Annotated in this window: 51 protein-coding genes (1 of these 51 running past the window's edge); 23 read left to right on the plus strand and 28 right to left on the minus strand. The window is 68.4% G+C overall.

Going from position 1 to position 57671, the window contains the following annotated elements:
- The first annotated feature begins 227 nt into the window (after positions 1-227).
- The 12 genes from FA743_RS13060 to uxuA all read left to right on the plus strand — a co-directional run bounded on the left by FA743_RS13060 (position 228) and on the right by uxuA (position 14170).
- The gene (locus FA743_RS13060) at positions 228-1697 is read left to right on the plus strand and encodes a phospholipase D-like domain-containing protein (RefSeq protein ID WP_136886547.1); all 1470 of its coding nucleotides are present in this window, start codon (positions 228-230) and stop codon (positions 1695-1697) included.
- 187 nt (positions 1698-1884) lie between these two features.
- The gene (locus tag FA743_RS13065) at positions 1885-3555 is read left to right on the plus strand and encodes a hypothetical protein (protein WP_136886548.1); all 1671 of its coding nucleotides are present in this window, start codon (positions 1885-1887) and stop codon (positions 3553-3555) included.
- A 147-nt stretch (positions 3556-3702) separates the two neighbouring features.
- Positions 3703-4917, plus strand: a complete 1215-nt coding sequence (locus FA743_RS13070; RefSeq protein ID WP_136886549.1) for a GAF domain-containing sensor histidine kinase — start codon at positions 3703-3705, stop codon at positions 4915-4917.
- 124 nt (positions 4918-5041) lie between these two features.
- Positions 5042-5500 (plus strand): (2Fe-2S)-binding protein, encoded by a 459-nt coding sequence (locus tag FA743_RS13075; RefSeq protein WP_136886550.1) that lies wholly within the window; start codon positions 5042-5044, stop codon positions 5498-5500.
- A complete protein-coding gene (locus FA743_RS13080; RefSeq protein WP_136886551.1) occupies positions 5500-7785 on the plus strand; it encodes a xanthine dehydrogenase family protein molybdopterin-binding subunit in 2286 nt (761 codons plus the stop codon). Before FA743_RS13075 ends, FA743_RS13080 begins: the two co-directional genes overlap by 1 nt.
- Positions 7786-7794: 9 nt before the next feature.
- Complete coding sequence (locus FA743_RS13085) at positions 7795-8187, plus strand: hypothetical protein (RefSeq protein WP_136886552.1); 393 nt, start codon at positions 7795-7797, stop codon at positions 8185-8187.
- A 138-nt stretch (positions 8188-8325) separates the two neighbouring features.
- Positions 8326-9006, plus strand: coding sequence for a GntR family transcriptional regulator (locus tag FA743_RS13090; protein WP_136886553.1), 681 nt, complete (start codon positions 8326-8328; stop codon positions 9004-9006).
- 39 nt (positions 9007-9045) lie between these two features.
- Positions 9046-10011 (plus strand): TRAP transporter substrate-binding protein, encoded by a 966-nt coding sequence (locus FA743_RS13095; RefSeq protein WP_136886554.1) that lies wholly within the window; start codon positions 9046-9048, stop codon positions 10009-10011.
- Positions 10012-10063: 52 nt separating this feature from the next.
- Positions 10064-10564 carry a TRAP transporter small permease gene (locus FA743_RS13100; protein WP_136886555.1) on the plus strand — a complete coding sequence of 167 codons (501 nt, stop codon included), beginning with the start codon at positions 10064-10066 and terminating at the stop codon, positions 10562-10564.
- Positions 10564-11841, plus strand: a complete 1278-nt coding sequence (locus tag FA743_RS13105) for a TRAP transporter large permease (protein ID WP_136886556.1) — start codon at positions 10564-10566, stop codon at positions 11839-11841. Before FA743_RS13100 ends, FA743_RS13105 begins: the two co-directional genes overlap by 1 nt.
- Before the next feature lie 8 nt (positions 11842-11849).
- Entirely contained in the window at positions 11850-12926 is a 1077-nt protein-coding gene (locus FA743_RS13110; protein ID WP_136886557.1) for an L-idonate 5-dehydrogenase, read from the plus strand.
- A gap of 29 nt (positions 12927-12955) precedes the next feature.
- Entirely contained in the window at positions 12956-14170 is a 1215-nt protein-coding gene (gene uxuA / locus FA743_RS13115) for a mannonate dehydratase (protein WP_136886558.1), read from the plus strand.
- A gap of 10 nt (positions 14171-14180) precedes the next feature.
- Here uxuA and FA743_RS13120 read toward each other — a convergent pair whose 3' ends face one another.
- From FA743_RS13120 to FA743_RS13135, 4 genes are read right to left on the minus strand one after another with little or no spacing between them, the layout of a single operon-like run.
- Positions 14181-14990, minus strand: a complete 810-nt coding sequence (locus FA743_RS13120) for a PPC domain-containing DNA-binding protein (protein ID WP_136886559.1) — start codon at positions 14988-14990, stop codon at positions 14181-14183.
- Positions 14991-14996: 6 nt separating this feature from the next.
- Positions 14997-16580: an acyl-CoA synthetase gene (locus FA743_RS13125; protein ID WP_136886659.1), complete on the minus strand. Its 1584-nt coding sequence runs from the start codon at positions 16578-16580 to the stop codon at positions 14997-14999.
- 20 nt (positions 16581-16600) lie between these two features.
- A complete protein-coding gene (locus FA743_RS13130) occupies positions 16601-17770 on the minus strand; it encodes an acetyl-CoA acetyltransferase (RefSeq protein WP_136886560.1) in 1170 nt (389 codons plus the stop codon).
- On the minus strand, positions 17767-18588 hold the full coding sequence (locus tag FA743_RS13135; protein ID WP_246054956.1) for an IclR family transcriptional regulator: 822 nt from the start codon (positions 18586-18588) through the stop codon (positions 17767-17769). The genes FA743_RS13130 and FA743_RS13135 overlap by 4 nt, the downstream gene beginning before the upstream one ends.
- 141 nt (positions 18589-18729) lie before the next feature.
- Here FA743_RS13135 and FA743_RS13140 point away from each other — a divergent pair, with 141 nt between their 5' ends.
- From FA743_RS13140 to FA743_RS13155, 4 genes are read left to right on the plus strand one after another with little or no spacing between them, the layout of a single operon-like run.
- The gene (locus tag FA743_RS13140; RefSeq protein WP_136886561.1) at positions 18730-19737 is read left to right on the plus strand and encodes a DctP family TRAP transporter solute-binding subunit; all 1008 of its coding nucleotides are present in this window, start codon (positions 18730-18732) and stop codon (positions 19735-19737) included.
- A gap of 48 nt (positions 19738-19785) precedes the next feature.
- Positions 19786-20265, plus strand: a complete 480-nt coding sequence (locus tag FA743_RS13145) for a TRAP transporter small permease (protein WP_136886562.1) — start codon at positions 19786-19788, stop codon at positions 20263-20265.
- 7 nt (positions 20266-20272) lie between these two features.
- On the plus strand, positions 20273-21592 hold the full coding sequence (locus FA743_RS13150) for a TRAP transporter large permease (RefSeq protein ID WP_136886563.1): 1320 nt from the start codon (positions 20273-20275) through the stop codon (positions 21590-21592).
- Between the two features lie 26 nt (positions 21593-21618).
- Positions 21619-22377 carry an SDR family NAD(P)-dependent oxidoreductase gene (locus tag FA743_RS13155; RefSeq protein WP_136886564.1) on the plus strand — a complete coding sequence of 253 codons (759 nt, stop codon included), beginning with the start codon at positions 21619-21621 and terminating at the stop codon, positions 22375-22377.
- 68 nt (positions 22378-22445) lie between these two features.
- On the opposite strand, the gene FA743_RS13160 is transcribed toward FA743_RS13155, so the two are convergent.
- The 10 genes from FA743_RS13160 to FA743_RS13205 form a co-directional block, all read right to left on the minus strand.
- Positions 22446-23450 carry an SDR family oxidoreductase gene (locus tag FA743_RS13160; protein ID WP_136886565.1) on the minus strand — a complete coding sequence of 335 codons (1005 nt, stop codon included), beginning with the start codon at positions 23448-23450 and terminating at the stop codon, positions 22446-22448.
- A 150-nt stretch (positions 23451-23600) separates the two neighbouring features.
- Positions 23601-24119, minus strand: a complete 519-nt coding sequence (locus FA743_RS13165) for an isoprenylcysteine carboxyl methyltransferase family protein (protein ID WP_136886566.1) — start codon at positions 24117-24119, stop codon at positions 23601-23603.
- Between the two features lies 1 nt (position 24120).
- On the minus strand, positions 24121-25179 hold the full coding sequence (locus FA743_RS13170) for a type III polyketide synthase (RefSeq protein ID WP_136886567.1): 1059 nt from the start codon (positions 25177-25179) through the stop codon (positions 24121-24123).
- Positions 25180-25801: 622 nt separating this feature from the next.
- Positions 25802-27262: a methyl-accepting chemotaxis protein gene (locus FA743_RS13175; RefSeq protein ID WP_246054957.1), complete on the minus strand. Its 1461-nt coding sequence runs from the start codon at positions 27260-27262 to the stop codon at positions 25802-25804.
- Between the two features lie 167 nt (positions 27263-27429).
- A complete protein-coding gene (phoB, locus tag FA743_RS13180; RefSeq protein ID WP_136886569.1) occupies positions 27430-28119 on the minus strand; it encodes a phosphate regulon transcriptional regulator PhoB in 690 nt (229 codons plus the stop codon).
- A 3-nt stretch (positions 28120-28122) separates the two neighbouring features.
- On the minus strand, positions 28123-28842 hold the full coding sequence (gene phoU / locus FA743_RS13185) for a phosphate signaling complex protein PhoU (RefSeq protein WP_136886570.1): 720 nt from the start codon (positions 28840-28842) through the stop codon (positions 28123-28125).
- Positions 28843-28877: 35 nt separating this feature from the next.
- The gene (gene pstB, locus FA743_RS13190; RefSeq protein WP_136886571.1) at positions 28878-29675 is read right to left on the minus strand and encodes a phosphate ABC transporter ATP-binding protein PstB; all 798 of its coding nucleotides are present in this window, start codon (positions 29673-29675) and stop codon (positions 28878-28880) included.
- Positions 29676-29699: 24 nt separating this feature from the next.
- Complete coding sequence (pstA, locus tag FA743_RS13195) at positions 29700-30995, minus strand: phosphate ABC transporter permease PstA (RefSeq protein ID WP_136886572.1); 1296 nt, start codon at positions 30993-30995, stop codon at positions 29700-29702.
- An 8-nt stretch (positions 30996-31003) separates the two neighbouring features.
- Positions 31004-32374 carry a phosphate ABC transporter permease subunit PstC gene (gene pstC, locus FA743_RS13200; RefSeq protein ID WP_136886573.1) on the minus strand — a complete coding sequence of 457 codons (1371 nt, stop codon included), beginning with the start codon at positions 32372-32374 and terminating at the stop codon, positions 31004-31006.
- Positions 32375-32436: 62 nt separating this feature from the next.
- On the minus strand, positions 32437-33492 hold the full coding sequence (locus FA743_RS13205; RefSeq protein ID WP_136886574.1) for a substrate-binding domain-containing protein: 1056 nt from the start codon (positions 33490-33492) through the stop codon (positions 32437-32439).
- A 208-nt stretch (positions 33493-33700) separates the two neighbouring features.
- Here FA743_RS13205 and FA743_RS13210 point away from each other — a divergent pair, with 208 nt between their 5' ends.
- Positions 33701-35563, plus strand: coding sequence for a DNA/RNA non-specific endonuclease (locus FA743_RS13210; RefSeq protein ID WP_136886575.1), 1863 nt, complete (start codon positions 33701-33703; stop codon positions 35561-35563).
- Positions 35564-35591: 28 nt separating this feature from the next.
- Here the strand turns inward: FA743_RS13210 and FA743_RS13215 are convergent, their stop codons facing one another.
- From FA743_RS13215 to denD, 3 genes are read right to left on the minus strand one after another with little or no spacing between them, the layout of a single operon-like run.
- On the minus strand, positions 35592-37367 hold the full coding sequence (locus tag FA743_RS13215) for an IlvD/Edd family dehydratase (RefSeq protein WP_136886576.1): 1776 nt from the start codon (positions 37365-37367) through the stop codon (positions 35592-35594).
- Positions 37364-38254 carry an NAD(P)-dependent oxidoreductase gene (locus FA743_RS13220; RefSeq protein ID WP_136886577.1) on the minus strand — a complete coding sequence of 297 codons (891 nt, stop codon included), beginning with the start codon at positions 38252-38254 and terminating at the stop codon, positions 37364-37366. Before FA743_RS13220 ends, FA743_RS13215 begins: the two co-directional genes overlap by 4 nt.
- The gene (gene denD, locus FA743_RS13225; RefSeq protein ID WP_136886578.1) at positions 38251-39231 is read right to left on the minus strand and encodes a D-erythronate dehydrogenase; all 981 of its coding nucleotides are present in this window, start codon (positions 39229-39231) and stop codon (positions 38251-38253) included. Before denD ends, FA743_RS13220 begins: the two co-directional genes overlap by 4 nt.
- Before the next feature lie 165 nt (positions 39232-39396).
- Here denD and FA743_RS13230 point away from each other — a divergent pair, with 165 nt between their 5' ends.
- From FA743_RS13230 to FA743_RS13255, 6 genes are all read left to right on the plus strand, one after another.
- Complete coding sequence (locus tag FA743_RS13230) at positions 39397-40113, plus strand: FadR/GntR family transcriptional regulator (protein WP_136886579.1); 717 nt, start codon at positions 39397-39399, stop codon at positions 40111-40113.
- Positions 40114-40253: 140 nt separating this feature from the next.
- Positions 40254-41411: a fumarylacetoacetate hydrolase family protein gene (locus FA743_RS13235; RefSeq protein WP_246054958.1), complete on the plus strand. Its 1158-nt coding sequence runs from the start codon at positions 40254-40256 to the stop codon at positions 41409-41411.
- A 1-nt stretch (position 41412) separates the two neighbouring features.
- Positions 41413-41982 carry a TRAP transporter small permease gene (locus FA743_RS13240; RefSeq protein WP_136886581.1) on the plus strand — a complete coding sequence of 190 codons (570 nt, stop codon included), beginning with the start codon at positions 41413-41415 and terminating at the stop codon, positions 41980-41982.
- Positions 41979-43256, plus strand: coding sequence for a TRAP transporter large permease (locus FA743_RS13245; RefSeq protein ID WP_136886582.1), 1278 nt, complete (start codon positions 41979-41981; stop codon positions 43254-43256). Before FA743_RS13240 ends, FA743_RS13245 begins: the two co-directional genes overlap by 4 nt.
- A gap of 23 nt (positions 43257-43279) precedes the next feature.
- On the plus strand, positions 43280-44293 hold the full coding sequence (locus FA743_RS13250) for a DctP family TRAP transporter solute-binding subunit (RefSeq protein ID WP_136886583.1): 1014 nt from the start codon (positions 43280-43282) through the stop codon (positions 44291-44293).
- Between the two features lie 92 nt (positions 44294-44385).
- Positions 44386-45261: a DMT family transporter gene (locus FA743_RS13255; RefSeq protein WP_211242274.1), complete on the plus strand. Its 876-nt coding sequence runs from the start codon at positions 44386-44388 to the stop codon at positions 45259-45261.
- 4 nt (positions 45262-45265) lie between these two features.
- Here FA743_RS13255 and xylA read toward each other — a convergent pair whose 3' ends face one another.
- The 11 genes from xylA to pglA all read right to left on the minus strand — a co-directional run.
- Positions 45266-46567 carry a xylose isomerase gene (gene xylA, locus FA743_RS13260; RefSeq protein ID WP_136886584.1) on the minus strand — a complete coding sequence of 434 codons (1302 nt, stop codon included), beginning with the start codon at positions 46565-46567 and terminating at the stop codon, positions 45266-45268.
- 36 nt (positions 46568-46603) lie between these two features.
- On the minus strand, positions 46604-47251 hold the full coding sequence (locus FA743_RS13265) for a ThuA domain-containing protein (RefSeq protein WP_136886585.1): 648 nt from the start codon (positions 47249-47251) through the stop codon (positions 46604-46606).
- Positions 47248-48351, minus strand: a complete 1104-nt coding sequence (locus FA743_RS13270) for a Gfo/Idh/MocA family protein (protein WP_136886586.1) — start codon at positions 48349-48351, stop codon at positions 47248-47250. Before FA743_RS13270 ends, FA743_RS13265 begins: the two co-directional genes overlap by 4 nt.
- The gene (locus FA743_RS13275; protein ID WP_136886587.1) at positions 48348-49358 is read right to left on the minus strand and encodes an ABC transporter ATP-binding protein; all 1011 of its coding nucleotides are present in this window, start codon (positions 49356-49358) and stop codon (positions 48348-48350) included. The genes FA743_RS13270 and FA743_RS13275 overlap by 4 nt, the downstream gene beginning before the upstream one ends.
- Positions 49351-50994: a glycoside hydrolase family 43 protein gene (locus FA743_RS13280; RefSeq protein ID WP_136886588.1), complete on the minus strand. Its 1644-nt coding sequence runs from the start codon at positions 50992-50994 to the stop codon at positions 49351-49353. Before FA743_RS13280 ends, FA743_RS13275 begins: the two co-directional genes overlap by 8 nt.
- Before the next feature lie 4 nt (positions 50995-50998).
- The gene (locus FA743_RS13285) at positions 50999-51829 is read right to left on the minus strand and encodes a carbohydrate ABC transporter permease (RefSeq protein ID WP_136886589.1); all 831 of its coding nucleotides are present in this window, start codon (positions 51827-51829) and stop codon (positions 50999-51001) included.
- Positions 51826-52749, minus strand: a complete 924-nt coding sequence (locus FA743_RS13290; protein ID WP_136886590.1) for a carbohydrate ABC transporter permease — start codon at positions 52747-52749, stop codon at positions 51826-51828. The genes FA743_RS13285 and FA743_RS13290 overlap by 4 nt, the downstream gene beginning before the upstream one ends.
- Before the next feature lie 81 nt (positions 52750-52830).
- Positions 52831-54093 (minus strand): ABC transporter substrate-binding protein, encoded by a 1263-nt coding sequence (locus FA743_RS13295; protein WP_136886591.1) that lies wholly within the window; start codon positions 54091-54093, stop codon positions 52831-52833.
- 124 nt (positions 54094-54217) lie between these two features.
- A complete protein-coding gene (locus tag FA743_RS13300) occupies positions 54218-55240 on the minus strand; it encodes a LacI family DNA-binding transcriptional regulator (protein ID WP_136886592.1) in 1023 nt (340 codons plus the stop codon).
- A gap of 100 nt (positions 55241-55340) precedes the next feature.
- A complete protein-coding gene (locus FA743_RS13305; RefSeq protein WP_136886593.1) occupies positions 55341-56441 on the minus strand; it encodes a glycoside hydrolase family 88 protein in 1101 nt (366 codons plus the stop codon).
- On the minus strand, positions 56435-57671 hold the 3' portion of the coding sequence (gene pglA, locus FA743_RS13310; protein WP_136886594.1) for a polygalacturonase PglA. It continues 233 nt past the right edge of the window; 1237 of the gene's 1470 nt are visible here — the last part of the coding sequence; the start codon falls outside the window, past its right edge; it ends in the stop codon at positions 56435-56437. The genes FA743_RS13305 and pglA overlap by 7 nt, the downstream gene beginning before the upstream one ends.

Genomic DNA, 57671 nt, shown 5'->3' on the forward strand with positions numbered 1-57671 from the left:
ATGGTCCTCGGACCGATGGCGGACCATGGCTGGCCCTCACGCCTTCCGAATACATCTGCAGGATCTGGACATCCGAGCCAGACAGATTCATCCTGAACCCGATCCACCAGATGCCGGGACTGAACAGCTAGGGGCGCGGCGCTTTCGGGCACATGGTCCGTGCGTGAACATGGCCGTTCACGTCGGACTGTGCTAGACCTGCGGATTGACGAATACAGGAGCCGGGAATGACCGACGTGACAGGACCGTCCGTCCTTCGAGAGGGCGACACATGCTGGAAGGTGGCGCGGGCGGATCGGCTGGCGGTCATCATCGATGCCGAGGACTATTTCGCGGTCATACGCGCCGCCATTCAGACGGCCCGCCACAGTATCCTGCTGATCGGGTGGGATTTCGACACGCGCATCGTTTTGGATCGCCCCTCGGACGATGCCGACGTGCCCAACAAGCTGGGCAAGCTGCTGACCTGGGCGGTCGATCAGAACCCCGACCTGCAGGTTCATGTCCTGCGCTGGAACCTGGGGGCGATGAACGCGCTCGGGCGGGGCACCACGCCCTTGGTGATCCTGAACTGGATGACGGACAAGCGGATCCATTTCCGCTTGGACAGCGCCCATCCGGTCGGATCGGCCCATCACCAGAAGATCGTCGTGATCGACGACGCGCTGGCCTTCTGCGGCGGCATCGACATGACCGGGGACCGGTGGGACACGCGCGCGCATCTGGACGACGAGCCGGGGCGGGTGCGTCCCTCGACCAAGCGCAGCTACGGGCCGTGGCACGATGTCTCGACTGCCGTCGAGGGCGAGGCGGCGCGAGTGCTGGGCGATCTGGCGCGCGACCGCTGGCGCCGCGCGACGGGCGAGGTGCTGGACCCGCCGCCGCCCACCGACAGCAGCTGGCCCGACCGGCTGGAGCCTCTGCTCTGCGATATCGACGTGGCCCTGTCACGGACCGCGCCCGAACATGACGGCCGCGCGCCGATCCACGAGATCGAGGCCCTGTATCTGGCCGCCATCGCTGCCGCCCGCCACACGATCTATATCGAAAGCCAGTATTTCGCCTCGCGCAAGATCGCCGAGGCGATGGCCATACGCCTGCGCGAGCCCGATGGCCCCGAGATCGTCGTGGTCAATCCCGACGAGGCCGATGGCTGGCTGGAGGAAGAGGTCATGGGCTCGACCCGGGCGCTTCTGATGGAGATGCTGAAGACCGCCGACCGGCATGGCCGCTTTCGCCTGTACACGCCGGTCACGCAGCAGCGCAATCCGATCTACGTCCATGCCAAGGTCATGGTCGTCGACGACCGTTTCCTGAAGGTCGGCTCGTCGAATCTGAACAACCGCTCGCTTGGGTTCGACACCGAATGCGATCTCAGCGTCGATGCCGCGATGGGCAGCGAGATCCGGGACGAGACCCGCCGGTCCATCCTGCGGCTGCGCCACGACCTGCTGGCCGAGCATCTGGGCGTCTCGATCCCGGAGGTGGAGGACGCCATCGACCGCGCGGACGGCTCGCTGATCGGCGCCATCGAGGCGCTGCGGTCCGAGGGCCGGTCGCTGGTCCTGTTCGAGGTGCCCGAGGTGAACGGCATCGAGGAGGCCCTGTTCGAGGAAAGCCGTCTGCTGGACCCCGAGCGTCCCTCCAGCCGCTGGCGGGCGCTGCGCCGCCTGAAGCGGATGATCCCGGGACTGTAGGGGTGCGGGCGCTGAGTTGGTCATAAGCCGAATTATGTCAAATGTGGTGCAGACCGCCGGTTCTGCTGATGACGTGACCACATCGCAAAGACGTGGGTGACCCTGGGCTCAGATTGCGTCGGGGCGCGATTGCTGCGATAACTGGACCCGTTGGTTCGTTGTCACCATTTCCCTGTAAGGCGCCCCCATGAACAGACGCTCCGTCCTTCTGCTGACCCTGGCCAGCTATCTTCAGAGCTCGGTGGCCTTTGCGCGAACCTCGGGCACGGCCCTGCAGGGCGGCGCGGATCCGGTGCGCAGGCCCTTCGTCGCGGCAGGCCTGTCGGGGATCGCGGATTGGCAGGCCGCGCAGCCCTTCATCGACGTCATGCGGCAGAGCCGCGAATGGATGGCCCGGTCGCCCTCTGAATTCGTGTCCCACACGAACCAGCAGTTGCGCGAGGCCGGGCATCTGGACGCGGATGGCTGGCCCGTCTCGATCCCCGAGGGCGCGACTTCGGTCGGCACGATCATCCTGTGCGACCTGTCGGCGGACGACACCAGCCTGAACGGTCATTACCGGATGACCTGGCAGGGCACCGGGACCGTGGTCCTGAACGGCACCGCCACCAATATCCGCCAGGGCGAGAACTCGGCCGAATTCGACTATGTCACCTCGGACACCGGCATCGTCTCGATCGACATCACCCAGCAGGATGCCGCCGATCCGGTCCGCAACTTCGTCTGCGTCCACGAGGACCTGCAGGCCGCCCATGATGCCGGAGAGGTGTTCCGGCCCGTCTGGATGGAGCTGCTGCAGGACTTCCGCCTGATCCGCTTCATGGACTGGATGGGCACAAACAACAGCACCCTGTCGGACTGGGAGGATCGCCCCAAGCCGTCCTCGGCCACTTGGACCTTGGGCGCCCCGGTCGAGGTCATGGTGATGCTGGCCAACAGGCTGGGCATCGATCCGTGGTTCTGCATGCCCCATCTGGCCACCCCGGATTACATCACCCGCTTCGCCACCTATGTGCATGACAATCTGGACCCGTCCCTGACCGCGCATTACGAATATTCCAACGAGGTCTGGAACTTCCAGTTCGAGCAGACGCAATGGGCGCTGCAGCAGGCCGAGGCGCTATGGCCCGGACAGGGCGATGGCTGGATGCAGTTCTATGGCGGCAAGTCGGTCGAGATGGCGCTGCTGCTGGACGCCGTCTATGCCGATGCGCCCGAGCGCTATCGCAAGGTCATCACCGCGCATACGGCCTGGATCGACCTGAACCATGCGGCGCTGGACGCGCCGAACTGGGTGGAGGGCGGGCAGGACCGCCGGCCGCCGAAAGAGCATTTCGATGCCTATGCGGTGACGGGCTATTTCGACGGCGGGCTGGGGCGCGCGGCCAATGTCGAGCTGGTCCAGTCCTGGCGCGACCAGGGCGACGAGGCGGCCTTCGCGCTGATGTCCGAGCAGATGATGGAGGGCCGCCACGTGCAGGGCGACGAGGCCGGCACCACGATGGTCGCGCTGCGGGACATGTGGGACGCGCAGAAGAAGATCGCCGACGAGTCCGGTCTGGCGCTGGTCATGTACGAGGGCGGCAGCCATATCGTCCCCGATCACGCGGCGCTCGAGGCCGATCCCACCCTGCTGGATTTCTTCGCCCGCTTCCACTATTCGCCCGAGATGGGCCGGATCTATACCCATGCGCTGGACAGCTTTGCCGAGGCCGGCGGAGAGTTCTTCAACATCTTCGTCGCGGTTTCGGGCCCGGGCCGGTGGGGCTTCTGGGGCGCGCGGCGCCATGTGCTGGATGACAATCCGCGCTGGCGGGCCATTGTCGATCACGACTTGCAGGCCTCGGCCCGGCAGTGACCCCTGTTTCAGGATCGATGTCTGAGCAGCGGCCAGGCATCCTGACGCGCGGATCGTTGGTGGACAAAATATTAACGCGATGGATTGTTGCGCGATCGGCGCTCCCTTATTAAGTTTATGACGACGCCAACAATCCGGACAGACCCGATGCCGACATCCGACGCGACCCCGGCTCAGGATCCGTTTCTTGCCGACGATCTGGCGATCATCCGGGACAATCCCGCCGTGCCGACGATGCTGGAAACGGTGTGTCTGGCGGCCGGTGTGCGCTTTGCCGCGATCGCACGGGTGACGGACAAGAACTGGACGATGTGCTCGGTCAGGGACCAGCTGGAGTTCGGATTGGCCCCGGGCGACGAGCTGGATGTGGGCTCGACCCTGTGCCATGTGGTGCGCACCTGCGCGGCCGAGATCGTCATCAACGATGTCGAACAGCACGAGACCTATCGTGACCATCCCACGCCCCGCCAATACGGATTCCGAAGCTATCTGTCGATCCCGATCCGGCGGCCTGACGGGTCGTTCTTCGGCACGCTCTGCGCTTTCGATCCCGAACCGCGCAACCTGGACGACCAGTCGATCCTGCAGATGGTCCGCCTGTTCGCCAAGCTGATCGGCGACACGCTGCACAGCGAGGATCAGATGCGGCAGATGCGCATCGAACTGGATCAGGAACGCCATATCGCGCAGGTTCAGGAAGAGTTCATGGCCATCCTGGCCCATGACCTGCGCAATCCGGCCAATGCGATCCGGTCGGGCCTGCGTGTGCTGGGCCGCCGGACCGGCGACCCCGAGACGGCCTCGCTGATCTCGCTGATCGACGCGGCGGCGCAGCGCATGACCGACCTGATCACCAACCTTCTGGATCATGCCCGCAACCGCTTGGGCGACGGCATCGTGCTGAACCGCAGCCTCGAGGGATCGCTGGCCGAGGCGCTGCAGCAGGTGGTCGGGGAATTCCGCACCATCTCCTGGGGGCAGGAGATCCGGGCCGACATCGACCTGCCCGGCCCGATCCATTGCGACCGGGCACGGCTGGCGCAGCTGCTGTCGAACCTGATCGGCAACGCCATCACCCATGGCGCCCAAGGCCGGCCCATCGACGTCTCGGCCTGCGTCACCGACGGCCGGCTGGTCATGGCGGTCGGGAACGAGGGGGTGCCCATTCCGCCCGACCGGATCCCCGGCCTGTTCAAGCCCTTCAAGACGACCACCGACCGCCTCGGCCAGCAGGGCCTGGGGCTGGGTCTGGGCCTTTATATCGCCTCGGAAATCGCCACGGCGCATGGCGGCCGGATGCAGGTCGCCTCGGACGAGGCGCGCACGGTCTTCACCTTCACCATGCCGCTGACCCCCGCCTGAGGGACTGTCGCGCAGGTCACCCCGACCCTTCACCGGGAACCGCACCGCCCGCCTGGCGTTGGCGATCACGTCACGGTGTGCTCACCGCCGTGATGGACCCCGATCTGAAAGCGAGGAAGCCATCATGATCACCCTCACCGTGAACGGAACCGAACGCAGTTTCGATGGCGACCCCGAGATGCCGCTGCTGTGGTATCTGCGCGACGAGCTGGGCCTGACCGGCACCAAATTTGGATGCGGCATCGCCCAATGCGGCGCCTGCACGATCCATCTGGACGGCTATCCGACCTTCGCCTGCATCACACCCATCTCGATCGCCGAAGGCTCGGACGTGCGCACCATCGAGGGTCTGGCCGAGAATGGCGACCATCCGGTGCAGGTCGCGTGGCGCGATCTGAACGTGTCGCAATGCGGCTACTGCCAGGCGGGCCAGATCATGCAGGCGGCGGCGCTGGTCGACAGCACCCCCGACCTGACCGACGAGGATATCGACGTGGTGATGAGCGCGAACCTCTGCCGCTGCGGGACCTATCCGCGCATCCGGGCCGCGATCAAGCAGGCCGCACAGGCGGGGACGGAATGATGGCCGGCAGCATGATCGCGAATGTCAGCCGCCGCTCCCTATTGCTGGGCCTGGGTGCCGGCAGCCTGGTTCTGGCCGTGGGCCTGCCCGCCCGGGGCCGCGCGCAGGACGCGCCGGTCGAGTTCGGCGCCGATGCCATGCCCAACGGCTGGCGCGACGACCCCAACGTCTTCGTCTCGATTGCCGAGGATGGCATCGTCACCGTGACCGTCCACCGCGCCGAGATGGGACAGGGCGTGCGCACCTCGATCGCCATGGTCGTGGCGGATGAGCTGGAGGCGGACTGGGACATGGTCCGCGTGACCCAGGCTCCCGGCGACGAGCCACGCTATGGCAACCAGGACACCGACGGTTCGCGCAGCCTGCGCCATTTCTTCAATCCAATGCGCCGCGCCGGGGCCTCGGCCCGCGCGATGCTGGAACAGGCGGCCGCCGAGGCCTGGGACGTGCCCGTGGCCGAGGTGCGCGCCGAGGGCCATGCCGTGCGCCACGAGGGCTCGGACCGCAGCATGGGCTTTGGCGAGTTGGCCACCGCCGCCGCCGCCCTGCCGGTCCCGGACCGCGAGGGGCTGCGCCTCAAGGATCCCGCCACCTTCCGCTATGTCGGCAAGAGCGATATCGGGCTGGTCGACAATGACGACATCACGCGCGGCACCACGACCTATGGGATCGACGTGCGCCGCGAGGGGATGCTCTATGCCGTCATCGCCCGCCCGCCGGTCTTCGGGGGCCGCGTCGCCAGCTTGGACGACAGCGCCGCCCTGCAGGTCGCCGGGGTCGAGCGGATCGTGCGTCTGGACCCGCCCGCCATTCCAGCCGAGTTCCAGCCGCTTGGCGGCGTCGCCGTCATCGCCCGCAACACCTGGGCCGCGATCAAGGGCCGCGAGGCGCTGGTCATCGAATGGGAGGACGGCCCCCACGGCGCCTATTCCTCCGAGGACTACAAGGCCGAGCTGGAGGCCGCAGTGCAGACCGGCGACGGCAAGCTGATCCTGAACCGAGGCGATGTCGAGGCCGCGCTGGCCGAGGCGCCGACCCGCGTGGTCGCGGAATACTACATCCCCCATCTGGCGCAGGCGCCGATGGAGCCGCCCGCCGCCGTGGCCGATGTGCGCGACGGATCCTGCGAGGTCTGGGCCTGCGTGCAGGCGCCCCAGGTCACCCGCCTGCGCCTGGCGCAGCGCATGGAGCTGCCCGAGGAGGACGTGACCGTCAATGTCACGCTTCTGGGCGGCGGCTTCGGGCGCAAGTCCAAGCCCGATTTCGTGCTGGAGGCCGCGATCCTCAGCCGCGAGGCGGGCGCCCCGGTCAAGCTGACCTGGACGCGCGAGGACGACCTGCATCACAGCTATTACCACACCGTCTCGGTCGAGCGGATGGAGGCGGGACTTGACGCGGACGGCAAGGCAGTCGCCTGGCTGCACCGCACCGCCGCCCCGACGATCGGGTCGATCTTCGCCCCCGATCCCAAGGAGAAGCTGCCCTTCGAGCTGGGCATGGGCCTGACCAACATGCCCCTCGATATTCCCAACGTGCGGGCCGAGAACCCGCAGGCCCCCGCGCATGTGCGGATCGGCTGGTACCGGTCGGTCTCCAACATCCCGCATGCCTTCGCCATCCAGTCCTTCATCGCGGAACTGGCCGAGGCGGCGGGCCGCGATCCGCGCGACTACCTGCTGGAGGTGATCGGCCCGGCCCGGCTGATCGACCCGAGCGAGATCGGCGATGTCTGGAACTATGGCGAGAACCCCGACCGCTATCCCATCGACACCGGGCGCCTGCGCAAGGTGACCGAGACGGTGGCCGAGGCGATCGGATGGGGCCGCGAGATGCCCTCGGGCCGGGGTCTGGGACTGGCGGCGCATTACAGCTTCGTGAGCCATGTCGCGGTGGCGGTCGAGGTCGAGGTGATCGACGGCGAGGTCCGCATCCCCCGGGTCGAGATCGCCATCGATTGCGGCGCCCATGTCAACCCGGACCGCATCCGGTCCCAGATGGAGGGCGCGGTCATCATGGGCGCGGGCCAGGCGCTGACGACCGAGATCACCTTCCAGGACGGGCGCGCGCAGCAGGGCAATTTCGACAGCTATCTGATCCCGCGCATGGAAACCGCCCCGCGCGAGATCAACGTGCATCTGGTGTCCTCGGGCGGCTACGACCAGCCCTTGGGCGGGGTGGGCGAGCCGGGCCTGCCGCCGGTGGCCCCGGCCATCGCCAACGCGATCTTTGCCGCGACCGGGCGGCGCATCCGCCGCCTGCCGGTCGCCGATCAACTCCGCAGCTGAGGACATGCCATGACCCTGAAACAGATCCTTCTGGCAGCGGGCCTTGCGCTGGTCGCCGGACCCGCCGCCGCCGATTGCGCCGACCGCATCACTTTCCTGGAAGAGGTGCTGGACGACGCGGCTCGGCTGGCCATGTCGGCCTCGTCCGGCGGTCAGGGGGTCGCGGGCGCCCGCGTGTCCGTGGCCATGACCGAGGAGGGGACCGAGGAGCCGGTGCCTTATCAGGACGAGGCGGATGCCGAGGAGGCCGTCGAGGACACCGAAGAGGCCGGTGACGGCGGCGACGCCCTGATCGAAGCCCGGGCGCAGCTGGGCGAGGCCCGCAACTTGGCAGAGGATGGTGATGAGGAGGCCTGCACCACCCAGGTCCGCGAGATCTTGGTCGGGCTGATCCAGGACTGATCCGCGCCCCTCACCCCTGACATGACCCGCAGCCACCCCCGGCTGCGGGTTTTTTGCTGCCTTCTCGCAAGGCAGCGTGAAAACCGCTTTTGTGGAATGGTAGTATAGTGTAAAGGTGATCCTAGGGGAGGATCGCCGATGATCGCAGCTACGCTATTGGAGCCAAGGACGCGCGTCAGCACCGCCGCGCAGGTCTGCGAGATCCTGCGCGAGGCCATCATCACCCACGCCCTGCCCCCCGAGACCCGCCTGTCCGAGATCGAGACCGCGCAGCGCTTCGGCGTCAGCCGCCAGCCCGTCCGCGAGGCGTTCATCGCGCTGGCCGCCCAAGGGCTGGTCGACGTGCGCGCGCAGCGTGGCACCTTCGTGACCCGCATCTCGCTGGACGCGGTGATGGATGCCCGCTTCGTGCGCGAGGCGGTCGAGGCCGATATCGTCAAGCTGCTGGCCGCCGATCCCGATCCCGCCCTGATCGCCGATCTGCAGGACCAGCTGACCCGACAGGCGCAATTGACCGGCAGCGCCGCCCCCAAGTTCATCCAGGCCGACGAGACCTTCCACCGCACCTTGGCCGAAGGCGCGGGCAAGGCCAGCGCCTGGCGCGTGGTGGTGGCGATGAAGGCGCAGATGGACCGCGTGCGCGTGCTCTCCAGCCAGCATTTCCCGATCGACCGGCTGATCGACCAGCACCGCGCGCTGGTCGCGGCCATCGCCGCGGGCGACGTGGCCGGCGCCGAGGCGGCGATCCGCACGCATCTGCAGGGCATTCTGGCCGATCTGCCGATCATCCGGCAGGACCGCCCCGATTACTTCACCTGACCCCGGCACAGCCGGCACCGATCCTTGGAGGAGGACCCCATGACCCTGACCCGCATCTTCGCCACCGGCCTGGCCGCATCCCTGATGGCCACCACCGCGATGGCCGCCGACGTGACCCTGAAGCTGGGCCACCTGGCCAACGAGGAGAACATCTGGCATCTGGCCGCCCTGCATTTCGCCGAAGAGGTCGCGACTGGCACCGAGGGCCGCGTTGAGGTCCAGGTCTTCCCCAATGAGTCGCTCGGGAAGGAGATCGACGTCATCAACGGCATGCAGCTGGGCACCGCCGACATGACCATCACCGGCGAGAGCCTGCAGAACTGGGCGCCGATGGCCGCGTTGCTGGCGCTGCCCTATGCCTATCGCTCGCTCGAGCATATGGACGAGGTCGCCTCGGGCGAGATCGGCGAGCAGATCGAGGCCCAGATCATCGAGATGGCCGACATCCGCCCGCTGACCTATTTCGCCCGCGGCCCGCGCAACCTCTCCGCGGGGCGCGAGATCACCACGCCCGCCGATCTGGACGGCTTCAAGCTGCGGGTGCCGAACGTGCCGCTGTTCGTGTCCGCCTGGCAGGCGCTTGGCGCCAATCCGACGCCGATGGCCTTCTCCGAGGTCTTCACCTCGCTGCAGAACGGCACCATCGAGGGGCAGGAGAACCCGCTGGCCCTGTTCCAGTCGGGCGGCTTCTACGAGGTGCAGAAGACCGTGAACCTGACCGAGCATGTCCGGTCCTGGATCTATCTGACCATCTCGGAAAACGCCTGGAACAAGCTGTCCGAGGCCGATCAGGCCGTCGTGCAGGCCGCCGCCGACAGCACCCAGGCCTTCGAGCGCGAGATGTTCATGGAGAACGAGCAGGAGCTGGTCGCCCAGCTGGAGGCCGAGGGCGTGACCTTCGTCGAGGTCGATCAGGAGGCCTTTGCCGAGGCGGCCCGCGACGCGGTGATCGCCGGCGTGGCCGAGGACATCCGTCCCACGGTCGAGGACATCTTCAACAACTGACACCGCAGGCGGCGGGGCGCCCGGCGCCCTGCCCCGTTACCGGAGTGATCGCATGACACAGGCCTTCAAGGCGCTGGAGGGGCTGTGCCGCCTTCTGATCCTGGCCGCCTTCCTGCTGCTGTCGGCATCCGTGCTGCTGCAGGTCTTCGCGCGCACCTTCCTGCCCACCGCCCCGGTCTGGACCGAGGAGCTGACGCGCTTCTGCCTGATCTATATCGGTGCGCTCGGGGCCGGGCTGGCGCTGCGCAGCGGCGACATGGTGAACGTGGATCTGCTGTGCGAAAGCCTGCCGGGCCGCTGGCCGTGGATCCTGCGGCTGGTCAGCGCGGTTCTGACGGCGCTGTTCTCCGCCGCCCTGCTGGGGGCAGCGTGGCAGTACACGCGGGTGGGCGTGCGCCAGACCGCGCCCTCCCTGGGCTGGCGGATGGATTTCCTGCACGCCTCGATGCTGGTGCTGTTCGTGGCGCTTGGCCTCTGGGCGCTGATGCGCATCTTCGAGATGCTGACCGGTCGCCATGACGGCCGCCCCATCCCCGTGTCGGAGGATCTCTGATGGGTCTGACCCTGCTTCTGTCCGTCTTCGTGCTGGGGCTGGCCATCGGCCTGCCGGTGGCGGTGACGCTTGGCCTGTCCTCGATGGCCTATCTGCTGTTCGCCGACATCCCCTTCGTGGTGATCCCGCAGAAGATGTATGCGGGCATGGACAGCTTCGTGCTGCTGTGCATCCCGGGCTTCATCCTGGCCGGCAACCTGATGAACTCGGGCGGCATCACCGAGCGGATCATCCGCTTTGCCAATGCGCTGGTCGGCTGGATGCGCGGCGGGCTGGCCCAGGCCAATATCGCGGCATCCATGCTGTTTGGCGGCATCTCGGGCACGGCGGTCGCCGATGTGGCCTCGGTCGGCGGCATGATGATCCCCGGCATGAAGAAAGCGGGCTATCCGGCGGCGTTTTCCGCCGCCGTCACCGCCGCCTCGTCCACGGTGGGGCCGATGATCCCGCCAAGCGTGCCGATGATCATCGTCGGATCGCTGTCGGGCATGTCGGTGGGCAAGCTGTTTCTGGGCGGCGCCATCCCCGGCATCCTGATGGGGCTGGCGATGATGATCACGACCGTCATCCTGGCCCGCAGGCACGGCTTCCCGCGCGAGCCGTGGCAGGGCATGAAGGAGCTGTTCAGCTCGTTCACCGGGGCCATCTGGGCCATCGCGATGACGGTGCTGATCGTGGGCGGGCTGCTGACCGGCATCACCACGCCCACGGAGACGGCCATCGTCGCCTGTCTCTATGCGATGCTGGTGGGGCTGTTCATCTATCGCGAGCTGCCGTGGCGCGCGATCCCCGGGATCATCACCAACAGCGCGATCAGCTCGGCCGGGATCCTGGTGCTGGTGGGCACGGCCAATGTCTTCGGCTGGATCCTGGTGTCGGAACGCATCCCGCAGATGCTGGCCGACGGGGTGCTGTCGGTCACCCAGAACAAGTTCATCGTGATCCTGCTGATCAACCTGCTGCTGCTGTTCGTCGGCATGTTCATGGAGACGATCGCGGCGCTGATCATCCTCTTCGTGCCCCTGCAGACGCTGGCGCTGGCGGTGGGGATCGATCCGCTGCATTTCGCGGTCTTCGCGGTGATGAACCTGATGATCGGGCTGACCACGCCGCCGGTGGGGGTGTGTCTGTTCGTGGCCGCCAATATCGCGCGCCTGCCGCTGTCGCCGGTGATCCGGGCGATCACGCCCTACATCATCACCAATATCATCATGCTGCTGATGGTCAGCTATTTCCCGCCGCTGTCCACCTGGCTGCCCAACAGGCTGATGCCCTGAGGCCCCCCATGACCGAGACGACCGACACCCGGACCCGCGCCGTCCGCCTGAACGGGCAGGACGACCTGACCATCGCCACCACCTACCTGCCCGCCCTTGGGCCTGGAGAGGTCCGTGTGGCCGTGCTGGCGGGGGGCATCTGCGGGTCCGACCTGCATTACTGGCAGGAGGGCGGTATCGGCACCATCCGCGTGCGCGAGCCGATCATCCTGGGCCACGAGGCGGCAGGGCGGATCGAGGCCCTGGGCGCAGACGTCACCGGGCTGGCGGTGGGCCAGCTGGTCGCCATGAACCCCTCGCATCCCTGCGGAGACTGTGCTTTTTGCGCCCAAGGCCTGCCGCATCACTGCATGGCGATGCGCTTCAAGGGCTCGGCCATGTATCTGCCGCATGAACAGGGGATGTTCCGCGACCGCATGGTGATCGGTGCCGCGCAATGCCATCCCCTGCCCCAGGGCATCACCCCCGGCGCCGCCGCCTGCGCCGAGCCACTGGCCGTCTGCCTGCATGCCGCCAACCGGGCCGAGGCCCTGGCCGGGCCGCTGGCGGGCAAGACCGTGCTGGTGACCGGCGCGGGGCCCATCGGCGCGCTCTGCGTGGCGGTGGCCCGGCAGCGCGGCGCGGCCAGGATCATCGTGACCGACATCCAGGACGCCACGCTGGCCGTCGCCCGCCGCATGGGCGCGGATCATTCGGTGAACCCGGTGACGGACCCGGACGGCCTGGCCGCCTGGCAGCAGGACAAGGGTCGCGTCGATCTGGTCTTCGAATGTTCGGCGGCCGCCTCGGCCATCCGCGATTCGGTGGCCTGCCTGCGCCCGCTTGGCACGCTGGTGCAGGTGGGGGTCGCGGGCCCCACGCCGATGCCCCTGAACCTGATGGTCGGCAAGGAGATCGTCTTTGCCGGATCGCACCGCTTCGACACCGAATTCGCCGAGGCCGTCCGGCTGATCGGCGCGGGGGACATCGACCCCCGCCCGATGATCACCGCCACCTATCCGATGGCGGAGGCCGAAACGGCCTTCCGCACCGCCTCTGACCGCGCGCAGTCGGTCAAGGTGCAACTTTCCTTCGCCGACAGCTGATCGGCCCGCTGACAGAAAGACCCCATTCCATGAGACAGACCTGGCGCTGGTTCGGCCCGAAAGACCTGGTTTCCATCGACGACATGCTGCAGGCGGGCGTCGAGGGCGTCGTCACCGCCCTGCACCACATCCCCACCGGCGAGGTCTGGCAGCCCGCCGAGATCGCGCAGCGCCAGGCGGCCCTGGCGGTGATGTCGGACGGCGCGCCCTCGGGCCTGGCTTGGGAGGTCGTCGAAAGCCTGCCCGTGTCCGAGGACATCAAGCGCCAGACCGGCGACTGGAAACGGCACATCGAGAACTGGAAGACCTCCATGCGGCATCTGGCGGCGGCGGGGATCGAGGTGATCTGCTACAACTTCATGCCGATCCTGGACTGGACGCGGACCGACCTGTCCTATCGGCTGAAGAACGGCGCCACCTGCATGCGCTATGACGCGATCGATTTCGCGGCCTTCGATCTGTTCATCCTGAACCGCAGGGGCGTGGCGGACGACTATACCCCCGAGGTGACCGAGGCCGCCCGGGCGCGTCTGGCCACCATGTCCGACGCCCGTCGGCAGGAACTGACCGGCAACGTCGTCTTCGGCCTGCCCGGTGCCGCCGAGCGCATGTCGCTGGAGGACGTCAAGGACCACCTGGCCCGCTATGACGCGATCACGCCCGAGCGCCTGCGCGGCCATCTGGTCGATTTCCTGGCCGAGGTCACGCCCCTGGCCGAGGAACTGGGGATGCGGCTCTGCTGTCACCCCGACGATCCGCCGTTTCCCCTGCTGGGCCTGCCCCGCATCATGTCGACCGAGGCCGATTACATGGCGGTCATGGATGCGGTCGATCTGCACGCCAACGGCATCACGCTCTGCACCGGATCGCTTGGCGCGCGGGCCGACAACGACCTGCCCGGCATGATGTCCCGGCTTGGCAGTCGCGTGCATTTCCTGCACCTGCGCAATGTCGCGCTGGAGGACGACCATCTGGGCGGATCCTTCCACGAGGCCGCGCATCTGGAGGGCAATACCGACATGGTCGCCATGATTGCCGCGATCCTGGCCGAGGAGGCCCGCCGCCGCGCCGAGGGCCGGGCCGACTGGCGCATCCCCTTCCGCCCCGATCACGGCCAGGACATCCTGGACGACCAGTCCCGCAAGGCGCAGCCCGGCTATCCGGCCATCGGGCGCCTGAAGGGACTGGCCGAGCTGCGCGGCATCGCCACCGCCCTCTCGCATCCGCTGGTGGCGGGGGCCTGATCGCGCCCGGTCACGCCCCGTCGATCAGCAGCAGCTCGGCGGTGATGCAGACCAGGTTGGCGGGGGCCAGCAGCCCCTGCCCCACCCGGCCCTCGATCCCGACCGAGGCGATGCGCAGGTCCTGCCCGTCCCGGCCCAGGATCAGGATCTCGGTTGCCGGACCGGGCAGGCCCGGGGCATCCGCGAAGCTTGTGCCGATCAGGCTGCCCAGACCCGCGACATGACGCGTCTGCGGCCCGGCAAGGCGCCGGATGCTGTCCCCCAGATCCTGATGGGGGCGCAGCCGCACCAGCCGGGCGGGCAGGCCGCCCGCATGGCGTGACGGTCGCGCGTCGGGAGCGAACAGATCGAAGCCGGTTTCCGCATCCGGCTGCTGCCGGAACGCCGCCCCGTCCAGCCCCCAGCCCGTGACCACGGCCTCTTGCGCCAGCAGGCTGTCCTCGGCCCGCAGATGCCCCATCCGCAGCGCGCCGCCCGCATCGGTCCACAGCCCGTGGCAATGCAGCATCGCGCCCTGTGGCCCCTGCCCCAGATGCAGGCCCGCCGCCACGATCCGGGCGCCCGGCCCCAGCACGTGCGTGTCGCTGTAGAAGGCAACGCGCCCGGCGCCGGGCGGCGGGGCGGGGATGACATAGGACAGCCGCGTGCAGGCCAGGTCCTGCAGCCACAGCCAGGCGGCGTCGAAGCCCGCCGCCTCGACCGTCTCTGCCACTGCACGGTCCAGCGCCACACCCGGCGGCAGGCGCAGTTGCAGGGGATGGGCGCGGCAGGCCACGTCCTGCACCCGCTGCGGATCGGCGGGGCCGGGATGGGTCAGCATCCCGCCTCAGCCCGCCCCGGCCCGGTCCGGCGCGCGTTCCCGCTCCGAGGGCCAGTCGCCGCGCGCGATCAGCTCATCGCGGATCATCTTGCGGGTGATCTTGCCATAGGCCGATTTCGGCAGCGCCTCCCAGATCAGCAGCCGCTTGGGCAGCTTGTAGCGCGCCAGCTTGGGCGCCAGCCAGTCCAGCACCGCCTGCGGATCGGGCGCCGTCCCGGGGCGGGCCACGCAGACCGCCAGCCCGGCCTCGCCCCAGACCGGATCGGGGGCGCCCAGCACGATCGCCTCGGCCAGATCGGGATGGGTCAGCAACTTTTCCTCGACCTCGCGCGGATGGATGTTCGAGCCGCCCGAGATGTACATGTCGGATTCCCGGCCCGTCAGGTACAGAAACCCCTGATCGTCCATGTGCCCCAGGTCGCCGGTCAGGAACCAGCCGTCGCGGAATGATTTTCCATTGGCCTGCGGATTGTCGTGATAGCCCGCGAAGACGGCGGGGCCGATCACCGCGATCTCTCCGGTCTCGCCCGGGGGCAGTTCGACCCCTTCGGCGTCCTGCACCTGCACCTGCATGCCGGTGCGCGCCAGCCCGCAGGTGCCGATGCGCATGGCTGCGTCGTCGGGCGAATGAAGCGCGCGCGGCAGGACGGTGATCGCGCCGGTGACCTCGCCCAGACCGAAATACTGGACCAGCACCGGGCCCAACTTTTGCAGCGCGCGGATCTGGTCGGCGCGGTACATCGGCGCGCCGGCATAGATGACATAGCGCAGGCTGGAATGATCGACGCGGTCGACCGACGCATCCTCGACCAGCAGCTTGACGATGGTGGGGACGGTGAACATGTTCGTCACCCGGTGGCGCTGGACCAGATCCCAGACCTGGACGGGATCGAAGCGCTCTCCCTCGGGCAGGATCGTCGGCACGCCGCGCGCGACCTGGGTCAGCTGGTGGATGCCCGCGCCATGCGACAGCGGCGCCACCACCAGCGAGGCGTCGGCCTCGGTCGTGCCGGGCATCAGATCGCAGAGGTGGTTGGTGACCACGAAGGCCATCTGCCCATGGGTCAGCACGGCGGCCTTGGGGCGGCCCGTCGTGCCCGAGGTATAGAAGAACCACGCCGGATCGTCGCGCGAGACCCCCGCCTCGGGCGGCATCCGGCCCATGTGCCGGGCGATCAGCGCGTCGTGGTCGGGGCCGAGGGGGGATGGACCGATGGGGATGATCGCGGGGACATGCGGCGCGCAGGCGCTAGCATGGGCGGTGAACTCGGCCCCGCAGATCATCACCGTCGCCCCCGAGGATTGCGCGAGGAAGGCCAGATCGTCGGGCGACAGGCGAAAGTTGGCGGGCACCCAGACCGCGCCCACACGCCAGCAGGCGAACATCGTCTCGAACATCTGCAGGCAGTTGGCCGATTGCACCAGAACGCGGTCGCCCTTGGCCACGCCGTAATCCTGGACCAGCGCATGGGCCAGCGCCCCCACCCGCGCCTGCATCTGCGCCCATGTGGTCACCCGCTCGCCATGGATCAGCGCGGGGGAGTCGGGCAGGCGGCGGGCATTCTGGGTCAGGAAATGGCAAAGGTTCATCACCCGGTCGGAAACGGGCGTCACCTCACCCGCTCCAGGATCGAGACATAGTTCGTGACCGCCGCGCCCCCCATGTTGAAGACCCCGGCCATGGTCGCGCCGGGCAGCTGCATCTCGCCCGCCTCGCCCGCCAGCTGCATCGCGGCCATCACATGCTGCGAGACGCCGGTGGCGCCGATCGGATGGCCCTTGGATTTCAGCCCGCCCGACAGGTTGACGGGCAGCCGCCCCTCGCGCCGGGTCACGCCCTCGCGGATGACGCGGTGGCCCTGCCCGGGCTCGGCCAGGCCCATCGCCTCGTATTCCAGCATCTCGGCGATGGTGAAGCAGTCATGCGTCTCGACCAGCGACAGGTCGTCCAGCGTCACGCCCGCCTGCGCCAGGGCCGTGGCCCATGCGGCGCGGGCGCCGCGGAACTCCAGCACGTCGCGGCGCGACAGGGCCAGCGCGTCATTGGCCTGCGCCCGGGCGCGGAAGGCGATGGCGCGGGACAGGCCCGCCGCCGTCTCGGCATCGACCAGGACCAGCACCGCCGCCCCGTCCGAGATCAGCGAGCAATCGCTGCGCCGCAAGGGCCCCGCCACGCGCGGGTTGCGGTCTGAGATCGTGTTGCAGAAGGCCAGCCCCAGATCCTTCTGCATATGGGCATAGGGATTGCGCATCCCGTTCTCGTGGTTCTTGGCGGCGATCATCGCCAGCTCTTCCGACCGGTCGCCGTGGCGCTGGAAATAGCCTGCCGCGATCTGCCCGAAAAGGCCCGCGAAGCCCGCATCGACCTCGGCCTCCTCGGCGCGGTAGCTGGCGCCCAGCAGGATGTCGCCCACCTCGGCCGTGGGCGTGGCGGTCATCTTCTCGGCCCCGACTACCAGCGCGATCCGGCCCCGCCCGGCGGCGATGAAGTCCATCGCCCCGTGCAGCGCGGCAGAGCCGGTGGCGCAGGCATTCTCGAACCGCGTGGCGGGCACATGGGCCAGGTCGGGGACCGCCATGCCGACCAGCGCCGCCTGGAAATCCTGGCGCGAGAAGCCGTTGTTGAAGACGCCGGTGAAGATGCCGTCGACATCGGCGGCGGTGATGCCGGCGTGGTCCAGCGCGGCGGGAACGGCCTCGGCCATCAGCGCCTCGGTGTCGGGGGCGTCGGATTTGCCGAAGCGCGTATGGCTCCAGCCGACGATCATCGGGTCGGTCATGTCTCTCTCCCTGGGCGGGGCGCGGTCTGCGCCAGTCGTGTCTGGATGCGTGCGGCCTCGGCCCGCAGCGCGTGGATCAGGTCGGGCAGGCGGTCGGCGCGCATCCGCGCCTCGACCGCCGCGATGGACAGCGCGCCCGCCAGCCCGCCGCCCGGATGGTGCAGCGCGATGCCCAGGCCCCAGGACCCTTCCAGCACCAGGCCGGGATTCAGCGCCACGCCCTCGGCCCGGGTGCGGGCGACCATGGCCTGCAGGCGGTCGGGCGGCAAGTTCGGATAGCGCTCTGCCAGGGCGGGGGCGATGGCCGACAGCACGGTCGCCACCTGATCGTCGGGCAGGCTGGCCAGCATCGCCAGCGACCCCGCGCCGACGCCCAGGGGATGGCTCTGCCCCGCCACCAGCGCATGGCTGCGCAGCGGGTGGCTGCCCTCCTCGCGCATCAGGCACAGCGCGCTGGCCCCGCGCCGCACCGACAGCAGCGCCGCGTCGCCGGTGACCTGCGCCAGCCGCATCACGCTTTCGCCCGCCGCCGCCATCAGGCCCGGGCGGCGGGCGGCCTGCGCGCCCAGCACCTGCAGCTGTTCGCCCAGGTGATAGGTGCGGCGGGCCTCGTCCTGTTCGACCAGCCCGGCCCGGATCAGCGCCAGCAGCAGCCGCCGCACGGTGGCCTTGTTCAGCCCCGTGTCCGAGACCAGCGCCGCCAGCGTCCGCCCCTCGGCGCCAAGGCGCTGCAGCAGCATCAGCGCGCGGTCCACGCTTTGCGTGCCATTGCCGTCGCGGGGGTCCATATGCTGGATCATTGAAAGCTGCGGTGTCATGCGGAAATCCCGGGGGTCTTGGCAAAGGATGGCCGTGACCATGGTAGGCTTGCAAGTTTTTTCTTGCAAGACGGCGAAACACCGCACCATGATGTGAACCAATGCCACGGGAGGGTGGCCGGGATCTGACGGGAGGATGCGATGCAACGGACGGGATGGGGACGGCTGGCGCTGGCCACGGCACTGGTGTCAAGCCTGGGCGCGGGGGCGGCCCTGGCCGAGACGCTGCGCCTGTCGCACAACACGGGCGACGGCACGACCTGGCACCAGGGGGCCGAGCGTTTCGGCGAACTGCTGGCCGAGCGGACCGAGGGCGAGATGGCGCTGCGGGTCTTCCCCAACGCCCAGCTGGCGGGCGGCGACCAGATGCGGCAGGCCGACATGGTGGGCCGGGGCGCACTGGATTTCGTGATGACCTCGGCCATCAACGTGACGCCGCTGGTGCAGGAGATGGCGGTGTTCTCGCTGCCCTACCTGTACGAGAACTATGCGCAGGTCGATGCGACCACCGCCGATGGCGGCCCGGCCGAGGCGCTGCGCGACATCCTGCGCGAGAAGGGCATCGAGGTCCTGGCCTGGGGCGAGAACGGCTTTCGCGAGGTCACGAACAACACCCGCCCGATCCGTTCGCCCGAGGACATGCGCGGGCTGAACATGCGCGTCGCGGGGCCGATGTATATCGACGTGATGAACGCGCTTGGCGCGAACCCCCAGCAGATGCAGTGGACCGAGACGATGACCGCCCTGCAGCAGGGCGTGGTCGACGGGCAGGAAAACCCCATCGGCGCGGTGATCATCCCCCAGCAAGTCTACGAGGTGCAGTCGCACCTGACCGCTTGGCACTATTCCTACGATCCGATCTTCCTGGGCATGTCCAAGGAGAAGTTCGACGCCTATGACGCCGACACGCAGGCGATGCTGCGCGAGGTCGCGGCCGAGGCGATGGACTATCAGCGCCAGATCACCCGCGAGGGCACCGAGACCGGCATCGCCTTCCTGCGCGAGAAGGGGATGGAGGTCTACGAGCCCACCCCCGAGGAGCTGGAGGCCTTCCGCACCGCCACCCAACCCGCCTTCGACCAATGGGCCGAGCGGGTCGGCCCCGATCTGGTCGCCTCGTTCCGCGAGGCCATCGCCGAGGCCGACTGAGGCCGTTGCCGGGGGGCAGCCCTGCCCCCCCTATCCCCCGAGGTGCCCATGCTCGCCTTTCTGTCGCGCGAGGCCGAAAGGCTGATCTGCGCCGTCCTGTTCCTGGGCATGACCCTGCTGGGCTTTGCCAATGTGGTCGTGCGCTATGCCACCAACTATTCGCTGGCCTCCAGCGAAGAGCTGCTGACCAACGGCTTCCTGCTGCTGACCGTCTTCGGGGCAGCCATCGCGGCGCGGCAGGGGCAGCATCTGGCGGTGACGGCGGTGGTGACGATGCTGCCGCGCGGGCTGGCCCGGGCGGTCGTGCTGCTGTCGGTCCTGCTGTCGGTGGGGCTGCTGCTGGGCTCCAGCTGGCTGGCATGGCAGTCGCTGACCACGCTCTATGACAACGGGCTGACCTCCTATGCCCTGGGCATTCCGGCCTGGTATTACCAGGCGGCGGTGCCCTTCGCCTTCCTGCTGATCGCCTGGCGCTTCGTGCAGCACACGGTCGAGGAATTCCGTCTGGCGGGGTCGGATCATGCCTGAGATTTGCATGCCTGAGATGGGTGCGGGCACGCAGATGATCGTGCTGTTCTTCCTGCTGCTGGCGATCCGGGTGCCGGTGGCCTTCTCGCTTGGGCTGTCGGCGCTGTACGCGATGTGGCGGATGGGGTTCGGGCTGGATCTGGCGGGCGATCTGATCACCGCCGGCGTCGCGCGCTATTCGCTGCTGGCGATCCCGTTCTTCATCCTGGCGGGCGCGCTGATGGGCTCGACCGGGATCGCGGAACGTATGATCCGCTTCTTCCGCGTCCTCGTCGGCGGGCTGCCGGGCGGGATGGGCGTCGTGGGCACGGTGGTCTGCCTCTTCTGGGGGGCGGTCAGCGGGTCGGGACCGGCTTCGGTCGCGGCCATCGGGCCGATGATTATCCGGGGCATGGAGGAGGATGGCTACGCCCGCGCCCATGCCGCAGGTCTGGTCTGCGCGGGGGCGGCGCTGTCCATCGTCATTCCGCCCTCCATCGGGCTGGTGCTGTTCGGGGTGATCGCCGAGGTGTCGATCTCGCAGCTGTTCATCGCGGCAATCCTGCCGGGGCTGTTCATGGGGCTGACCATGCTGGCGGTGCTGCCCTTCATCGCCCCCAAGGGCGCGGGCGCGGGGCCGGCGCTGGCCGGGATGATCCCCGACCCTTACGCGGGCCTGCCCTATGGCGCGCGGCTGTGGCGCAGCTTTCGTGACAGCTTCTGGGGGCTGATGACCCCGCTGGTCATCCTGGGCGGCATCTATTCCGGCATCTTCACCCCGACCGAGGCCGCGCTGGTCGCCACGGTGTATGCGCTGCTGGTGGGCGGGCTGGTCTATCGCAGCCTGACCTTGCGCGCGCTTTATGACACGCTGGCGGAGGCGGCAGGATCCTCGGCGACGGTGATGCTGATCGTGGCCTATGCGGGGCTGTTCGGATGGGTCATCACGGTCGAGGATCTGGTCAGCACCTATTCCGGCGGCCTGCTGGGCATCAGCGAGAACCCGTGGGTGATCCTGCTGGTCATCATGCTGATCCTGCTGATCGCGGGCATGTTCATGGATGCCATCACGGTGATGTTCATCACCCTGCCCATCGTGCTGCCGGTCATGCACGAGCTGGGCTGGGATCCGGTCTGGTTCGGCGTTTTGGTGATGATCAACCTGGCCATCGGCCTGATCACGCCGCCGGTCGGCGTCAACCTGTTCGTGGCCGCCAACGTGGCGCATCTGTCGATCGAGCGCGTGGCGAGGGGCGCCCTGCCCTTCCTGATCGCCGCGCTGGTGGGCCTGGCGGTCGTGGCCGCCCTGCCCGGCCTGTCGCTGTGGCTGGTCCATTGGCTGAGCTAGACCCCCGTTGGGGCGAAGGAGACGACATGACCCAGAAGACCGCCCTCATCACCGGCGCCGCGCGCGGCATCGGCCTGGCCACCGCGCGGCTGCTGTCCGAGCGCGGCTGGCGCGTCGTGCTGGCCGATATCGACGGGGATGAGCTGTCCCGCGTCGTGGGCGATTTTGCGGATGCCAGGGCCATCACCTGCGATGTGTCTGACCCGGATCAGGTCGCGGCGATGGTCGAGGAAGCGGTGGCCTGGTCGGGGCGGCTCGACGCGCTGGTCAACAATGCGGGCATCGCCGATTTCCGGCCCATGGCCGAGACGGACCTGACGATCTGGCGCCGCATCATGTCGGTCAATCTGGACGGGGTGTTCCTGTGCTCGCAGGCGGCGATCCCGCATCTGGCCCGCGCGGGCGGGGCGATCGTGAACGTGGCCTCGATCTCGGGGCTGCGGGCCAGCACCTTGCGGGTGGCCTATGGGACCTCGAAGGCGGCGGTGATCCATCTGACGCGCCAGCAGGCGGCAGAACTGGGCCAGCAGGGCATCCGCGCCAATTGCGTGGCCCCCGGGCCGGTCGACACCAAGCTGGCACTGGCCGTCCACAGCCCCGCGATCCGCGCGGCCTATCACGACGCGATCCCCCTGAACCGCTATGGTCGCGAGGATGAGATCGCCCAAGCCATCGCCTTCCTGTGCAGCGACCAAGCCTCCTACATCACCGGCCAGGTGCTGGCCGCCGATGGCGGGTTCGAGGCGACGGGTGTCGGCCTGCCGGCCCTGCGCGCAGGGAACTGATCTAACGCCTAAGGCGGTTCGGGACCGGCAAGATCCTTCGATCCTGCCGGTCCCACGGGCGGGATCCATTACCCGCCGGTCGCCTCGAAGACTTGGCCGGTCGAATAGCTGGATTCGCCGCTGGCCAGCAGAACGTAGAGGGGCGCGATCTCGACCGGCTGGCCGGGGCGCCCGATCGACGTGGTCGCGCCGAATTCCGGGATCGCTTCGGGCGGCTGGCCGCCCACCACCTGCAGCGGTGTCCAGAACGGACCCGGCGCCACCGCATTGACGCGGATGCCGCGCGATGCCAGCTGCTTGGCCAGGATCTTGGCAAAGATCACGTTCGCCGCCTTGGTCTGGGCATAGTCGAACAGGTTCTCGGGCGGCTGATCGGCCACGACCGAGCTGGTGATGATGATCGAGGCGCCCGCCTCCAGATGCGGCAGCGCGGCCCGGGTGATCCAGAACGGCGCGTAGACATTCGTCTTCATCGTCTGGTCGAAGGTCTCGTCCGAGATCTCGTTGATCGACGGGGCCGATTGCTGGAAGCCGGCATTATTGACCAGCACGTCCAGCCCGCCAAAGGCCTCGACGGTGCGGTCGATCAGCTCCTGACAGAAGGCCGGATCGGTGATGTCGCCGGGGATGGCGACGGCGCGGCCGCCGGCCTCCTCGATCAGGGCGATGACCTCCTGCGCATCCGGCTCTTCGTCGGGCAGGTAGTTGATCGCCACATCCGCGCCTTCGCGGGCAAAGGCGATGGCCGCGGCGCGACCGATGCCGCTGTCACCCCCAGTGATCAGCGTGCGGCGGCCCTGAAGGCGGTTCGAGCCGCGATAGCTCTCTTCGCCATGATCGGGCAGCGGGTCCATCTGGCCCGCCAGCCCCGGCCAGTCCTGCTGTTGCTCGGGGAAGGGAGGCTGGGGATAGGCGTCCTGCGGATTGCGCATCTGCGTCAGGGGCGCGGCCGCGCCGCCGGTCTCGGCCTGCTGCGCCTGCGCGGCGCCGGCCAGCCCGATGGCCGCCACGCCGCCGGCCATCCCGCCGAACACCTTGCGGCGGTCGGGATTCTGGGGAATGTCGTCAGTCATAATCTGTCTGTCCTTTCCGTGAGGACGGCACTTGGCCCTGCCCGGTGGCAGGGAGGTCCCAAGACCGCCACGGCACAGGCCCCCTGCTGCGGGCACCCGTGCGCCCCGCTAGAACAGGTCGAAGCGGGAAATGTTCCCCTCTGGGCGGCTTCATGTCCGGTTCGGCCCAGGCCCGCGCAGCGAGGCCAGCGCCCGCGCCTCGGCCCGGATGCGGACCCACAGGACCAACCCGTTCAGCACGGTGAACAATACCGCGACCGGCCAGAGGCCCAGCACCATCGGCGCCACGGCGATCTCGGCCACCACCACGACGTAATTCGGATGCGACAGCCAGCGATAGGGGCCGCGCATCACCAGGGGCTCGTTCAGGACGATGATCCGCGTCGTCCAGCGCGGCCCCAGGCTGGCGATCACCCAGACCCGGCAGACCTGCAGCAGCACGAAGACCGCCAGCCAGCCGAAGTGGACCGGCGCGGACCAGCCCCAGAGGCAGATCGCCGCCAGCCATGCGACATGCAGGGACACGATCAGCGGGTAATGCCCCGCGCCATGTTCCACCGCGCCCCGCGCCAGCAGCCGGACGGTGTTGCGCCGCGCCAGGATCAGCTCGGCCCCGCGCTGGATCAGCAGGAAGGCGATGAAGGCCAGGGCTACGCTGTTTCCGCCCATCTCACTGCACCGTGATCGGAAGGAGGGACAGGGTGAAGCCCGGCCCCAGGGCCAGGGCCATCAGCTCGCCCCGCTGGCCCGAGCGCAGCACGGCCTCCAGCACGAACAGCACGGTCGGGGCGGACATGTTGCCATTGTCCATCAGCACCTGCCGTTCGACATCCAGCGCGCCGTCGTCCAGCCCAAGCGTCGTCTCCAGCGCCGTGATGACCTTGGCGCCGCCCGGATGGCAGACATAGCGGTCGACCACCCGATCCGGCGCCAAAGCGTCCATCGTGCGGCGCAGCTCGGCCTCGGCAAAGGTGGGAATCGAGCGGTCGAAGACGACGCCCAGCCCGGTTTCCTCGACCGTCCAGCCCATGATGCCAAGCGTGTCGGGCCACATGTGCTGGCGACCCGGGCCCAGTTCCGGGCGGCCCTCGTCGCCCTCGACCCCGGCCCGCAGCACGACCGCCGCCGCACCGTCGCCGAAGAGCGCGGTGGCGATGATGTCGGCCTTGGTCAGGCGGTCCAGCCGGAAGAGGACGGTGCAGGTCTCGACCGCCACCAGCAGCACGACGGCGCCGGGCCGGGCCACGGCCAGATCGCGGGCGACCGACAGGCCCGAGACGCCCCCCGCGCAGCCCAGACCGAAGACCGGGACCCGCATCACATCGGGACGAAAGCCCATCTCGCGGGCGGCTCGCGCCTCCAGCGTGGGGGTGACGATGCCGGTCGAGGACACGGTCACCACGATATCGACCTCGGCCGCCTGCAAACCGGCCCGGTCCAGCGCCGTCGCGGCCGCGTCGCGGAACAGCGTCGTGGCGCCGGTCGCGAAGGCCGCCGTGCGATCGACCCAGCCATGCGGGTCGCGGAACCAGTCGAGCGGCACGACCGAATGCCGGGTGCGGATGCCGGCATTCAGGAAGGCCGGAGCCAAGCGCTCGAACTGGGCAAAGCGCGATTGCAGCAGGTCGCGGGATTCGCGCAGGATGTCGTCCTGCGCCAGAAGATGGTCGGGAACGGCCGAGGCGATGGACAGGATCCGGGGCGGGTGGGCATGGGCATGTGCGATCATCGGTCGACTGTCACCTGCGGTTGCGGGCGCCGCTCGGATTCGGGCGGGCGCCTGAGGAGCCTCCGCCGCAGGATCGCGACGGATGCGTGACCAACGCGCCCGCAGCCCGGACGGTGCCACCCTGTCTTGATCCATGTTTTACCCCGGGAGGTGGGGATTGGGAGACCAGTCCCCTGCCCTGCGACAAAGCGCAGCGGTCCCGCAGGCTGGTCGGGCGCCCTCAGAACCGGAGAGACGCGAAAGGCCGCTTGGCATGATCGGTGCTGGCGGGCCGGGGCCGCAGCAGCGCGCAGGGAAGGCCTCCACGCGGGGCTGAGGGAATGGCGGGTCGCCGGACCGGGCTTGGTACAAACGAAGGGCTGCCGGGTGCTGCGAAGGGACCTGCAGCGACGCGACCCCGACAGGGGCCTTGTGTCATCGCGGACATCTTGGCGCGGCGGATCGCGGGACGCGGCGTCCTGCGCAAGAGGCCGACCGGGATCGCCCCGGGGACCCGGGCAGCACAGTCACCGACCCGGCCACGCGGGCAAGCCCTGCGGGATGCCGGACCAGAGGACGCGACGACCCGGCCGGGCCTCGGGAAAAACCGCCGCCGGCCGGCGATCCGATGCGGGACCGCCGCTCAGACCGCCCGGCGCCAGCCTGGCGACGCGGCGGCGTCGCCGGTCAGCGTGAAGCGGCTGACCAGCCCTGCCAGGGCCTGCGCCTCGGTGTTCAGAAGGGCGCTGGTCGCGCTGGCCTCCTCGACCATGGCGGCGTTCTTCTGGGTGACCTCGTCCAGATAGCTGACGGCGCTGTTGATCTCGGTGATGCTCAGCGCCTGACGCTGCGCGGTTGCGGACATCTCGGTAACGATCGTCTCGATGTCCTGAAAGACCGAGACGATCCGGGCGAGGGTCGTGTCGGTCTCGGTCACCAGCTTGACGCCTTGGGCCGTCTGTTCGACGCTGCGGTCGATCAGTTGCCGGATGGTGCGGACCGCATCCGCCGAACGCTGCGCCAGGGCCCGGACCTCGGCCGCGACCACGGCAAAGCCGCGACCGGCCTCTCCGGCGCGGGCGGCCTCGACCCCGGCATTCAGGGCCAGCAGGCTGGTCTGGAAGGCGATCTCGCTGATGACGCCGATGATCTGGCCCATCTCGCTGGCACTGGCCGAGACCTCGGCCATGGCGGCGCGGGTCTGGTCCATGACCCGGCTGCCCTGGGTCGCCACCTGCCGTGCATGTCCGGCCATCTCTTCGGCGGCACGGCTGCGCGCGGCCGATTCGCGGACCGAGGCGGTCATCTCGTTCAGGGCCGCGGCGGTCTGTTCCAGGCTGGCGGCCTGCTGTTCGGTGCGCCGGGCCATGTCGTTGGAGGCGTCCGAGATCCGGCCCGTGCCGGTGCTGATCAGCTGCGCCGAACGGCGCACCGAGCCCATGAGCCCGTCCAGGCTGCCCACCGTCTCGTTGAAGCGGGTGCGTTCGGACAGGGTCGCCTCGAGCCGGGTCGTCAGGTCGCCCTCGGCGATCTGCCCTAGGGCGCCCGAGAGCAGGTCGAAGGACCGGTGCTGGGCATCCTCGACCTCGCGCCGTCGCCCGTCGATCTGTTCCAGATAGGTCGAGATCGACAGGTCGATGTCCAGCAGCGCCGCGCGCATGACCGCCGACAGGTCCGCCGCCAGATGCCCGCGGGCCGATCCGGTCAGGACCCGGCGATCGGTGACCAGATCGCGGATGATATGGTCCAGGACCAGCCCGTAGCCGCCGATATACCAGCGCGGCTCCAGCCCGATCCGGGCATGGACGGCGCCGATGCGGCGGACCGCAAGGGCATAGTCGTCGCCGAATTCGGCCGTGACGATCCGGGCCCAGTGCTGCTGCTGGCTGGACCGGGCTTTCAGGCGGTGGGGTTCGCTGCCGAAATGCCGGTTGAGGTCGGGCATCCGGGCGATGATCTGGTAGAATTCTTCCAAGGCAGAGGCGACGCTGGATTGCACGCGCGGTGCCATCATCCGCAGGCGGCCCTGATCCCCGGCATCCAGTTTCAGGAACTTCAGCCGCTCCTCGAGATGGACGGAGGATGCACCCTTCGAGTTGGTCACGATCGAATCCCTTTGCATGAGTCAGGCCGGTGGCGCCCTGTCTAGCAAAGGGAAGTTAAGAATCTCTCAAGCGGCCCGGGGCCTTGTCGGCCATGGCAGGGTGCATCCGCCGAAACGCAAAAGGGGCCCCTTCTGCAAGGCGGCCCCGTCGGTCAGGCCTGTCCGGGTCACCCCAGGGCATATCCCACGCCGCGGACGGTGCGCAGGGGATCCTCGCCGCCGTTCTTCATCAGCGCCTTGCGCAGGCGGCCGACATGCACGTCGATGGTGCGCGTGTCGACATAGATGTCGCGGCCCCAAACCCGGTCCAGCAACTGCTCGCGCGTCCAGACGCGGCCCGGCTTTTCCATCAGCGTGGACAGAAGCCGGAACTCGGTCGGGCCCAGATGCAGGGTCTGGCCGGCGCGAAAGACGCGATGCTCGGCGGCGTCCAGGATGATGTCGGCAAACGACAGGCGTTCGCCCATCGTCGCGGGGCGGGTGCGGCGCAGCTGGGTGCGCAGCCGGGCCAGCAGTTCCACCACCGAATAGGGTTTGACGACGTAATCATCGGCCCCGGTTTCCAGCCCCCGCACGCGGTCGACCTCTTCGCTGCGCGCCGACAGCATGATGATGGGGATGTTGCGGGTCGAGGGATCGGCCTTGACCTGACGGCAGACCTCGATCCCCGAGACCTTGGGCAGCATCCAGTCCAGCACGATCAGGTCGGGCTGTTCCTCGGCCACCAGCAGCAGCGCATCCTCGCCATTGTCGGCCATCACCACGTCGAAGCCCTCGGCCTCGAGGTTGTAATGCAGAACCTCGCGCTGCGCGCCCTCGTCCTCGACGACCAGAACGCAGGGAGCCTGACGCGCCATCGATCACATCCCTCCGGCAGGGGCGGTCACCGGCACGCTGTTGCTTTTGGGGCGGGCCTCATCCGGCAGCTCTCCGGTGACCAGATAGATGACCTGCTCGGCGATCGAGGTGGCATGGTCGCCCATGCGCTCCACGTTCTTGGCGATGAAATGGAGGTGCATGCAGGGGGTGATGTTGCGCGGGTCCTCCATCATGTGGGTCAGGAACTCGCGGAACAGCGCGTTGTACATCTGGTCCACCTCCAGGTCGCGCTGGCGCACGTCATGGGCCAGTTCGGCGTCGCGGCGGATATAGCTGTCCAGCGCGTCCTGCAGCATCTTGTTCACGGCCTGGCTCATCCGGCGCAGGGCGATGCCCGCACCCTCGATCTGCGGCATCTGGGCCAGGACCTCGGTGCGCTTGGCCATGTTCTTGGCATAGTCGCCGACCCGCTCCAGCGAGGCCGAGATCTTGATCACCGCCAGCACCATGCGCAGGTCGGTCGCGGTGGGTGCGCGCAGGGCGATCAGGCGCGCGGCATCCTCGTTGATCTGGACCTCCATCAGGTCGATGGCCTTGTCCCGACGGCGCACGTCGTCGGCCAGATCCTCGTCGCGCGTGTCGAGGGCAGAGGAGGCGTCCGTGATCGCGGCCTCGACCATGCCGCCCATCTTGACCACCATCGCCTGGATCGTCTCCAGGTCGCGGTCGAAGGCCGAAGAGATATGCTTGTCGCGGTTCATCGTGAAGTCCTTTCAGAACCCTGCAGGGCGTGACGTCAGCCGATCCGGCCCGAGATATAGGCTTCGGTCCGGCTGTCCTGCGGCCGGGTGAAGATGTCGTCGGTGTCCCCGTATTCGACCAGGTTGCCCAGGTGGAAGAAGGCGGTCTTCTGGCTGACCCGGGCGGCCTGCTGCATCGAGTGCGTCACGATCACCACCGAGAACTGGCTGCGCAGCTGTTCGATCAGCTCCTCGACCTGGCTGGTGGCGATGGGATCCAGCGCCGAGCAGGGCTCGTCCATCAGCAGCACCTCGGGCGCGGTGGCCACGGCGCGGGCGATGCACAGGCGCTGCTGCTGTCCGCCCGACAGGCCGGTGCCCGATTCCTGCAGGCGGTCCTTGACCTCGGTCCACAGGGCGGCGCCGCGCAGGGCGGTCTCGACGATCTCGTCCATCTCGGCCTTGTTGCGGGCCAGACCGTGGATCTTGGGGCCATAGGCCACATTGTCGTAGATCGACTTGGGGAAGGGGTTGGGCTTCTGAAACACCATGCCGACCTTGGCGCGCAGCTGCACCGGATCGACGCCGCGATCATAGATGTTGCTGCCGTCCATCATGATCTCGCCCTCGACGCGGGCGCTGTCGATGGTGTCGTTCATGCGGTTGATGCAGCGCAGGAAGGTCGATTTCCCGCAGCCCGAGGGGCCGATGAAGGCCGTCACGGTCTTGTCCTGGATCTCGACGTTCAGATCCTTGATGGCCTGTTTCGTGCCATAGAAGACCTGCACGTTGCGGGCCGAGATCTTGGTGTGCAGCTGATCCACGTTCATCTCCGGTCGGGTCGTGTCATACATGAGTGTTGCTCCTGAGGGGCCGGATTACCAGCGACGCTCGAACTTGTTGCGCAGGAAGATGGCGATGGCGTTCATCAGCACCAGAAAGCCCAGAAGCACGAGGATCGCCGCCGAGGTGCGGGCCACGAAGCCGCGCTCCGGGCTGTCGGCCCAGATGAAGATCTGCGTGGGCAGCGCGGTCGAGGCGTCGAAGGGCGATCCGGGGGCCGCGGTGACGAAGGCGTTCATGCCGATCAGCAGCAGCGGCGCGGTCTCGCCCAGGGCCTGGGCCAGGCCGATGATCGTGCCGGTCAGGATGCCGGGCATGGCCAGCGGCAGGACATGGCCGAAGACCACCTGCTGCTTGGAGGCGCCGACCCCCATCGCCGCCTCGCGGATCGAGGGCGGCACCGCCTTCAGCGCCGCGCGGGTGGCGATGATGATCGTGGGCAGGGTCATCAGCGCCAGCACCAGACCGCCCACGAAGGGTGCCGAGCGCTGCATGCCGAACCAGTTCAGGAACACCGCCAGACCCAGCAGGCCGAAGACGACCGAGGGCACTGCGGCGAGGTTGTTGATGTTCACCTCGATCACGTCGCTGATCTTGTTCTTGGGCGCGAATTCCTCGAGATAGATCGCCGCGCCGATTCCCAGGGGGAACGAGATCACGAAGCAGACGAGCAATGCGTAGAAGGACCCGATGATGGCGCCCCGCAGGCCCGCCAGTTCCGGAAAGCGGCTGTCGGCATTGGTGAGCAGGGCCCAGTTCGCCGGCAGGGTGATGCGGCCCTCGGCCTCCAGCTGGCGGAAGGCGCGGATCTCCTCGTCGCTCAGGCGGCGGGTGGCTTCGGCGCTGCCCTCGTCGACATTGCCCTTGTTCAGCTGGTCATAGGTGTCCGAGGTCGGCACGCGGATCTCGACCGTCTGGCCGATCAGCTCGGGATCGGCCACCACCCGGTCGCGCAGCACGAATTGCGCGGCGTTGGACAGGATGCCCGACAGGGCGCGCATCTGGTCGGGGGCGGCATCGGGGAAGGTCGCCTGCATCGCCTCGCCGATCACGCCGCGATAATTGCCGGCTGCCGGGTCGGCCGCATCCACCATTTCGGCCGAGATCGGCACGTCCAGCGTCACATGGGTCTGGCGGAAGGCCTGCGCCCCGCCCGAGATCAGCGTCCACAGCAGGATGCCCAGCATCAGGAAGGCCAGCGACAGGGCGGCAAGGCCCAGGAGCTTGAGGCCCGTCTCCTTGCGGTGGCGCTTGGCCAGCCGGCCCTTGAACGCCTCGGAGGCCCATTGCTGCCCGCCGGATTTGGTGCCGTCATTCGGAAAATCGGTCATCTGGCGCCTCAATCGTACTGTTCGCGGTACTTGCGCACGATGCGCAGCGCGAGGATGTTGATGAACAGGGTGACGATGAACAGCATCAGACCCAGGGCAAAGGCCGCCAGCGTCTTGGGGCTGTCAAAGGCCGTGTCGCCGATCAGCAGCGTCACGATCTGCACGGTGATGGTGGTCACGCTGTCCAGCGGGTTGATGTTCATGGTCGCGATCAGGCCGGCGGCCATCACCACGATCATCGTCTCGCCGATGGCGCGGCTGACGGCCAGCAGGACGCCGCCCATGATGCCGGGGATGGCGGCGGGGAACAGCACGTTCAGCACCGTCTCGGACCGGGTGGCGCCAAGGGCGATGGCGCCGTCACGCAGGGATCGCGGCACCGCCGACAGCGCATCGTCCGCGAAGGACGAGATGAACGGGATCAGCATGATCCCCATGACCCCGCCCGCGGCCAGCGCGGTGTTGGGGGCCACCGGGATGCCCAGGGCCGCGCCCCAGGCCCGCAGTGCGGGCGCCACGGTCAGGATCGCGAAGAAGCCGTAGACCACGGTCGGGATGCCGGCCAGCAGTTCCAGGATCGGCTTGGCAACCGCACGAAAGCTGCGGCTGGCGAATTCGTTCAGATAGATCGCCGACATCAGGCCGACCGGGACCGCGATGAAGATCGCCACGAAGGTGATGACCAGCGTTCCCAGAAAGACCGGGATGACCCCGAAGGCGCCTTCGGCGGCGACCTGGTCGGCGCGGATCGGGATCTGCGGCTCCCAACGGGTGCCGAACAGGAAGTCGGTCAGCGGCACCATCTGGAAGAAGCGGACGGATTCGAAGACCAGCGAGAAGACGATGCCGATGGTCACGAAGACCGCGATCAGCGAGCAGGTGATCATCAGGCCCATGACGATCCGCTCGGCCGCCTGGCGGGCGCGGAAATCGGCGGCGACCTGACGGCGCGAGGTGTAGAGAAGGGCTGCCGACAGGGCGGCGACCACCAGAACCAGCAGCCAGCCGGACGCGGCGTGCAGGCTGTTCATGCGCTCGGCGGCCTCAAGCTTCCATGGTTCGGGCTCGCCGAAGATGCGGCCTCCGGCGATCGACTGGATCTCGGTCAGGATCAGCTGCGGATTGACGGCGTCGGTGACGACCCCGTCGGGCAGGCCGGACATGGTCAGCGCATTGATGGCCGAGCCCTGCAGCATGATCCACAGGACCGTGACGACGAAGGCCGGCACCAGCACCAGCAGCAGGGCGTAAAGCCCGTGGAACATGCCAAGCGAATGCAGGCGCTGTCCGCCGTCGCGCAGCGCAAGGGCCGCCCGTCGGTTCATCACGTATCCTGCCAGCGACGCGCTGAGCAGCAGTGCAAAGGCCAGACCTGTCATGGCACCCTCTTGATCATAAACGGCCCGCCCCGCGGCGCGGGACGGGCCAGATGTCAGTCACATCACTCGGCGGCGGCGAAGTCGCCCTCGCCCGAGGTCACGCGCGCCTGCAGTTCGGCACGCTCGTCTTCGGGCAGCGTCACCAGGCCACGCTCGGACAGGTAGCCGCCATCGCCCAGGGCGTTGTCCGACATGTACTCTTCCACGAATTCCTGCAGGTTCGGGATCACGCCGCGATGCGCGTCCTTGACGTAGAAATACAGCGGGCGCGACAGCGGATAGTCACCCGAGGCGATGGTCGCCAGCTCGATCTCGACGCCGTCCAGCGGCACGCCGACCAGCGTGTCGGTGTTCTCGTAGAGGAACGAATAGCCAAAGATGCCAAGCGCATTCGGGTCGGTGTTCAGGCGCTGCACGATCAGGTTGTCGTTCTCGCCGGATTCGATGAACGGACCGTCGGTGCGCATGCGCGAGCAGTTCTCTTCGATCCAGTCCTCGTTGCCCGAAGCTTCGGACAGCTCCATCGCGGCTTCGTTTTCCTCGCAACCGGCATGCATGGCCAGTTCGACGAAGGCGTCGCGGGTGCCCGAGGTCGGCGGCGGGCCAAGCACCGTGATGGCGACGTCGGGCAGCGAGTCGTCGATTTCCGACCAGTTGCTGTAGGGGTTGGCGACCAGTTCGCCGTCCTGCGGAACTTCGGCGGCCAGAGCCAGATAGACCTGCTCCAGCGTCAGGCCCCAATCGGCCTCGCTGTTGCGGGCGACGGCCATGGCCAGACCGTCATAGCCGATCAGCGCCTCGGTGATGTCGGTGACGCCGTTCTGCGTGCACAGCTCGAACTCCGACATGGTCATGGCGCGCGAGGCGCCGGTCAGGTCGGGGGTCTGCTCGCCCACGCCCGAGCAGAAGATCTGCATGCCGCCGCCGGTGCCGGTCGATTCAACGATCGGAGCGGGCGCGCCGGTCTGGTTCGAGAATTCTTCGGCCACGGCCTGGGTATAGGGGAACACGGTCGACGAGCCGACGATGCGGATCTGGTCGCGCGATTGGGCGAAGGCGCCGGATGCGGACAGCGCGATCACGGACAGCGCGGTGGCGGTAAGGCCGAGGGTTTTCATGGACGTCTCCTGTGGAGTTGTTCGGTGACTGCGGGCTTACAGCGGTTTTGTAACGTCCATACCCGATTCATGTGACTGTTTTGCGACAACCGACCATGGGGGCGATTGCCCGGAAGGGCCCGCCGCCGGGCTTGCCGCCGCCGGTCCAAGGCCGCAAGGATCGGGCATCCGGGGAATCCTTCCGGCCGGCACAGGGGACACGCGCAGAATGTATCGCAGCCAGATCGACCAGGTCCGCCGGACGACATCCGATTTCGAGGCCCGTGCCGCCGCCATCCTTGCCGCCGATCGCCGGGCAACCGCCTTGGCGGGATCTGCAGCCGCGCAGGCGCTGGTGCCCGAGGCGCTTGGCCGGCACGGGCGGGCCGAGGCCATCGTGCTGGCCCAGCTGCGCCCGGCCTTCTTCGTGACACCAACGGGGATCGACACGACCGATGCCGTCGAGGCCGACCCCCGTCTGCTGGCGCTGGTCACCGGCAACGAGGCGCTGCTGCATGCGGCATCGCAGGGCGTCGGGCGGATCGACCTGCTGCACCATCCCAGCCTGCCCTATGCCGGCACCGGCTTCCTGATCGACGACACGCTGGCCGTCACCAACCGCCATGTCGCGCTGGTCTGCGCCGAGCGCTCGCGGAGCGGCAACCGGATGCGCCCGGGCCGTTTCGGCAGCCCGATGGAGGCACGGATGGAGTATCACGGCTTTTCCGGGACCGACTCTCGCTTGCAGGCCGAGGTGACGCAGGTTCTGTATCTTGCCCGCGACGACGAGCCCGATTTCGCGCTGCTGCGCGTGGCGCCCCGCGACGGCGCCCTGCCCTTGCAGCTTCTGGGCGTGCCCCCGCTGGACGACCGCCGGCCCGCCGTCGCGGTGATCGGCTATCCGGCCGAAGATGGCAGCCGCAACGACCCCGACCTGATGGACGCGCTGTTTCGCGGCCGCTACGGAGTCAAGCGGCTGGCCCCGGGCTTCGTGTCCGATTACAGCCGCGACGCGCCGGTGCTGATGGCGGATTATTCGTCCCTGGGCGGCAATTCCGGCTCTCCGGTCGTCGCGCTGGAGGATGGGCGCGTGCTGGGGCTGCATTTCGCGGGCCGCTTCATGGATGCCAACCATGCCGTCACCGCCGATGTGATCGAGGCCGCGCGCCGGGCCGTGCTGACCCGGATGCCGGGCACCGCCCTGCCCGCCCCCGAGGCGCCCGTGTCTGCAAGCGCGGGGTTTGCCGGGCGCAACGGCTTCGATCCCGAGTTCCTGGGGCCGGGCGATCTGTCGGTGCCGCTGCCGGGTCTGGGCCCGTGGCAGGCCGCGCCGGTGAGCGACGCGGCGGACGGGGTGCTGCGCTATCGCAATTTCTCGGTCATCCAGTCCGCCACCCGGCGCCTGGCCCTGCTGACGGCGGTGAACATCGACGGCGCGCAGGCGCGGCGGCTGAAGCGCCGGGGCAGCTGGCGGCTGGACGGGCGGCTGGACCCGGCCCATCAGATCGGGAACGAGCTGTATCTGCGCAACGCGCTGGATCGCGGCCATCTGGTGCGCAGGCGCGACCCCGGTTGGGGGCCGGAGGCCGCGGAGGCCGAGGGTGACACCTTTCATTACACCAACAGCGCGCCACAGCACGAGGATCTGAACCAGAAGGACTGGCTGGGGCTGGAGGATTACATCCTCGACGCCGCCGAGACGCGCGGCTTCCGCGTCTCGGTCCTGACCGGCCCGGTCTTTCGCGACACCGACCGCCGCCTGAGGACGCAGCCCGGCGCCGAGGACGTGCCGATCCCCGAGGAGTTCTGGAAGATCGCCGTCATGGTCCATGCCGGGACGGGGCGGCTGTCGGCGACCGGCTATGTGCTGTCGCAGGGGCGGATGATCCGCCCGCTGGTCGAAAGCGCCTTCGTCTATGGCAGCTATCGGACCTATCAGCTGCCCATCGCCCGGATCGCCGCCGAGACGGGACTTGACTTCGGCCCCCTGCTGGCCGCCGATCCCCTTGGCGCGGCACAGGGCGAGGCGACCCTTGCCGAGGTCGCCCATGTCATCGACGGAGCGGACAGTCTGGTGCTGTCACCGCGCTGATGCGGGGCGATGGTCCCTGCCCCGCCCTTCAGTGGTTGTGGCGCGGCAGGCTCTCCGAGATGCGCGAGAACGCGTCCGCCCCCTCGATGGTCGCGCCGCGATCCAGCTGCGTGACCGTCTCGCGATAGATCTTCTGCCAAGGCGTGGCCGAGGCGGGCACGGCGGGGATGCCCTCGGCTTTCCGCGCGGCGATCTGCGCCTCGTCCACCAGCATGTCGCAGCGGCCCTGGTTCAGGTCGATGCGGATGCGGTCGCCCGTCCTCAGCCAGGCCAGCCCCCCGCCCGCCGCGCTTTCCGGCGAGGCGTTCAGGATGGACGGGCTGTCGGCGGTGCCCGATTGCCGCCCGTCGCCGATGGTGGGCAGGCTGCGGATGCCCGCGCGGATCAGCCGGTCGGGCGGCTGCATGTTCACCACCTCGGCCGCCCCCGGCCAGCCGAGCGGCCCGGCGCCCCGGATCACCAGGATCGAGTCCGCGTCGATCTCCAGCGCGGGATCGTTGATCCGCGCGTGGTAATCGGCGGATCCGTCGAAGACGAAGGCGGTGCCCTCGAAGATGTTCTCGCGCCCCGGTTCGGACAGGTAGCGGGTGCGGAAATCCTCGGAGATCGCGCTGGTCTTCATGATCGCGAAATCGAACAGGTTGCCGCGCAGCACCAGAAAGCCCGCGCGGTCCATCATCGGGGCGCCGAAGGGCCTGATGACCTCGCGGTCGGTGCTTTCGCGGCCCGAGAGGTTCTCGGCCATGGTCTTGCCGGTCACGGTCGGGCAATCGCCGTCCAGCATCCCGGCCTGCAGCAATTCCCACATCACGGCGGGCACGCCGCCCGCGCGGTGGAAGCGCTCGCCCAGATAGGCGCCCGAGGGCTGCACATTGGCCAAGAGCGGCACGTCGTATCCGTGGCGTTGCCAGTCCTCGGGATGCAGGTCCGCCCCCGCATGCAGCGCCATCGCCATCAGATGCGGCTGCGCGTTGGTGGACCCGCCGATGGCCGAGTTCAGCCGGATCGCGTTCAGGAAGGCCGCCCGCGTCAGGATCTGGGACGGGCGGATGTCCTGGCGCACCAGCTCGACTGCGCGCAGCCCGGTGCGATAGGCGATCTGGCCGCGCTCGCGATAGGCGGCCGGGATCGCCGCGCAGCCGGTCAGCGACATGCCCAGGGCCTCGGCGATGGCGTTCATGGTCGAGGCCGTGCCCATCGTGTTGCAATGGCCGATCGAGGGCGCGCTGTCCAAGGCGGTCTGCAGGAACTCGTCGCGGGTGATCTCTCCGGCCGCCAGCCTGCGGCGCGACTGCCAGATGACGGTGCCGGATCCGACCAGCTTGCCCTCGTGCCACCCGTCCAGCATCGGGCCGCCCGACAGCACGATGGCGGGCAGATCGACCGTCGCCGCCGCCATGATGGCCGAGGGCGTGGTCTTGTCGCAGCCCGTCGTCAGCACCACCCCGTCGAAGGGATAGCCATAAAGCAGCTCGACCAGCCCCAGATAGGCCAGGTTGCGGTCCAGCGCCGCCGTGGGGCGCTTGCAGTTCTCGAACAGGGGATGGCTGGGAAACTCGATGGGAATGCCGCCCGCGTCGCGGATGCCGTCGCGCACCCGCTTGGCAAGGTCCAGATGGTGCCTGTTGCAGGGGTTCAGGTCGCTGCCCGATTGCGCGATGCCGATGATCGGCTTGCCCGAGCGCAATTCCTCGGGCGTGGTGCCGTAATTCATGAAGCGTTCAAGATAGAGCGCGGTCATGTCGGCATGGTCGGGATTGTCGAACCAGTCCTGCGAGCGCAGGCGGCGGGGCGTGTCGGTCATGGCTGGTCCTTTCGGGGGGCTGTGGGGTTCATGGCCTCCAGCTGCAGCAGCAGCCCGCTGTGATCGGCCTCGCCATGGCCCGCGGCGACGAAATCGGTGAACAGGGCGCGCACGCCCTCGGTCAGGGGCAGCGTCAGCCCGGTGGCCGTGGCCAGTTCGGCGACCGTGTCCAGATCCTTCAGCTGCAGACGCGACAGCCCGCCGGGCGCGAAATCGCGGTTGACCATGCGCCCGCCATGCAACTCCAGGATGCGGCTTTCGGCGAACCCGCCCCGGATCGCCTCGCGGAATTTCCCGCGGTCGGCGCCGCCGGCCTCGACCAGCATCATGGCCTCGGCCACGGCCCCGATGGTGACGGCGACGATCTGCTGGTTGGCCAGCTTGCAGACCTGCCCCGCGCCCGAGGGCCCGACATGGGTCAGCCGCCCAAGGGGCGCCATCAGCGGCGCGATGCGGTCGATGACCGCCGCCGCGCCCCCGGCCATCAGCGCCAGCGATCCGGCCTGGGCCCCCGCCACCCCGCCCGAGACGGGGCAGTCGACATGGTCGATCCCCATCGCCGCCAGCCGCTGCGCGTGATCGCGCGCCAGATGCGGCGCGATGGACGAGGTGTCGATGACGACGGCCCCCGGCGCCATCGCCGCCGTCGTGCCCAGATCGAACAGCACCGCCGCCACCGCAGGCCCGTCCGACAGCATGGTGAAGACGACCTCGGCCCCCGCCACCGCCGCTGCGGGGTCGGTGGCGACCGTGGCCCCGTCCGCCGCCAGCGCCTGTGCCTTCTCGGCTGCGCGGTTCCAGACGGTCACGGCATGGTTTGCGGCCAGCAGGCGCCGCACCATCGGCGCGCCCATCAGGCCGGTGCCCAGAAAGGCGATCTGGGTCATAGCGCGCCCTCCAGCTCATCCTCGATATGGGCGCGGATGATGTCGTCGAAGCTGTCCTCGGCGGTGAAGCCCAGCTCGCGGGCGCGGGTGGCGGTGAAGCCGGGCGCCCAGCCCTCGCACATGGCGGTGATGGCCGCGTCGGGCTCGCGCCGGATCAGGGCCACGGCCTCATCGCCCGCCACGCGGCGCAACGCCTCGATCTGATCGCCCACGGTGGCGGACAGGCCCGGCATGGACAGGCTGCGCCGCGCCCCCAGAACCGACAGGTCCATGGTCGCCGCATGGATCATGAAGCCCACGGCGGACCGGGGCGAGGTGTGCCAGTGCCGGATCGTGTCGGGGACCGGCAGCACGGCGGGCTTGCCCACCAGCGGTTCGCGCAGGATGTTGGAGAAGAAGCCCGAGGCCGCCTTGTTGGGCAGGCCGGGGCGGATGCAGATCGTGGGCAGCCGGATGCCGATGCCGTCGAAGAAGCCGTGGCGGCTGTAATCGGCCAGCAGCAATTCGCTGATCGCCTTCTGCGTGCCATAGCTGGTCAGGGGCGTGCTGTGGAACTCGTCGGGGATCGGATAGGGCAAGGGCGCCCCCACCACCGCGATGCTGGAGGCGAAGACCACGCGCGGGCAATATCCGTCCAGCACATGGGCCATGCGGATCGCCTCGAACAGGTCGCGGGTGCCGTCCAGGTTGATGCGATAGCCCTTTTCGAAATCGGCCTCGGCCTCGCCCGAGACGATGGCCGCAAAATGAAAGATCACGTCGGGGCGCAGCGCGATCAGCCGCGCGGCGGTGCCCGGCGCGGACAGGTCGGCGGCCACGCAGTCGGTCTTGTTGGCGAACCCCACGGGCGCGTCCGGGGCCACGATGTCGACCAGCGTCAGGCTGTGGACCGGCTGCCCCGCCAGCCCGTCGCGCACCAGACGTTCGGTCAGCTTCCGGCCCAGCATGCCTCCGGCACCGATGGTCAGGATATGCATGTCGGGTCTCCTCCTCAGATCCGGGTGGCATTTCTGTGCGGTCAGATTAGTATGATTGTCTGACGACCTGCAACATGAACATCCGGGAGGGTTCGGGGTGGCCGAGGCGGAGATGATCGCGCATGACAGGGGGGCTTTCTCGCCGGGCTTTCCGGGGGCCGGCAGATGAGCCCCTTCCCCACCCGGATCAGCCGGACCCAGCACCTGCCGGCGCGGATCGCCGGCCAGTTCGCCCGCCAGATCCAGCAGGGCGAGCTGAAGCCCGGCGACCGGCTGCCGACCGAGAACGCCATGGCCACGAATTTCGGCGTCAGCCGCACGGTCATCCGCGAGGCCATCGCGCAGCTGCGCAACGAGGGCATGATCGAGACCCGTCAGGGCGTCGGCGCCTTCGTCATCGACCGGCCCACGCGGCATATCCGGCTGGACGACGGCGGCCAGATGGAGGGCCATGATTTCCGCGACCTGTTCCAGCTGCGCGTCCCGCTGGAGATCGAGGCGGCGGGGCTGGCCGCCACCTATCACCGCCCCGAGCATCTGGTCCAGATGGACGCCGCGCTGCTGCGCATGACCGCCACCGGCGAGGACCCCGAGGATGGCATCCTCGCCGATCTGGACTTTCACCGCACCATCGCCGCGGCGACCGGCAACGATTACTTCGTGCAGTTTCTGGGCGCCGTGTCGGACCGCATCCTGCAGACCATCGTCGCCTCGCGCGCGCGCATCCGGCTGGACGAGATCGTGGCCATCGTGAATGACGAGCATGTCGCCCTGCGCGAGGCCATCGCCGCCCGCGATCCGACCCGGGCGCGCGGCGCCATGCGCGCGCATATGGCGGGCTCGGCCGCGCGCATCGCGCTGCGGCTGGAATTCTATTCCTGAACCGGTTTGTTCGGCCCTTCGCAACAAACAGGTGGACAGCCCGCCTCGGCGCCCCTTAGGGTCAAGTCATCTTGTTGTCTGACAAAGTCGGGCGGCGCGGCATTGGAGGATGCCGGGATATCAGGGGGGATGACTTGACGTTGCAGCACGCCTTGACCGCCGATGCGGTCCTGCCCGACGACGCCGACCGCGCGACCCTTCTGGGCCGCGTCTGGTCCGGGCGGCAGGGCGGGCCCTGCCCCGTCCTGCTGCGGCGCGGCCGGGTCCATGACCTGAGCGGCATCTCGGCCACCATGTCGGGCCTGCTGGAACGGGACGATCTGAAGGACGCGCTGGCGGGCGATCTGCCCGATCTGGGGCCGCTTGACGGGTTTCTGGACGGCAGCGCCGGGCGCCTGTTGGCCCCCGTCGATCTGCAGGCCATCAAGGCCGCCGGCGTCACCTTTGCCGACAGCATGCTGGAACGGGTGATCGAGGAGCAGGCGCGCGGCGACAGCGGACGCGCCGCCGAGGTGCGCGCCCGGCTGGCCCCGGTGATCGGCGACAGCCTGCGCGGCGTGCAGGCCGGGTCCGACAAGTCTGCCGAGGTCAAGGCGCTGCTGCAGCAGATGGACCTGTGGTCGCAATATCTGGAGGTGGGCATCGGCCCGGATGCCGAGATCTTCACCAAGGCGCAGCCCATGTCGTCGATGGGCGGCGGCGATCTGGTCGGCATCCACCCCATGTCCGAATGGAACAACCCCGAGCCCGAGGTCGTGCTGGTCATCCGCTCGGACGGCACCATCCTGGGCGCGACGCTTGGCAATGACGTGAACCTGCGCGATGTCGAGGGGCGGTCCGCCCTGCTTCTGGGCAAGGCCAAGGACAACAACGCCTCCTGTGCGCTCGGGCCGTTCATCCGGCTGTTCGACGACCATTTCACCCAAAGCCATCTGGACCGCGCAACGGTGTCGCTGCGGGTCGAGGGAGCGGACGGCTTCGAGATGACCGGCGACAGCCCGATGGCCGCGATCAGCCGCAGCCCTGCCGATCTGGCCGGGCAGCTTCTGAACCGCTCGCACCAGTATCCCGACGGGGCGGTTCTGTTCCTGGGGACCATGTTCGCGCCCGTCAAGGACCGGCGCGGCGCGGGACAGGGCTTCACCCACGAGACCGGCGACCGGGTCGAGATCGCCTCGCCGCAGCTTGGCCGGCTGGTGAACTGGGTCGAGCGCACCGACCGCTGCCCGGAATGGACCTTTGGCACCGTGGCCCTGATGCGCAATCTGGTCGCGCGCGGCCTTGGCGAGAGGATCTGAGATGTCGCGGTTCTCGCGCCTGTTCTTCGGCTTTCTCGACATCCTCCTGGCGCTGCTGCTGGGGGCGATGGCGCTGATGGTCTTCGTCAACGTGGTCCTGCGCTATACGATGAATTCGGGCCTGCCTTTGTCGGACGAGCTGTCGCGCTTTGCCTTCGTCTGGTTGACCTTCATCGGCGCGGTCGTCGTCTATCACCACCGCCAGCACATGGGGATGGAAACGGTGGTGGCGCAGTTCGGCCCGCGCGGGCGCCGCGTGCTGATGGGCATCTCGGACCTGGTCATCCTGGGCTGCGCGGGGGTGCTGACGCATGGCACCTGGAAGCAGCTGCCGATCAACGCCTCGATGAGCGCGCCCGTCTCGGGCCTGTCGATGGCCTGGGTCTATGGGATCGGGCTGTTCACCGGCGCGGGCATCGTCCTGATCACGCTGGAGCGCCTTTTCCGCCTGGTCACGGGCCGCATCACCGAGGCCGAGATCAAGGGCTTTGGCGGCGAGATGGACGACCTCTATGACAGCCCCCCCTCTGAGGGCACCGGGCGGGTCAAGGCAGGGGAGCGCGCGGAATGACCCTGCTGGTCTTCATCGTTTCGCTGATCGGGGCCATGTCGCTTGGCGTGCCGGTGGCCTTCGCGCTGATCTTCTGCGGCGTGATCCTGATGTCCTTCATGGGCATGTTCAACACCCAGATCATCGCCCAGAACATGCTGATCGGGGCGGATACCTTCACGCTGCTGGCGATCCCCTTCTTCATCCTGGCCGGCGAGCTGATGAACGCGGGCGGGCTGTCCAAGCGCATCATCGAATTCGCGATCACCTGCGTGGGCCATATCCGGGGCGGGCTGGGGCTGGTGGCGATCATCGCCGCCGTCATCATGGCCTCGATCTCGGGCTCGGCGGCCGCCGACACGGCGGCGCTGGCGGCGATCCTGATCCCGATGATGGCCAAGGCGGGCTACAACGTGCCCCGTTCGGCCGGGCTGATCGCGGCGGGGGGCGTGATCGCGCCGGTGATCCCGCCCTCGATGGCCTTCATCATCTTCGGCGTCGCCGCCAACGTGTCGATCAGCCAGCTGTTCATGGCGGGCATCGTGCCGGGTCTGCTGATGGGCGTCGCGCTGGTCGTCACCTGGCTGATCGTGGCCCGGAACGACGATGTCGAGACGCTGCCCCGCACCGGATGGGCCGAGCGGGGCCGCGCCTCTGGCCGCGCGATCTGGGCGCTTGGCATGCCGGTCATCATCTTGGGCGGCATCAAGATGGGCGTCGTCACCCCCACCGAGGCCGCCGTCATCGCCGCCTTCTATGCGCTGTTCGTGGGCATGGTCGTCTATCGCGAACTGAAGATCTCGGACCTGCCGCGGGTGATGATCTCGGCCGGGCGGACCACGGCGGCGATCATGTTCCTGGTCTGCGCCGCGCTGGTCTCGGCCTGGCTGATCACGGCGGCCAACATCCCCAACGAGATCGCGGGCTATATCGCGCCCTTGATCGAGAATCCCAAGCTTTTGATGCTGGTCATCATGTTGCTGATCCTGGTGGTCGGCACGGCGCTGGACCTGACGCCCACGATCCTGATCCTGACGCCGGTGCTGATGCCCATCGTCATCAAGGCGGGGATCGACCCGGTCTATTTCGGGGTCATGTTCATCATGAACTGCTGCATCGGGCTGCTGACGCCGCCGGTGGGCGTGGTGCTGAACGTGGTCAGCGGCGTGGGCCGGGTGCCGCTTGGCAAGGTGATCCGGGGCGTCTGGCCGTTCCTGATCGCACAGATCCTGGTGATCCTGCTGCTGGTGGCATTCCCCAGCATCGTGATCGTCCCGGCCCGCTGGTTCTACTAAGTCACATTTCCAGGGAGGAAACCATGACACGTTCCATACTGAAGGGCGCCTTGTGCCTGACCACCGCCCTCGCCACCGCCAGCCCCGCACTGGCCGAGTTCACCGAGCGCACGTTCCGCGTCTCGAACGGCATCAACGAGGATCACCCCGTCGCCACCGGCATGGCGGCGATGCAGGAATGCCTGGACGAGCAGACCGGCGGCATGATGCAGATGCAGGGCTTCTGGGGCGGCGCGCTTGGCGGCGACCTGCAGGCCACGCAGGCGGTGCGCTCGGGGCTGCAGGAGGCGGTCGTCACCTCCTCCTCGCCGCTGGTGGGGATGGTGCCGGCGCTTGGCGTCTTCGACCTGCCCTTCCTGTTCCGCACGCCGGAAGAGGCCTATGCGGTCATGGACGGTCCCTTCGGCGACAGCCTGAACGAACAGCTGGACGCGGTCGGGCTGGTCAACCTGGCCTATTGGGAGAACGGCTTTCGCAACATGTCGAACTCGCAGCGGCCCATCGAGACCTGGGAGGATTTCGAGGGGATGAAGGTTCGCGTCATGCAGAACAACATCTTCCTGGACACCTTCTCGAACTTCGGGGCCAATGCCACGCCGATGTCCTTCGGCGAGGTGTTCTCGGCGCTGGAGACGAAGGCCATCGACGCGCAGGAGAACCCCTACGTCACCATCGACACCTCACGCTTCTACGAGGTGCAGGAATATATCAGCGAGACCAAGCACGCCTATACGCCCTTCCTGTTCCTGTTCTCCAAGGCGATCCTGAACAGCTATTCGCCCGAGGAACAGCAGGCCCTGCGCGACTGCGCCATCGTCGGCCGCGACGTGGAGCGCGAGGCGATCCAGGCGCTGAACCTGGAATCGCTGGCCAAGATGGAAGAGGCCGGGCTGGCGTTCAACACCATCACACCCGAGAACCAAGAAGAGATGCTGGAAAAGTCGCAGGTCGTCTATGAGACCCACAAGGCCGCCATCGGCGCCGACGTGGTCGACGAGGTGCAGGCCACGCTGGCCGAGCTGCGCGCCGCCGAGTGACCGGCCGCTGACAGCGAGACGACGCACGGGCGCTCGGTGAAACTCCGGGCGCCCCGGTCCCTCCAAGGATCTTTTGGAAAATGTTTTCAGGCATGTCCGGCAACAAGGCCGGGGCGCTGCTGATGCTGATGGGCATGGCGGCCTTTGCGGCCAATGATGCCATCGGCAAATGGCTGGTCGCCGATTACGGCGTGGCGCAGGTCATCCTGCTGCGCTCGCTGGCCGCGCTGGTGATGATGGCGCCCTTCCTGATGCGCGGCGGGCAGGTCATGGCGCGGATCCGGTCGGCCCCCCGCCCCCGCCTGCAGGCGCTGCGCGCGGTCTGCGCCACCGCCGAGGTCTTCTGTTTCTACCTTGCCGTCTTCTACATGCCGCTGGCCGATGTGATGGCTTTCTGGATGGCCGCGCCGATCTATGTGGTCGCGATCTCTCCCTTCCTGCTGGGCGAGCGGGTCGGCGCGCGGACCTGGGGCGCGGTGGCCGTGGGTTTCGCGGGCGTGCTGATCCTGCTGGCGCCGTCGCTGCAGATCTCGGGGCCGGGGGTGGTCTTCGCGCTGCTGGGCACGATGGCCTTCGCGGGGATCATGGTCCTGGGCCGGTCCCTGCGCGAGACGCCCGACCGCGATCTGGTGCTGTTCCAGCTGGGGGCGGCGGCGATCGCGGGGCTGGTGTTGGCGCCTTTCGACTGGACGCCGGTCCGCTCGGGCGGCGATCTGGCGCTGCTGTTCCTGCTGGGCGTGGTGGCGACGCTGGCGCATATGCTGGTCACCCGTGCGCTGAAGCGGGCCGATGCCTCGGTCGTGGCGCCGCTGCAATATTCGCTGCTGGTTTGGGGCGTGCTGTTCGGCTTCACCGTCTTCGGCGACGTGCCCGCGCCCGGCATGGCCCTGGGCGCGGCGCTGATCGTGGGATCGGGGCTGATCGTCCTGCGCCGCCCGCCACGCAAGATCGCGGCGGACGGCGCCTGATCCCTCAGACGAAGCGGTTGACCCAGTTCTCCAGCCGCTCCTGCCGACCTGAGCGGGGCTGCGGGTCGATCCCTTGCGCCTCGACCGCTGCGGCGATCTCGTCCAGCGGCTGGTCCAGAAGCGCCTGCCCCTCGGGCTTGTCCCATCCCGCATAGCGGTCCTGCCGCGCCTTCTCCAAGCCGCCATCCTCCAGCATCGCGGCGGCGGCCTTCAGGCCCCGCGCGCAGACATCGATGGCGCCGACATGCGACAGGATCAGATCCTCGGGGTCCAGCGACTGCCGCCGGACGCGGCTGTCGTAATTCGTGCCGCCGGTGGTGAAGCCGCCCGCGCGCAGCACCTCGTAATAGGCCAGCGCGATCTCGGGGGTGTTGTTGGGGAACTGGTCGGTGTCCCAGCCCGACTGGTAATCGTTGCGGTTCATGTCGATCGAGCCCAGCATGTCCAGCGAGGCCGCGAGTGCCAGTTCATGCTCGAAGGAATGGCCGGCCAGGATCGCATGGCCCTGCTCGATGTTCAGCTTGACCTCGTTTTCCAGCCCGAAGCGCTTGAGAAAGCCATAGACCGTGGCCACGTCGAAATCATACTGGTGCTTGGCCGGTTCCTGCGGCTTGGGTTCGATCAGGATCGTGCCCTTGAAGCCGATCTTGTGCTTGTACTCGACGACCTTGGACAGGAACCGCCCGGCCTGGTCCGCCTCGCGGGTCAGATCGGTGTTCAGCAGCGTCTCATAGCCCTCGCGGCCGCCCCACAGCACATAATTCTCGCCATTCAGGCGGTGGGTGACATCCATGCAGGCCTTCACGCAGGCGGCGGCATAGGCAAAGACCTCGGGGTCGGGATTGGTCGCGGCCCCGGCCATCCAGCGGCGGTGGCTGAACATGTTGGCGGTGCCCCAGAGCAGCTTCGTCCCGGTCTGTTCCATCTTGGCCGCGAAGACATCGCAGATCTCGTCCAGATTGCGGCGGCTTTCGGCGAAGCTGGCCCCTTCGGGGCGCACATCGGCATCGTGGAAGCAGAAATAGGGCTGGCCCAGGATGGCAAACATGTCGAAGGCGGCATCGGCCTTGCGGCGCGCATCCGCCATCGTGTCGCCGTACCAGGGGCGGTCGAAGGTGCGCCCGCCGAAGGGGTCGGCGCCCTCATAGGCCAGGCTGTGCCAATAGGCGACGGCCAGGCGCAGGTGATCCTCCATCCGCTTGCCCAGGACGACCTCGTCGGGGTCGTAATGGCGATAGGCGAATTCGTTGGAGCTGTCGGGGCCCTCGAAACGGATGGGGGCGATGTCGTGGAAATAGCCGGTCATGGGGGTCCTCGATGTCAGGGGTCGGGTCGGGCGGCGTCAGCGCGCGGCCCAGACCAGTCCGCGGCGCAGGATCTGCCGCATCTGGGGGTGGTCGAACTCGGCCGCGACATGGCCGAGGGCGGAGTAGAAGACGCGCGCCGCGCCATAGCGGTGCTTCCACACCACGGGCATCACCGTGCCGCGCGTCCAGGGGGCGTGGGTGCCGTCGAAGGTGGTGGTGGCCAGCACTTCGATGCTAGGGTCGACATGCAGGAAATACTGTTCCGAGCGATAGTCGAAATCCCCGATCCCGGCCATCACCGGGTCGTCGGGCCGGGTGACCTGGACGCGATAGTCGATGATGTTGCCGGGATGGGCGACCCATTGGCCGCCGGTCATGAACTGATAAGCCGGCTCGTTGCGGAAGGCATCGCCCATGCCGCCGTGAAAGCCCCCCAGCCCGGTCCCGGCCTCGACGGCGGCGATCAGGTTCTGCAGGGCGCCAGGCGCGACCTGCGCCTGCGTGATCAGCGGCACGATCAGGTCGAACGCGCCCAGATCGGCCTCGGCCAGCACCTCGGTGCCGGGTTCGCGGCGGACCGCGAACCCCTCGTCGGCCAGCATCCGTTCGACGATCAGGGAGCAGGCCTCGGGCTCGTGGCCCTCCCATCCTCCCCAGAAGATGAGTGCGGATTTCGGGGTCATGCGGTCTCCGGTGCAGGGGTCGGGATGGGAAGGGGCGCCCGCGCCTCGGGGCGCGCGCAGCGGGTGGTCAGGGCGACGGCCTGCCCCGTCTCGGCCGAGGCCAGCAGGGAGGCGATCACATCCAGCACATGCAGCGCCAGATCGCCGCTGGAGCGATGGGCTCGGTCCTGCAGGATCGCCTCGGCCATGTCGGCCAGCCCCAGCCCGCGATAATTGGCATCGCCATGGGAATGGGTGACAGGCTGCGGCTGCCAGCCCCCGTCCCACAGCGCGACCGTGCCGTCGAAGCGGTTGGGGTCGGGGATCCGCATCGAGCCGTCGGTGCCGTACAGCTCCAGCGGCGCATGTCCGTGGGCCTGCACGTCGAAGCTGCTGACGATCTGGACCAGCGCGCCGCTGTCGAACTGCATCACCCCCGCCACATGGGTCTGCGCATCGACGCCGACTGACTGCCCGGCGCGGGGGCCGGTGGCGATGGTCCGGCGGTCATGGCTGCGCGCGGCCAGCGCGCTGACGCGGACCACCGGCCCCAGCAGGTTCACCATCGCGGTGATGTAATAGGGCCCCATGTCGAACAGCGGCCCCGCGCCCGGTCCCTGATAGTAGAAATCGGGGTTCGGATGCCAGCGCTCGTGCCCGGCCAGCATCAGCGTGGCGGTGCCCGCGACGGGCCGGCCGATGCGGCCCGCATCGACCAGCGCCCGGACCGTCTGATGCGATCCGCCAAGGAAGGTGTCGGGCGCGCAGCCCAAGCGCAGGCCCCGTTCGGCCGCCATGTCGGCCAGCCTCCGGCCATCGGCCAGGCTGACGGCCAGCGGCTTTTCGGAATAGACGTGCTTTCCGGCCTGCAGCGCGGCCAGCCCGACCTGCAGATGCGCGGCAGGAACGGTCAGGTTCAGGACCAGATCGATATCGCCCCGCGCCAGCAGCGCCTCGGGCGTCAGGGCGTCGACGCCATGCGCCTGCGCCTTGGCCTCGGCCGCCTCGGGGCGCAGGTCGGCCACGGCGCGCAGGGCAAGCTGCGGAAAGAGGGCGGCGTTCTTCAGATAGATGTCGCTGATCACGCCGCAGCCGATGATGCCAAGTCCAAGGGGGGTCATGAGGGGTCCTCCATGCGCAGGCCCGCATCGTCGAACAGGTGCAGGTTCTGGGGTTCGGGCGTCAGGAACAGCGTCTCGCCCGCCTTCAGGCGCTGGTTGCCGGGCAGGCGCACGGTGACGTCGCCCACCTGATCGACCTTGGCATAGACCACCGTGTCGGCGCCCAGGGTCTCGACCACCTGCGCCCTGGCGGCCCAGGTGCCGACCGAGGACGAGACGCCGATATGTTCGGGGCGGATGCCCACCTGCGCCACGTCCGCCCGCCCGATCGCCGTGCCGGGCAGCAGGTTCATGCGCGGCGAGCCGATGAAGCCCGCCACGAAGGCCGTCTGCGGGCGGTCATAGACATCCATCGGCGCGCCCACCTGCTCGATCCGGCCGGCCTTCATCACGACGATCTGGTCGGCCAGCGTCATCGCCTCGACCTGGTCGTGGGTCACGTAGATCATCGTTGCGTCCAGCGACTGGTGCAGCTGCGCCAGCTCGACCCGCATCTGGGTGCGCAGGGCGGCGTCCAGGTTGGACAGCGGCTCGTCGAAGAGGAACACCTGAGGCTGGCGCACGATGGACCGGCCAATGGCCACGCGCTGGCGCTGCCCGCCCGACAGCTGGCTGGGCTTGCGGTCCAGGTAATCCTCCAGCGCCAGGATGCGGGCGGCCTCGGTCACGCGGGCCTTGCGTTCGGCGGCGGGCACCTTTGCCAGCCGCAGCCCGAAATCGATGTTCTGCGCGACGGTCATGTGTGGGTAGAGCGCATAGGACTGGAACACCATCGAGATGCCGCGCTTGGACGGTTCCTCGAAGGTGACGTCCGTCCCGCCGATCCGCACCGACCCGCCCGAAGGCATTTCCAGCCCCGAGATGATGCGCAGCAGCGTGGACTTGCCGCAGCCCGAGGGGCCGACCAGCACGGTGAAGGACCCATCCGGAACCGTCAGGTTCAGGTCGGGCAGGACCGTCAGGCCCCCGAAGGACTTGGAGATGTTGTGCAGCGTCACCTCAGCCATGATCGCGCCCCGCATAGCGGAAGTTCAGGACATCGGCGGGCCGCCCGCGCCCCGAGGTGTCATGCGCGCAGACCCCCACGAAGGCGCCGGTGAAGTTGCTGCCCGGCCCGTTCCCGGCCTCGTCCGAGATCGCGGACTGGTCCAGCGCGATGCCGAGGTCGGACCAGTCGCCATCCGTTGCATAGCGGAACCGCAGCACCGCGCCGTCCACGTCGCAGCCAAGCCGGATCGTGCCGGTGGCGGGCAGTGGGATCTGGTCGACGGGATAGCTGACGCGCGCATCCGGCCAGTCGGCGGCGCAGCTGTAGACGGTCAGCACCCGCGCGCCATCGTCATTCGCGGTGACGGCCAGATAGTGGAACTTGAACCGACCGTACCAAGCGATCAGCCCCGCGAAATGCTGGTAATCGCCGGGGGTCATGTCCAGCTCGGCCTCGGCGGTGAAGGCCAGATGCTGCTGGCGGCGCGCGACCAGCGCATGGTCGAACTGCGAGCCCGGCGATTCCCGCCCGTAGAGCCGCAGCGCGCCCGGACGCTCGGTCAGCGAGAACAGGCGCTCGGGATACGGGGTCCGCAGCCATTGCAGGTCGATGGGCAGCCCTTCGGGCGAGAACGTGACCAGCTCGGGAACGGGGTCGAAGGGATGGTCGGGCAGGCCCGGGGCGGGCACGCTGTCGGCGGGCGCATTCCCGCCATGGGACAGACGGGGGAACTCGCCCGGCTCCCAGATCAGCTTCTGGATCGCGGTCTCGCGGCCCAGAGGCGAGCGGCGGACGTCATCGGCATGGATGCCGCCGGCGCCCGCCGGCAGGGCGCGCGTCTCGTCCAGCGGGCGCGAGCACAGATGCACCATGTAGTGCTGACCATCCTGCGTCTCGACGATGTCGGCATGGCCGGTGCGCTGCAACAGCCCGTCCGTGCCGCGCGCGGTCAGGATGTGCTTGGCGGGGTCGGTCTCGTAGGGTCCGAACAGGTCCCGCGACCGGGCCATGGTGACGGCGTGGTCATAGCCGGTGCCGCCCTCGGCGGTCAGCAGATAGTACCAGCCGTCGCGCAGATAAAGATGCGGCCCCTCGGTCAGCTTCAGGTCGGTGCCGCGATAGATGTTGCGGACCGGACCGATCAGCGCGTGATCCTCGACCGAGTATTCCTGCATGACGATGCCGCCGAAGCGGTCGCCGCCGGTCTTGTTGTGATCCCAGATCATGTTCAGCAGCCACTTGCGGCCATCCTGATCGTGAAACAGCGAGGGATCGAAGCCCGACGAGTTCAGATAGACCGGGTCCGACCACGGCCCCTCGATGGCGGGGGCGGTGACCAGATAGTTGTGGCTGTCCTTCCACGCGCCGTCGCGGCGCTTCACGTCGGTATAGATCAGCCAGAACAGCCCGTCCGCATGGGTCAGGCAGGGCGCCCAGACCCCGCCGCTGTCGGGATCGCCGCGCAGGTCCAGCTGCGCCGCCCGGTCCAGCGGCCGTTTGATCAGCTGCCAGTGCCGCAGGTCGCGGGAATGGTGGATCTGCACGCCCGGATACCATTCGAAGGTCGAGGTCGCGATGTAATAGTCGTCGCCCACCCGGACGATCGAGGGGTCGGGATTGAAACCGGGAAGGATCGGGTTCTGGATCAGGCTCATGTCGTCATCCTTTGACGGCGCCACCGGTCAGGCCGGCGACGATGTATTTCTGTGCGGCGAGGAAGAAGACGATCGCGGGCAGGATCGTCAGGGTCACGAAGGCCAGCGTCAGGTTCCACTGGGTCACGTATTCGCCCCGGAACTGCATCATCCCCAGGGGCCAGGTGAACACCTCGCGCGAGTTCAGCACGACCAGCGGCAGCAGGAAGTTGTTCCAGCTCTGCACGAAGACGAAGGTGCCCACCGTCGCCAGGATCGGCGCCGACAGCGGCAGGGTGAAGCGCCAGAAGAAGCGCACATAGCCGCAGCCGTCGATATAGGCGGCCTCGAACAGCTCTCTGGGCAGCTGGGCGAAGAAGGTGCGGAACAGCAGGATCGCCAGCGACAGGCTGAAGGCGGTCTGCGGCAGGATCACGGCCCACCAGGTGTCCAGAAGGCCCATGTCGCGGACCTTGATGAACAGGGGCAGGATCGCCGTCGCGAAGGGGAACATCAGCCCCAGCAGCACATAGGAGAACAGCATCCGCGAGCCGAAGAACCTGATCTGCGCGAAGACATAGGCCGCCGCCGCCCCGGTGATCAGCGTCAGCACCACCGACCCGATCGAGATCACCAGCGAATTGCCTAGATAGCGCCAGAAGGCCGGGTCCGACAGGATCGAGCCGTAGAACTGGGTGTTCCAGATCGCGGGCAGGCCCAGGGCGTTGGTGCGGATCTCGGCATTGGTCTTGAAGCCGCCCAGCACGGTGGCCAGCATCGGCGCCAGAACGAAGCTGGCGACGATGCACAGGAAGGCCAGACGCAGCAGATTGCGGGCCAGATGTCCGCGGGTCATGCCTCGGTCCTCTTCATGAAGATGCGCTGGTAGAAGATCGCCACTGTCACCGCGCCCACGAACAGGATCACGCCCACCGCGCTGCCGAAGCCGATGTTCAGCCGGGTCAGCCCGAAGGTATAAAGATAGGTGACGATGGTGTGGGTCTGGTTCGACGGCCCGCCATTGGTCAGCGGAATGATGACGTCGAAGACCTGCAGCGCACCGATGATGGCAAAGAAGGCGCTGACCGCGATGGCGGGCCTGATATGCGGGATCTGGACATAGCGGACGACCTGCGTGCGGCGCGCGCCCTCGATCCGGGCGGCTTCGATCTGGTCCTCGGGGACGCTTTGCAGGGCGGCGATGTAGATCATCATGTGAAAGCCGAAATACTTCCACACGATCACCGTCATGATTGCCGCGAAGGCCCAGTCCGGATCGGACAGGATGAAGACGTTCTCGAACCCCAGGCCCTGCGCGATTGAGGCGGTGACGCCGTAATTGCCGTCGAAGACGAAGCTCCAGATCAGGCCCGCCGCCACCTCGGCCAGGATGTAGGGCAGGAAGAAGACCAGACGGAACAGCGCATTGGTCGGGGTCTTCCTGTAGATCAGCAGCGCCAGGAACAGCGCCAGCGGCATCTGCACCACCAGCGAGATCGCCACGATCTTCAGCGTGTTCCCGGCCGCCGTGTGAAAGACCGAATGGCCCAGGATGCGTTCATAGTTGTCCAGGCCCACGAAATCCTCGGGCGCGCCATAGCCGTTCCAGTTGAAGAACGAGAACCACGCGGATTCGCCCAGAGGCAGCATGACGAACAGGGTGAACAGGATCAGCGCGGGGGGCAGCAGGATCAGCACCGCCGTGACGCGGCCGTTCGACAGGGCCCGGCGCAGGCGCGCGCGGGCGGACAGTCTGGGGTCGGCGGCATGGGTCATGCCACGCTCCTTTCGGGGGATCGGGACGATGGGGCGATGCGCGGCCCGGACCCGGGCGCGCATCGCCGACAAGATGCGCCTTCAGCGGAAGTCCCAGGCCTCCTGGACCTGCGCTGCGGCATCCTCGGGGGTCATCACGCCCTGCGCCAGATCGGCCGAGATGTCGTTGATGGTGGCGCCCACCGAGGCCCCCAGGAACTGGTCCAGGAATATCTGGTGGAAGCTGCTGGCCGCGATATGCTCGGCCACCTCGATGTAGAAGGGGTTCTCCATCTCGTCGGCCGTGCCTTCCGCGATGGGAATGAACAGCTCCTGCCGGCCCGCCTCGCGCTGGTTCTCGGCATTCATCATGAAGGCCAGGAACTCGACCGCCTCGGGCTCGGCCGAGTTCGACACTGCCCAGCCATTGATGCCGCCAAGCGTGGCCGCCTCGCCGCCCGGGGCCACCGGATCGGTGACGGCCGGAAAGCTGAGGATCGCCAGCTGGTCGTCGGGCAGCCCCTCGCCGCTGGTCGAGCGTTCGCGCATGGGCAGGTAGTCCCAGTCCCCCATCAGGTGAAAGGCGCCCGCGCCATCGGCGAACATGCCGCTGGCGGTCTCGTAGGTGGTGGCGATATAGCCCGGCTGGAACGGCTCCAGCTCGGTCAGGCGCTGGAACTCGCGGCCCGCCGCAATGAAGGCCTCGTTCTCGAAGCCGCCAGTCTCGCCCGCCATCGCGTCGGTGATGACCGAAGGGCCGCCCTCGCGCAGTGCCAGATAGCTCCAGTAGAAATGCAGCGGCCATTTGTCCTGGCCTCCGGCGACGATGGGGGTGACGCCCGCATCCTTGAGCTGCTGCACGGCGGCCAGGAAGTCGTCCCAGCTTTCGATCGCCTCGATGTCGACCCCGGCCTGGTCGGTCAGCGCCGTATTGGTCCAGAAGACCACCTCGGTCGCATATTGCGGCAGGCCGTAAAGCTGGTCCTCGACCATATAGGCCTGCAGCCCCGCCTCGGGGATGGTGTCGGCGAAGCCCTCGGGCAGCAGGGCGTCGATGGGCTGCAGGAAGCCCGCCTCGACCTGCTCGACCACGGTCTGCCCGCCCCAACTGTAGAAGACGTCGGGCCGGGCGTCCGATTGCAGCAGCGTCGGCAGCCGCGACTTGTAGGCCTCGTTGGCGACATATTCGAAGCTGACGGTGACCCCCTCGTTCTGGGCCTCGAACGCCTCGGCGATCTGTTCCAGATAGGCCTGCTGTTCGTCATTCACCGCGACCCGCAGCACGGTGACCTCTGTCTGGGCCTGCGCGGCCCCGCCGGCAAGGGCCGACAGCGCTGCAGCCAAGGCCAGGCTTGGATATTTCATGGTTCCCTCCCTTTCGCCAGCTCCTCAACCGGCGCATCCCCTGACGAAGAATCATCAAGTCTGACGAACGTACGTCAGAAATACTCACCACGCAACGCGTTCGTGGCAGGGCGAGGGGTCGGGATCAGGGCAGGTTGTCGCGCAGGAAGACCTCGATGCCGATGCGCCCGGCATCGGGATCGACCGCCACGCCGCCGACCAGCGCCTGCAGCAGGCTGACGGCGGTGGTGATCTCGCGCAGGGTGTCCTGATGGATGACCGCGTCGAAGACCCCCTCCAGCAGCGCCTTGCGCGAATGCTGCGTCAACTCGTGGACGACCACCGCAGGCGCAGGGGACAGCCCTGCCGTCCCAAGCGCGCGCGCGACCCCCCGCGTCCCGGCACCCAGGCTGTAGATCCCCACGACCCCGGAGGTGCGCGACAGCAGTTCGGCCAGGCGGGTGCCCACAACCTCCTGATCGTCGAAGCCCTCCAGCGGGGGCAGGATCTCGTGCTCGGGGAATTCCGAGCGCAGGACCTGCTCGAAGCCCAGCCTGCGTTCGGCATGGTCGCGCACCAGCATGGACCCGGCCACCATCACGATGCGCCCCGGGCGCCAGCGGCAGAACCGCCCCAGCAGGCTGGCCGCCGTGCGTCCCGCCTGCACGTTGTCGATGCCGATGAACTGCTGGCGCTGCGACGAGGGCAGGTCCGAGACCAGCGTCACCACCGCCACCCCCCTGCCCCGCAACTCGGCCAGCGCGGCACGCACGATGGCCGAGTCGGTGGCCACCACCGCCACGCCATCCGTCGCCTGCGGATCCACGTCGCGCAGCGCTCCCGCCAGTGCCGCGTCGTCAAAGGCGGGCACCGTGGCGACCGCGACCGTCGTGAACTCCCACGCATCGGTGCGGGCCAGGATCTGGGCCTCCAGCCCGCGCATGAAGGTGTTGCCCCCCGCCGGCAGAAGGAACAGCAGCCGATAGCGCCGCCGGCGGGCCAGATTTGCGGCGGCCTCGTTCTTCTCGTAGCCCAGTTGCGCCATCGCCTGCGCGACGCGGGCCTGCGTCGTCCGGCGCACGCCGTCGCGGTCGTTCAGCACCCGGTCGACGGTGGACAGGCTGACGCCGGCCATGCGCGCGACATCGTGGATCGTGGGACGGCTCATGCGGGGCTCGGCTGAGGACAGGTCACGGGGTCCTGCATAACGTAGATCAAATCGCCTGACGACCGGGAAATGCAGCGGGACCCACCCCCGGGCCTGTGCCCTACCCCGCCGAGGCCGCCCGGGGGGATCGTTCCGCCTTGGCCATCATGGCTTGCGCGGCGGCCATCATCAGCGGGCCGGTGCCCTTGGCGTCGTCGGCCACGACCTCCTCGGTCAGGTAATAGCCGGGGCTGCCATCGCGATAGACGCCGGAAAAGCCCCCCAGGCCCGCCACCAGGCAAATGCCGCCGAAGCCCGCGCCCTGCCCATCATGGCGCAGCCGGCCCCGCAGGAACTCCATCGCCCGGGCCGCCGCATCCCCGGCCCCGGCCGGCGCCAGTCCCGCCGCGGCGTTCAGCGCATAGGCGAACATCGCCGTGGCCGAGCTTTCGGTATAGTTGCCCGGCAGATCCGGCTGGTCGATCACCTGCAGCCAGCCGCCGTCGTCGCGCTGCAGGGCCACGATCCGGGCCAGCAGGTCGCGGGTCGGCGCCTCCAGCCCGGCTGCGGCAAAGGCCTGCGGGCCGGTCAGCGCGGCGCTGTCGACCAGCGCCATCGCCTGCCAGCCCAGGGCCCGCGCCCAGGCCGAGGCCGATTGCCCCGTCGCCTTGTCGGCCCAGTCCTGCGCCCGCGAGGTGTCGCAGCCATGCGCATAGAGCCCGTCGGGCCGCGCGGTCAGCGCCATCGCCTCGCGCAGCTGCGCCAAGGCATCCTGCACCAGCCGCTGCTCGCCCAGGTGCCGGCCCAGCTCGATCTGGAAGGGCAGGCCCATGTAGAGCCCGTCCAGCCAGACCTGGCAGGGATAGATCTTCTTGTGCCAGTAGCTGCCGCCTGCCGTGCGGGGATGGTCCTTCAGCTGCGCACCCAGCTGCCGCGCCGCGCGCATCCAGCGCGGATCGCCGGTCCATCGGTCCAGCGCGAACAGCACCCGCCCGGCCAGGATGTTGTCGATGTTGTAGTCCAGCGGATCATAGCCCGACAGCGTGCCGTCCGGCGCCACCTGGGCCTGGGCCAGACGCAGCAGATGGTCCCGCCAGCGCGCCTCGCCCGTCGCCTCGGACAGCAGCTGCAACCCGCGATAGATGCAGCCGTCCTCATAGCACCACGCGCCGCCCTTGTACGGCCGGTAGCGCGTCGCGAAGGCGTCGAAATAGTCTAGCATGGGGCGAAATCCTTGGCTGTCAGGGGGCCCGAGGGCAGGTCGGCATCGGTGGTCAGGACGCAATGTTCGGACAGAAGGCCGGCACCGCTGACCGCGCGCAGCCCGTCGGCCATCAGCGGCACCGCCGGGGCGGCGGGGGCGAAGGTGACCGCGACATCGCGGATCGCCACGCCGGTCACCGGCTGTTCCGGCAGGCCCAGGCAGGCGGCGAAGGCCAGCCGCACGCGGTCGGCGCGGATGCGCGTCAGGGAGATGTCGCGGATGCGGGGCGTCAGCGGGCCGACCGGCTGCGGGTCGCGCGACTGCACGGCGGCGCTATGGCCGTCAGGGTCGCAGGCGTAATGCGCATTGATGGCCAGCACCGTCTCGACCCCGTCCAGATGGCAGTCGGTCATGAAGATGCGCGCGACCTCTCCGCCGCGCCCGCGCCGGGTCTTGATGCGCAGGCCGCGGTCGGTGTCCTGCATCTCGCACCGGCTGACCTGGACATCGCTGACGCCGCCCGACATCTCGGAGCCGATGACGACCCCGCCATGGCCGCGCTCCATCCGGCAATGGCGGATGCGGATGTCGCGGGTGGGGGCCAGGTGGTCGCCGTTCCCGTCATCCCTGCGCTTGCCGGCCTTGATCGCGATGCAGTCGTCGCCGGTCGTGAAATGCACGCCCTCGATCGCGACATCCGTGCAGCTTTCGGGGTTCAGCCCGTCCGTGTTCGGGCTGTCGGGCGGGTTCTGGACCTTGAGCGCGGCAAAGATCAGGCGCTGCGAGTGGCAGGGATGCAGGGTCCAGCTGGGCGCATTGGCGAAGGTCGGGCCCAGCACGGTCACGTCCCGGCAGCCGACCAGATGCAGCAGCCGGGCGCGCCGCGCGCCGCTCCGCGTCCCCTTGGGCCAGGACCACCAGTCGCCGCGCGCGCCGCCGCCATCCACGCGGCCCGGACCGGCGATGGTGATGCCCTGCGCGTCCAGCGCAGTCAGAAGTGCGCGGTGGCAGGCCTCGGGCAAGCCTTCCCAGCTTCCCCCCTGCGCGGCGGTCAGGATCGGCCAGCCGTCGCGGTCGCCGGGGGCGGCCAGCTCGGCGCCCGCCGCCAGATAGATGTGGCGGTGGGACCCGATCAGCAGTGGTGCCACCTGCCAGCGCCCGGCGGGCAGGATCAGCGTGCCGCCATCGGGCAGGCCGTCAAGGGCCGCCTGCGCCCGGGCGGGATCGTCCAGCGTGACCGCGCCCGCG

The sequence above is a fragment of the Paracoccus gahaiensis genome, from assembly GCF_005048225.1.
Taxonomy (GTDB): Bacteria; Pseudomonadota; Alphaproteobacteria; order Rhodobacterales; family Rhodobacteraceae; genus Paracoccus; species Paracoccus gahaiensis.

Bases quoted from the DNA above. Each gene is read 5' to 3' on its own strand.
- FA743_RS13060 (WP_136886547.1), top strand. From the start codon at position 228: ATGACCGACGTGACAGGACCGTCCGTCCTTCGAGAGGGCGACACATGC.
- FA743_RS13065 (WP_136886548.1), top strand. From the start codon at position 1,885: ATGAACAGACGCTCCGTCCTTCTGCTGACCCTGGCCAGCTATCTTCAG.
- FA743_RS13070 (WP_136886549.1), top strand. From the start codon at position 3,703: ATGCCGACATCCGACGCGACCCCGGCTCAGGATCCGTTTCTTGCCGAC.
- FA743_RS13075 (WP_136886550.1), top strand. From the start codon at position 5,042: ATGATCACCCTCACCGTGAACGGAACCGAACGCAGTTTCGATGGCGAC.
- FA743_RS13080 (WP_136886551.1), top strand. From the start codon at position 5,500: ATGGCCGGCAGCATGATCGCGAATGTCAGCCGCCGCTCCCTATTGCTG.
- FA743_RS13085 (WP_136886552.1), top strand. From the start codon at position 7,795: ATGACCCTGAAACAGATCCTTCTGGCAGCGGGCCTTGCGCTGGTCGCC.
- FA743_RS13090 (WP_136886553.1), top strand. From the start codon at position 8,326: ATGATCGCAGCTACGCTATTGGAGCCAAGGACGCGCGTCAGCACCGCC.
- FA743_RS13095 (WP_136886554.1), top strand. From the start codon at position 9,046: ATGACCCTGACCCGCATCTTCGCCACCGGCCTGGCCGCATCCCTGATG.
- FA743_RS13100 (WP_136886555.1), top strand. From the start codon at position 10,064: ATGACACAGGCCTTCAAGGCGCTGGAGGGGCTGTGCCGCCTTCTGATC.
- FA743_RS13105 (WP_136886556.1), top strand. From the start codon at position 10,564: ATGGGTCTGACCCTGCTTCTGTCCGTCTTCGTGCTGGGGCTGGCCATC.
- FA743_RS13110 (WP_136886557.1), top strand. From the start codon at position 11,850: ATGACCGAGACGACCGACACCCGGACCCGCGCCGTCCGCCTGAACGGG.
- uxuA (WP_136886558.1), top strand. From the start codon at position 12,956: ATGAGACAGACCTGGCGCTGGTTCGGCCCGAAAGACCTGGTTTCCATC.
- FA743_RS13120 (WP_136886559.1), bottom strand. From the start codon at position 14,990: ATGCTGACCCATCCCGGCCCCGCCGATCCGCAGCGGGTGCAGGACGTG.
- FA743_RS13125 (WP_136886659.1), bottom strand. From the start codon at position 16,580: ATGAACCTTTGCCATTTCCTGACCCAGAATGCCCGCCGCCTGCCCGAC.
- FA743_RS13130 (WP_136886560.1), bottom strand. From the start codon at position 17,770: ATGACCGACCCGATGATCGTCGGCTGGAGCCATACGCGCTTCGGCAAA.
- FA743_RS13135 (WP_246054956.1), bottom strand. From the start codon at position 18,588: ATGACACCGCAGCTTTCAATGATCCAGCATATGGACCCCCGCGACGGC.
- FA743_RS13140 (WP_136886561.1), top strand. From the start codon at position 18,730: ATGCAACGGACGGGATGGGGACGGCTGGCGCTGGCCACGGCACTGGTG.
- FA743_RS13145 (WP_136886562.1), top strand. From the start codon at position 19,786: ATGCTCGCCTTTCTGTCGCGCGAGGCCGAAAGGCTGATCTGCGCCGTC.
- FA743_RS13150 (WP_136886563.1), top strand. From the start codon at position 20,273: ATGCCTGAGATGGGTGCGGGCACGCAGATGATCGTGCTGTTCTTCCTG.
- FA743_RS13155 (WP_136886564.1), top strand. From the start codon at position 21,619: ATGACCCAGAAGACCGCCCTCATCACCGGCGCCGCGCGCGGCATCGGC.
- FA743_RS13160 (WP_136886565.1), bottom strand. From the start codon at position 23,450: ATGACTGACGACATTCCCCAGAATCCCGACCGCCGCAAGGTGTTCGGC.
- FA743_RS13165 (WP_136886566.1), bottom strand. From the start codon at position 24,119: ATGGGCGGAAACAGCGTAGCCCTGGCCTTCATCGCCTTCCTGCTGATC.
- FA743_RS13170 (WP_136886567.1), bottom strand. From the start codon at position 25,179: ATGATCGCACATGCCCATGCCCACCCGCCCCGGATCCTGTCCATCGCC.
- phoB (WP_136886569.1), bottom strand. From the start codon at position 28,119: ATGGCGCGTCAGGCTCCCTGCGTTCTGGTCGTCGAGGACGAGGGCGCG.
- phoU (WP_136886570.1), bottom strand. From the start codon at position 28,842: ATGAACCGCGACAAGCATATCTCTTCGGCCTTCGACCGCGACCTGGAG.
- pstB (WP_136886571.1), bottom strand. From the start codon at position 29,675: ATGTATGACACGACCCGACCGGAGATGAACGTGGATCAGCTGCACACC.
- pstA (WP_136886572.1), bottom strand. From the start codon at position 30,995: ATGACCGATTTTCCGAATGACGGCACCAAATCCGGCGGGCAGCAATGG.
- pstC (WP_136886573.1), bottom strand. From the start codon at position 32,374: ATGACAGGTCTGGCCTTTGCACTGCTGCTCAGCGCGTCGCTGGCAGGA.
- FA743_RS13205 (WP_136886574.1), bottom strand. From the start codon at position 33,492: ATGAAAACCCTCGGCCTTACCGCCACCGCGCTGTCCGTGATCGCGCTG.
- FA743_RS13210 (WP_136886575.1), top strand. From the start codon at position 33,701: ATGTATCGCAGCCAGATCGACCAGGTCCGCCGGACGACATCCGATTTC.
- FA743_RS13215 (WP_136886576.1), bottom strand. From the start codon at position 37,367: ATGACCGACACGCCCCGCCGCCTGCGCTCGCAGGACTGGTTCGACAAT.
- FA743_RS13220 (WP_136886577.1), bottom strand. From the start codon at position 38,254: ATGACCCAGATCGCCTTTCTGGGCACCGGCCTGATGGGCGCGCCGATG.
- denD (WP_136886578.1), bottom strand. From the start codon at position 39,231: ATGCATATCCTGACCATCGGTGCCGGAGGCATGCTGGGCCGGAAGCTG.
- FA743_RS13230 (WP_136886579.1), top strand. From the start codon at position 39,397: ATGAGCCCCTTCCCCACCCGGATCAGCCGGACCCAGCACCTGCCGGCG.
- FA743_RS13240 (WP_136886581.1), top strand. From the start codon at position 41,413: ATGTCGCGGTTCTCGCGCCTGTTCTTCGGCTTTCTCGACATCCTCCTG.
- FA743_RS13245 (WP_136886582.1), top strand. From the start codon at position 41,979: ATGACCCTGCTGGTCTTCATCGTTTCGCTGATCGGGGCCATGTCGCTT.
- FA743_RS13250 (WP_136886583.1), top strand. From the start codon at position 43,280: ATGACACGTTCCATACTGAAGGGCGCCTTGTGCCTGACCACCGCCCTC.
- FA743_RS13255 (WP_211242274.1), top strand. From the start codon at position 44,386: ATGTCCGGCAACAAGGCCGGGGCGCTGCTGATGCTGATGGGCATGGCG.
- xylA (WP_136886584.1), bottom strand. From the start codon at position 46,567: ATGACCGGCTATTTCCACGACATCGCCCCCATCCGTTTCGAGGGCCCC.
- FA743_RS13265 (WP_136886585.1), bottom strand. From the start codon at position 47,251: ATGACCCCGAAATCCGCACTCATCTTCTGGGGAGGATGGGAGGGCCAC.
- FA743_RS13270 (WP_136886586.1), bottom strand. From the start codon at position 48,351: ATGACCCCCCTTGGACTTGGCATCATCGGCTGCGGCGTGATCAGCGAC.
- FA743_RS13275 (WP_136886587.1), bottom strand. From the start codon at position 49,358: ATGGCTGAGGTGACGCTGCACAACATCTCCAAGTCCTTCGGGGGCCTG.
- FA743_RS13280 (WP_136886588.1), bottom strand. From the start codon at position 50,994: ATGAGCCTGATCCAGAACCCGATCCTTCCCGGTTTCAATCCCGACCCC.
- FA743_RS13285 (WP_136886589.1), bottom strand. From the start codon at position 51,829: ATGACCCGCGGACATCTGGCCCGCAATCTGCTGCGTCTGGCCTTCCTG.
- FA743_RS13290 (WP_136886590.1), bottom strand. From the start codon at position 52,749: ATGACCCATGCCGCCGACCCCAGACTGTCCGCCCGCGCGCGCCTGCGC.
- FA743_RS13295 (WP_136886591.1), bottom strand. From the start codon at position 54,093: ATGAAATATCCAAGCCTGGCCTTGGCTGCAGCGCTGTCGGCCCTTGCC.
- FA743_RS13300 (WP_136886592.1), bottom strand. From the start codon at position 55,240: ATGAGCCGTCCCACGATCCACGATGTCGCGCGCATGGCCGGCGTCAGC.
- FA743_RS13305 (WP_136886593.1), bottom strand. From the start codon at position 56,441: ATGCTAGACTATTTCGACGCCTTCGCGACGCGCTACCGGCCGTACAAG.